Source organism: Tractidigestivibacter sp., from assembly GCF_050946515.1.
Classification (GTDB): domain Bacteria; phylum Actinomycetota; class Coriobacteriia; order Coriobacteriales; family Atopobiaceae; genus Tractidigestivibacter.
Genome location: NZ_JBMNUX010000002.1, coordinates 114,621 through 172,291 on the forward strand (window position 1 = coordinate 114,621; position 57,671 = coordinate 172,291).

Annotated in this window: 44 protein-coding genes (2 of these 44 cut by a window edge); 9 read left to right on the forward strand and 35 right to left on the reverse strand. The window is 62.6% G+C overall.

The annotated features are described in order from the left end of the window. The 14 genes from rpoD to ACOYJL_RS01885 all read right to left on the reverse strand — a co-directional run. Window positions 1–1,178 carry the 5' portion of an RNA polymerase sigma factor RpoD gene (rpoD, locus tag ACOYJL_RS01820; RefSeq protein ID WP_433568496.1) on the reverse strand. Its footprint begins 205 nt before the window's first position, so the window shows 1,178 of its 1,383 coding nt (coding positions 1–1,178); its start codon is at window positions 1,176–1,178; its stop codon lies off the left edge, out of view. A gap of 40 nt (window positions 1,179–1,218) precedes the next feature. After that, complete coding sequence (gene dnaG, locus ACOYJL_RS01825) at window positions 1,219–3,285, reverse strand: DNA primase (RefSeq protein WP_433568497.1); 2,067 nt, start codon at window positions 3,283–3,285, stop codon at window positions 1,219–1,221. Beyond that, window positions 3,282–4,367, reverse strand: coding sequence for a riboflavin biosynthesis protein RibF (gene ribF / locus ACOYJL_RS01830; protein ID WP_433568498.1), 1,086 nt, complete (start codon window positions 4,365–4,367; stop codon window positions 3,282–3,284). The genes dnaG and ribF overlap by 4 nt, the downstream gene beginning before the upstream one ends. Continuing rightward, window positions 4,364–5,323 (reverse strand): tRNA pseudouridine(55) synthase TruB, encoded by a 960-nt coding sequence (truB, locus tag ACOYJL_RS01835; RefSeq protein ID WP_433568499.1) that lies wholly within the window; start codon window positions 5,321–5,323, stop codon window positions 4,364–4,366. Before truB ends, ribF begins: the two co-directional genes overlap by 4 nt. Continuing rightward, complete coding sequence (locus ACOYJL_RS01840; RefSeq protein ID WP_433568500.1) at window positions 5,320–6,360, reverse strand: DHH family phosphoesterase; 1,041 nt, start codon at window positions 6,358–6,360, stop codon at window positions 5,320–5,322. The genes truB and ACOYJL_RS01840 overlap by 4 nt, the downstream gene beginning before the upstream one ends. A gap of 12 nt (window positions 6,361–6,372) precedes the next feature. Continuing rightward, a complete protein-coding gene (gene rbfA / locus ACOYJL_RS01845) occupies window positions 6,373–6,849 on the reverse strand; it encodes a 30S ribosome-binding factor RbfA (RefSeq protein ID WP_433568501.1) in 477 nt (158 codons plus the stop codon). Window positions 6,850–6,861: 12 nt separating this feature from the next. Then, window positions 6,862–9,561 carry a translation initiation factor IF-2 gene (gene infB, locus ACOYJL_RS01850; RefSeq protein WP_433568502.1) on the reverse strand — a complete coding sequence of 900 codons (2,700 nt, stop codon included), beginning with the start codon at window positions 9,559–9,561 and terminating at the stop codon, window positions 6,862–6,864. Window positions 9,562–9,656: 95 nt separating this feature from the next. Next, window positions 9,657–10,928, reverse strand: coding sequence for a transcription termination factor NusA (gene nusA, locus ACOYJL_RS01855; RefSeq protein WP_433568503.1), 1,272 nt, complete (start codon window positions 10,926–10,928; stop codon window positions 9,657–9,659). 20 nt (window positions 10,929–10,948) lie between these two features. Next, entirely contained in the window at window positions 10,949–11,461 is a 513-nt protein-coding gene (gene rimP / locus ACOYJL_RS01860; protein WP_433568504.1) for a ribosome maturation factor RimP, read from the reverse strand. A 1,337-nt stretch (window positions 11,462–12,798) separates the two neighbouring features. After that, a complete protein-coding gene (locus ACOYJL_RS01865; protein ID WP_433568505.1) occupies window positions 12,799–13,860 on the reverse strand; it encodes an NADH-ubiquinone oxidoreductase-F iron-sulfur binding region domain-containing protein in 1,062 nt (353 codons plus the stop codon). After that, window positions 13,860–16,004, reverse strand: coding sequence for an FAD-dependent oxidoreductase (locus ACOYJL_RS01870; RefSeq protein ID WP_433568506.1), 2,145 nt, complete (start codon window positions 16,002–16,004; stop codon window positions 13,860–13,862). Before ACOYJL_RS01870 ends, ACOYJL_RS01865 begins: the two co-directional genes overlap by 1 nt. 89 nt (window positions 16,005–16,093) lie before the next feature. After that, on the reverse strand, window positions 16,094–17,617 hold the full coding sequence (locus ACOYJL_RS01875; protein WP_433568507.1) for an FAD-dependent oxidoreductase: 1,524 nt from the start codon (window positions 17,615–17,617) through the stop codon (window positions 16,094–16,096). A 173-nt stretch (window positions 17,618–17,790) separates the two neighbouring features. Further along, window positions 17,791–18,771: a flavodoxin family protein gene (locus tag ACOYJL_RS01880; protein ID WP_433568508.1), complete on the reverse strand. Its 981-nt coding sequence runs from the start codon at window positions 18,769–18,771 to the stop codon at window positions 17,791–17,793. A gap of 123 nt (window positions 18,772–18,894) precedes the next feature. Continuing rightward, window positions 18,895–20,487: a helix-turn-helix domain-containing protein gene (locus ACOYJL_RS01885; RefSeq protein WP_433568509.1), complete on the reverse strand. Its 1,593-nt coding sequence runs from the start codon at window positions 20,485–20,487 to the stop codon at window positions 18,895–18,897. Window positions 20,488–20,632: 145 nt separating this feature from the next. Between ACOYJL_RS01885 and ACOYJL_RS01890 the strand changes: the two genes are divergently transcribed. The 4 genes from ACOYJL_RS01890 (at window position 20,633) to ACOYJL_RS01905 (ending at window position 24,734) form a co-directional block, all read left to right on the forward strand. Continuing rightward, window positions 20,633–21,064 carry an ABC transporter ATPase gene (locus tag ACOYJL_RS01890; protein ID WP_433568510.1) on the forward strand — a complete coding sequence of 144 codons (432 nt, stop codon included), beginning with the start codon at window positions 20,633–20,635 and terminating at the stop codon, window positions 21,062–21,064. A 59-nt stretch (window positions 21,065–21,123) separates the two neighbouring features. After that, entirely contained in the window at window positions 21,124–22,119 is a 996-nt protein-coding gene (locus tag ACOYJL_RS01895) for a phosphate acyltransferase (protein ID WP_433568511.1), read from the forward strand. A gap of 162 nt (window positions 22,120–22,281) precedes the next feature. Continuing rightward, window positions 22,282–23,406, forward strand: coding sequence for a butyrate kinase (gene buk, locus ACOYJL_RS01900; RefSeq protein WP_433568512.1), 1,125 nt, complete (start codon window positions 22,282–22,284; stop codon window positions 23,404–23,406). A 5-nt stretch (window positions 23,407–23,411) separates the two neighbouring features. Then, window positions 23,412–24,734, forward strand: a complete 1,323-nt coding sequence (locus ACOYJL_RS01905; protein WP_433568513.1) for an MFS transporter — start codon at window positions 23,412–23,414, stop codon at window positions 24,732–24,734. A 135-nt stretch (window positions 24,735–24,869) separates the two neighbouring features. Here the strand turns inward: ACOYJL_RS01905 and ACOYJL_RS01910 are convergent, their stop codons facing one another. From ACOYJL_RS01910 to ACOYJL_RS01925, 4 genes are all read right to left on the reverse strand, one after another. Further along, the gene (locus ACOYJL_RS01910) at window positions 24,870–25,742 is read right to left on the reverse strand and encodes an MBL fold metallo-hydrolase (protein ID WP_433568514.1); all 873 of its coding nucleotides are present in this window, start codon (window positions 25,740–25,742) and stop codon (window positions 24,870–24,872) included. Between the two features lie 823 nt (window positions 25,743–26,565). After that, window positions 26,566–27,075 carry a hypothetical protein gene (locus tag ACOYJL_RS01915; RefSeq protein ID WP_433568515.1) on the reverse strand — a complete coding sequence of 170 codons (510 nt, stop codon included), beginning with the start codon at window positions 27,073–27,075 and terminating at the stop codon, window positions 26,566–26,568. Window positions 27,076–27,266: 191 nt separating this feature from the next. Beyond that, window positions 27,267–29,399, reverse strand: a complete 2,133-nt coding sequence (locus ACOYJL_RS01920; RefSeq protein ID WP_433568516.1) for an FAD-dependent oxidoreductase — start codon at window positions 29,397–29,399, stop codon at window positions 27,267–27,269. A 100-nt stretch (window positions 29,400–29,499) separates the two neighbouring features. Further along, on the reverse strand, window positions 29,500–30,069 hold the full coding sequence (locus ACOYJL_RS01925) for a DUF1097 family protein (protein ID WP_433568517.1): 570 nt from the start codon (window positions 30,067–30,069) through the stop codon (window positions 29,500–29,502). Between the two features lie 124 nt (window positions 30,070–30,193). Here ACOYJL_RS01925 and ACOYJL_RS01930 point away from each other — a divergent pair, with 124 nt between their 5' ends. Next, window positions 30,194–31,087 carry a LysR family transcriptional regulator gene (locus tag ACOYJL_RS01930; protein WP_433568518.1) on the forward strand — a complete coding sequence of 298 codons (894 nt, stop codon included), beginning with the start codon at window positions 30,194–30,196 and terminating at the stop codon, window positions 31,085–31,087. A gap of 93 nt (window positions 31,088–31,180) precedes the next feature. Here the strand turns inward: ACOYJL_RS01930 and buk (ACOYJL_RS01935) are convergent, their stop codons facing one another. The 6 genes from buk (ACOYJL_RS01935) to ACOYJL_RS01960 form a co-directional block, all read right to left on the reverse strand. Continuing rightward, window positions 31,181–32,293 (reverse strand): butyrate kinase, encoded by a 1,113-nt coding sequence (gene buk, locus ACOYJL_RS01935; RefSeq protein ID WP_433568519.1) that lies wholly within the window; start codon window positions 32,291–32,293, stop codon window positions 31,181–31,183. A 4-nt stretch (window positions 32,294–32,297) separates the two neighbouring features. Further along, window positions 32,298–33,305: a phosphate acyltransferase gene (locus tag ACOYJL_RS01940; protein ID WP_433568520.1), complete on the reverse strand. Its 1,008-nt coding sequence runs from the start codon at window positions 33,303–33,305 to the stop codon at window positions 32,298–32,300. 102 nt (window positions 33,306–33,407) lie between these two features. Further along, window positions 33,408–33,647: an acyl carrier protein gene (locus ACOYJL_RS01945; protein WP_433568521.1), complete on the reverse strand. Its 240-nt coding sequence runs from the start codon at window positions 33,645–33,647 to the stop codon at window positions 33,408–33,410. 60 nt (window positions 33,648–33,707) lie between these two features. Further along, the gene (locus ACOYJL_RS01950; RefSeq protein WP_433568522.1) at window positions 33,708–34,175 is read right to left on the reverse strand and encodes a Zn-ribbon domain-containing OB-fold protein; all 468 of its coding nucleotides are present in this window, start codon (window positions 34,173–34,175) and stop codon (window positions 33,708–33,710) included. A 30-nt stretch (window positions 34,176–34,205) separates the two neighbouring features. Continuing rightward, window positions 34,206–35,492 (reverse strand): thiolase family protein, encoded by a 1,287-nt coding sequence (locus tag ACOYJL_RS01955; protein ID WP_433568523.1) that lies wholly within the window; start codon window positions 35,490–35,492, stop codon window positions 34,206–34,208. Window positions 35,493–35,738: 246 nt separating this feature from the next. Continuing rightward, on the reverse strand, window positions 35,739–36,362 hold the full coding sequence (locus ACOYJL_RS01960) for a TetR/AcrR family transcriptional regulator (protein WP_433568524.1): 624 nt from the start codon (window positions 36,360–36,362) through the stop codon (window positions 35,739–35,741). Between the two features lie 201 nt (window positions 36,363–36,563). Here ACOYJL_RS01960 and ACOYJL_RS01965 point away from each other — a divergent pair, with 201 nt between their 5' ends. Further along, the gene (locus ACOYJL_RS01965; RefSeq protein ID WP_433568525.1) at window positions 36,564–38,183 is read left to right on the forward strand and encodes a PucR family transcriptional regulator; all 1,620 of its coding nucleotides are present in this window, start codon (window positions 36,564–36,566) and stop codon (window positions 38,181–38,183) included. 653 nt (window positions 38,184–38,836) lie between these two features. Here the strand turns inward: ACOYJL_RS01965 and ACOYJL_RS01970 are convergent. The 5 genes from ACOYJL_RS01970 to leuS form a co-directional block, all read right to left on the reverse strand. Then, a complete protein-coding gene (locus tag ACOYJL_RS01970) occupies window positions 38,837–39,799 on the reverse strand; it encodes a flavodoxin family protein (protein WP_433568526.1) in 963 nt (320 codons plus the stop codon). A 668-nt stretch (window positions 39,800–40,467) separates the two neighbouring features. After that, window positions 40,468–42,384: a CocE/NonD family hydrolase gene (locus ACOYJL_RS01975; RefSeq protein WP_433568527.1), complete on the reverse strand. Its 1,917-nt coding sequence runs from the start codon at window positions 42,382–42,384 to the stop codon at window positions 40,468–40,470. Window positions 42,385–42,424: 40 nt separating this feature from the next. Then, a complete protein-coding gene (locus ACOYJL_RS01980; protein WP_433568528.1) occupies window positions 42,425–42,673 on the reverse strand; it encodes an acyl carrier protein in 249 nt (82 codons plus the stop codon). 706 nt (window positions 42,674–43,379) lie between these two features. Next, window positions 43,380–44,096 (reverse strand): 4'-phosphopantetheinyl transferase family protein, encoded by a 717-nt coding sequence (locus ACOYJL_RS01985; RefSeq protein ID WP_433568529.1) that lies wholly within the window; start codon window positions 44,094–44,096, stop codon window positions 43,380–43,382. 21 nt (window positions 44,097–44,117) lie between these two features. Next, window positions 44,118–46,682, reverse strand: coding sequence for a leucine--tRNA ligase (gene leuS, locus ACOYJL_RS01990; protein ID WP_433568530.1), 2,565 nt, complete (start codon window positions 46,680–46,682; stop codon window positions 44,118–44,120). Between the two features lie 262 nt (window positions 46,683–46,944). On the opposite strand from leuS, the gene ACOYJL_RS01995 reads away from it, so the two are divergent. Beyond that, entirely contained in the window at window positions 46,945–48,099 is a 1,155-nt protein-coding gene (locus ACOYJL_RS01995) for a toxic anion resistance protein (protein ID WP_433568531.1), read from the forward strand. A 105-nt stretch (window positions 48,100–48,204) separates the two neighbouring features. Here ACOYJL_RS01995 and ACOYJL_RS02000 read toward each other — a convergent pair whose 3' ends face one another. From ACOYJL_RS02000 to ACOYJL_RS02015, 4 genes are all read right to left on the reverse strand, one after another. Then, complete coding sequence (locus ACOYJL_RS02000) at window positions 48,205–49,434, reverse strand: 5-bromo-4-chloroindolyl phosphate hydrolysis family protein (protein ID WP_433568532.1); 1,230 nt, start codon at window positions 49,432–49,434, stop codon at window positions 48,205–48,207. Window positions 49,435–49,456: 22 nt separating this feature from the next. Continuing rightward, window positions 49,457–50,974, reverse strand: coding sequence for an IMP dehydrogenase (locus tag ACOYJL_RS02005; protein WP_433568533.1), 1,518 nt, complete (start codon window positions 50,972–50,974; stop codon window positions 49,457–49,459). Window positions 50,975–51,227: 253 nt separating this feature from the next. Then, entirely contained in the window at window positions 51,228–52,523 is a 1,296-nt protein-coding gene (locus ACOYJL_RS02010) for a glycosyltransferase family 2 protein (protein WP_433568534.1), read from the reverse strand. 50 nt (window positions 52,524–52,573) lie between these two features. Further along, complete coding sequence (locus ACOYJL_RS02015) at window positions 52,574–53,593, reverse strand: RluA family pseudouridine synthase (RefSeq protein WP_433568535.1); 1,020 nt, start codon at window positions 53,591–53,593, stop codon at window positions 52,574–52,576. Window positions 53,594–53,845: 252 nt separating this feature from the next. Between ACOYJL_RS02015 and ACOYJL_RS02020 the strand changes: the two genes are divergently transcribed. Continuing rightward, window positions 53,846–55,117 (forward strand): ammonium transporter, encoded by a 1,272-nt coding sequence (locus ACOYJL_RS02020; RefSeq protein WP_433568536.1) that lies wholly within the window; start codon window positions 53,846–53,848, stop codon window positions 55,115–55,117. A gap of 54 nt (window positions 55,118–55,171) precedes the next feature. Beyond that, window positions 55,172–55,510 carry a P-II family nitrogen regulator gene (locus ACOYJL_RS02025; protein WP_433568537.1) on the forward strand — a complete coding sequence of 113 codons (339 nt, stop codon included), beginning with the start codon at window positions 55,172–55,174 and terminating at the stop codon, window positions 55,508–55,510. Window positions 55,511–55,610: 100 nt separating this feature from the next. Here the strand turns inward: ACOYJL_RS02025 and lspA are convergent, their stop codons facing one another. Beyond that, window positions 55,611–56,102 carry a signal peptidase II gene (lspA, locus tag ACOYJL_RS02030; protein WP_433568538.1) on the reverse strand — a complete coding sequence of 164 codons (492 nt, stop codon included), beginning with the start codon at window positions 56,100–56,102 and terminating at the stop codon, window positions 55,611–55,613. A 29-nt stretch (window positions 56,103–56,131) separates the two neighbouring features. Then, window positions 56,132–57,671, reverse strand: partial view of an isoleucine--tRNA ligase gene (gene ileS, locus ACOYJL_RS02035; RefSeq protein ID WP_433568539.1) — the 3' portion only. Its footprint extends 1,268 nt past the window's final position; 1,540 of the gene's 2,808 nt are visible here — the last part of the coding sequence; the start codon falls outside the window, past its right edge; the stop codon is at window positions 56,132–56,134.

A 57,671-nucleotide genomic window follows, 5' to 3' on the forward strand; every position in this document is an offset into this window, starting at 1 on the left:
TGGTCAAGCTGCTCGCGAAGCATCGAGTCTGAGGCAGCGTCGGGCGGCGCCACTGCCGTGGAGTCTTCGATGAAGTCTCCCAGCTGGGAGTCCTCCTCCTCGCCAATGGGCGTCTCCAGCGAGACGGGCTCCTGGCTGATCTTCTGAATCTCGCGCACGCGGTCGGCACTCATGCCCATCTCTTTGCCAATCTCCTCGGGCGTCGGGTCGCGCCCAAGATCCTGCAGCAGCTGGCGCTGCACGCGAATCAGCTTGTTGATGGTCTCGACCATGTGCACCGGGATGCGAATGGTGCGCGCCTGATCGGCGATGGCGCGCGTTATGGCCTGGCGAATCCACCAGGTGGCGTACGTGGAGAACTTGTAGCCCTTGGTGTAGTCGAACTTCTCGACAGCGCGAATCAGGCCGAGGTTGCCCTCCTGAATCAGGTCGAGGAACAGCATGCCGCGACCCACGTAGCGCTTTGCAATGGAGACAACCAAGCGCAGGTTGGCAGAGATAAGCTGCTGCTTCGCGTCCAGGCCCACCTGCTCGATGCGCATGAGTCGACGCTGCTCGGCGCGCAAGAGCTCAAGCTCGCCATTCTCGGCAGCCTCGAGCTTCTCGGTGGCCTCGGTGCCGGCCTGGATCTTCATGGCAAGGTTGACCTCTTCCTGGGCGGTCAGCAGGTCAACCTTGCCGATCTCCTTGAGGTACATGCGCACTGGGTCGCCAGTGAGCATGACGGTAGAGGTGTCCTGGCGGTGTGCGCGGGCGCGGCTCGAGCGCTTGGGCTTGGAGACCTTGGCCTTGGGAACGGAGCGCAAAGCCTCCTTCACGGCCTTTGCCTCGCTGACGGGCTCGGAGTCTTCGTCGTCCTCGTCGCCCATCGAGTCTTCCTCGTCGCCGAAGTCGTCGCTAAAGTCATCATCGTCGTCGCCGGAAGCGTCAGAGTCGCCACCAAAGACCGAAGTGTCAACCTCACCGGACGAGACAATTTCGACGCCCTTTGCGCGAATGGCGTTGTAGACGTCAGAAAGCTCGGTGTCATCGACATCAACGTCGCGAAGCGCAACCTGGATGTCGTCCTCGCTGACGCTGCCGCCCGACTTGGATGACAGCGTTACAAGACTCTCGACGGCAGCGTTGAGCTCATCAGACAGCTTGACGACGTCTTTGGACTTCTTTGTAGCAGCCAAGTTTTTCCCTTCGACGCAATATTCTGAAGAAGTTTACCCGTTACTCAGAACTTTCAACCCCAGAAAGCTTATTTGAAAGTTGATTCGCACGTTTCTGAAGATTCGTCGCCTCCTCGAAGAGCTCCTCCGACCCTTCCTCAGAGGGCGAGAAGCCCCTGTTGGACATCTTTGAGCGAATCTCGCGGATGCGCCGGCGAACCGAGTAGAGCTCGACGGTATCGACGAGAAACTCCGCCTTCTTCTTCGTTGACATCTCAGCGTTTGAGATGGACACCACGCGCCCAGACGAGAGCACCTCAGGAGCCGCAGGCTCAAGTGCAGTAGCTGCGGCAACGACGTCGGCAGGAGAGGTTCCGTCGGGAGTCGAGAGCATTGCCCACGCCATTGTCTCGTGGCGCGAGTCGGTCCACGACACGTCGGCGAGGCGGTCGGCAAAGGGCCGGACGGCGTCGGGCGAGGCGGCGAGGAGCGAGAGAAGCTCGCGCTCGGCGTCAAACGCGCGTCGCTCGCTTGAAGAGATGGGGCCGGACGCGACCTCTGCCATCGACGCTTCGGGCGCGGAGCTCGCGGAAATGATGACGGGCGCTCCCCCATCCTCCGCGTCAAACGGCACGTAGTCATCGGGCGTTGGACTGTAGCCCTCATTGGGCGAGCCTCCCTGATCGTACGCTCCATTGCCGCCAGCAGTTACGCCGCCGGCAGCCAAGCTCGAGCCAGCTCCCGTGCCATAGCCTTGCGAACGGCCCGTATGGCCTCCCTGCCCGCTCGCATGACGCACGGAGGAGCTGCGGGCATACGACCGCTCGTCATCGTCCCTGATTGGCTTCTCGCGGATAGTGCGCTTCGTCTGCTCCACGTCCATGCCAAGCGCGTCGGCAAGCTGCGTCGCATAGCCGTCGAGCAGCACCGAGTTCTTAAGCGGGGCCAAGACCTGCGCCATCTCGTCAAGCGCATGGACGCGCTTTCCGGGAGACGAAAGATCGTAGCTCGCAAGCCTCTTGGCAAAGACGAAGTCCATCAGGGGGTCGGCGTTGTTGAGCGCCTCCTGCATGTCCTCTGGGCTGTGCGAGGAGAGAAACTCCATAGGGTCTTGCCCGCCGGGGAGCACGACGCACATCATGGACGCCTGCGTCTTGTCAATGAACTGCACCGCTCGCTCGGCAGCGCGCTGACCAGCCTCGTCGCCGTCAAACATGCAAATGATCTGGCTCACGCGCTGGCGCTCCATCAGGCGGATGTGGTCGATCCTGAAGGCCGTGCCCAGCGCGGCGACGGCATTGGTGAATCCCGCCTCGTGCATGGCGATGACGTCCGTATAGCCCTCGCAGACGATCGCCGTGCCGGTTGCCGCCATCGAGGACTTCGCGCGGTCGTAGGCAAAGAGGTGCTTACCCTTGTTGAAGACCGTGGTGTCGCGCGTGTTCAGGTACTTGGGGGCGTTCTCGGCCTTCCTGATGATGCGCCCTCCAAAGGCAATCGTACGGCCCTGCTCATCATGGATGGGGAACATCACGCGATCGTAGAACCAGTCGGAGAGCCGACCGTTCCTCTCGACCGCCAGGTTGGCCGCAATCATCTCTTTGGGCGAGTACCCCTGGGAGCGCAGATACGCCACAAGCGCTCCGCGACCAGGGGCAAAGCCCAGATTCCAGCGGCGGCAGACGTCAGAGCCAAAGCCGCGCCCGGCAAGGTAGTGCCTAGCGGCGTCTGGCTCGGAACCGCGGCCGCGCATGAGCATGGTGTGGAAGTAGTTGTCAGCGCACTCGAGCTCCTGAAGAAGCCGGCTCTTCTTAGGGCCGCTTTGCGCGCGGCTGTCCTCGTGAAGGTCGATGCCCGCGCGGTCGGCCAGGTAGCGAATCGAGTCGGGAAACGAGAGGTTCTCGCGCTTCATCACGTACTTGAAGACGTCGCCGCCCTCGCTGCACGCGCCAAAGCAGTGCCAAAGGCCGGTAGCTGGGTCAACCTTGAACGACGGGGTCTTCTCCTTGTGGAAGGGGCAGCATCCCCAGAACTCGCGGCCGCGCTGCTTGAGCTCGACCGTCTCGCCCACAAGCGCAACGATGTCGGTGGCTTGGCGCACGCGTTCCTTGTCTTCGTCACTGATCATGCGCTCACCTCCACAGAGCCGTCACCCAAGTTATCTCTTACCCACGCAATGTTCCCGAGAACAGTGCGCTCAAGCTCCGCGAGCGAGTCAAATCGGCGAGAAGGGCGAAGCTTCTCGAGAAAGACCACGCGCGCGGATGCGCCGTAGATGTCCCCAGAGAAGCCGATCAGGTTTGCCTCGAGCATGGCTCGGTCCTTCGTCTTGAAGCTGGGAGGTGTCCCCACGTTGATTGCGGCGGGCCAGGCGCGGCCGTCCAAGACGAAGTAGCCGGCATAGACGGCGTTGGCCGGAATGCAGTCCCACGGGTCGAGCGTCACGTTTGCCGTTGGAAATCCAAACGAGGTGCCTTCTCCCCTGCCGTGCTCGACGCGACCGCTGACGTAGTGGGCTCGGTCAAGGAGCTCGGCCGCGCCGGCAACGTCGCCCTTGCGCAGAAGTGCGCGCGTGCGCGTGGACGAGACGGGACGTCCCCCAAAGGTCACGAGGTCGTGCCCTGTGACGTCAAAGCCATGCTCCTTGCCCAAGGCGGCCATGGCGGCGGGAGTTCCCGCCCCCTTCGCGCCAAAGCGGAAGTTGGAGCCAACGTGAAGCGAAACCGGACGCACAAGCGATCCGAGCACGTCCAAGAGATAGCGGTCATAGGCGATTGCGGCAAACTCGCGCGAGAAGCGATGCACCACCAGCGCATCAGCGCCACAGGACGCAAGCGAGCGGATGCGCTCCCTCGTCGGAAGCAGCCTCTCCTGAGGATGCTCAAGGAGAACCTCAGAAGGGTCGGGGTCAAAGGTCACAGCCACGAGAGGAACGCCACGACCCTTTGCGTCTTGGGCCGCAGCGTCGAGAAGCGCGCGATGGCCAAGGTGAAGGCCGTCGAACGACCCCAATGCGCACACGGCAGGGACGCCGGGGCCAAGCGAGCAGTCGGAAAGCTTGTAGACAAGAGCCTCCCCCGCCTGCTCGGGAGCTGGAAGCGAAGCGGCGGAGAAGACAGAGCTGCCCACGACCTTAGACGCCATGGCGCGCGAGAGCGGCCAAGAGGGCCGCGCCCAGGTGGGCCCAGCCTCAAACGGACGGCTTGTCATGAGCGCACCCCCACAATTCCGCGAGGGAAGTTTACGTCGGAGCGAAGCCGACCATGATCCTCGTGCCACACGCCAAAGAGGCTGCCATCACGAACTAGCGAGACGCGCTCGCCAGATCGTGGCTCGCGCTTCTCGCCGTCCATGCCTGACACCACGCCGGCCTCGAGGGCCTTTCCGTTCATGGCCCACGAGACCTCCTCCTGAGAGAGCTGCCTCAGCGGCAGACCCAGGGACCGCGCGGGGTCAAGGGCATGGGCAAGGAGCTCGTCTGGAGAGGCAGCGCTGTCGATGGCGTCGAGCTTCAGGCAGTCCTCGACGGCAATCGCGCCCGAGCGAAGGCGCCTGAGCTCGCCAAGGTGCGCCGCGCTCCCTGCACGACGGCCGAGGTCCCTAGCCAATGCCCTGACGTAGGTGCCCTTGGAGACTTCGAAGTCGCAGACCCACGCGAGCGCGCCAGGGGCATAGCGAGACTCCACGAGCGTTGCAGAATAGACGGTGATGCGCCGTGCCGCGAGGTCGGGAGCCTTGCCCTTGCGCGCAAGCGCATATGATCGCTGGCCGTTGACAGAAATGGCAGAGTACGCAGGAGGAACCTGGTCCTGCTCCCCCACAAAAGACGCGAGAAGCTCGCGCGCCACCGACTCGTCGGCAAGACGCTGGGGGATGGGAGACGCAACCGTAGGGGCACCTTCCCCGTCATCGGTGTCAGTCTCGCAGCCAAAGACGACGACGGCGCGATAGAGCTTTCGCTCTGCCGTCATGAGGCCCATCAGGCGCGTCGCCTGGCCGACGCCCACGACCATGACGCCCGAGGCGGCAGGGTCCAGCGTGCCGGCATGGCCGACGCGCTTCTCGCCCATCGCGCGGCGCACGTGGTTCACCACGTCATGGCTCGTAATCCCGCAGGGCTTGTCTATGCCGAGGAGGGCGTCTATGCCCGACTCGCCGCGCTTCACGCAGTTGCACCCCCGGCAGTCTTGTCGTCCGTCGCTTCGGGATAGAGCGCCTCGAGCCTAGGCAGCACCTGGGAAAACACCTCGTCCACTGTCCCGTCGAGCGTGAAGCCCGCGGCCGCGGCGTGGCCTCCCCCGCCAAGCTCGCGAGCAATGACGGAGATGTCGTGGTCGGTCTTGGCGCGAAGGTTTCCGCGAACCTTTCCGCCGTCGACCTCCTTCAGGAACAGGGCAATCTCTGCCCCGTCGATGGAGCGCACGAAATCGATGAGGCCGTCCAGCTCGTCAAGGGTCACCCCAGCGTCCGCGATGTCTTTGGCCGTGGCATAGCTGTAGGCGATCTTGCCGCCAGAATAGGTGGTGATGCGCGCCATGACCTTGGCTGCCAGGTGCACATAGGCAAGTCGGTTTGACTGGTAGACGTGAAGCGACACGTCAGAAGGAGACGCGCCCGCCTCGACGAGCATGGCCGCCGTCTCGAATGCCTCGCCGTCGGCGTTCTGGAATTGGAAGCGGCCCGTGTCGGTGACGAGAGCGCAGAGAAGGTTCTGGGCAATCGTCGGCGTCATCTCGTGCGCAACGTTGAGGCAAAACTCCGAGATGATGACGCCCGTGGCAGCCGCGTCGGGACGAACGACGCCCGCGTCCCAGTATTGGTCGGAGCCGGGATGGTGGTCGAAGACAGCGATCTTTTTTGAGCGATCCATGACCGCCTTGGCGTCCGCCAGGCGCGAGGCCTGGGAGAGGTCGACGCAGATGAAGAGGTCGGGATCGACGGCATAGTCATCTACATGCACAAACGTGCCGCTTCCCGGAAGAAAGCGATAGATGCGCGGGACGGGGTCAGGGTCGGCCAAGAGGTTTGTGACCCGCTTGCCAGGCCAGACGTTGCGAATGACCTCGGCCAAGGCAAGGCCGGAGCCGATTGCGTCGCCGTCAGGAGAGGTATGCGCGCAGATGGCAATCGTGTTTGCGTCAGCAATCATGGTTGCCACCTGCTTGAAGTGCTCCGCCTGCTCCAGATATCCAGAAACCTTCATCAATGCTGTTCCCTACTTGGAGTCGCCGTCCTCGCCGGCATTGCTTGCGATGCCAGCGTCGGCGTCTCCGTCGGTATCAGAGTCGTCCTCGCCCTGCGCCTCCTGCGCAGGGGCGATTGGATAGCCGTCCTCGTCCTTCTCGACAGAGAGCGTGGGCGGCACGTTCTCGAGCGCACGAGAGATGCGCTCGGCCTCGTCGGTCGTCGTGTCGATCTTGAAGATAAGCTCGGGGGTCACGCGCCAGCCGAGAGCATGGCCGAGAAGCGAGCGAATGCGCCCATGCGCGCGGTCGAGGGCCGCGGAGACTTCCTCGTATCGGGAGGCGTCGCAGCTCACGTAGGCGCGCATGACCGACTTGTCGACCGACACCTCAACGCCCGTCACCGTCACGAGCATGAGGTCGGGATCAGAGATCTCAAACAGCAGGATGTTCGCGAGCTTCTCGCGCGCGATCTCGTTGTTCCTGCGCGAATACTGGTTTTGCTTCATGCTGGCCCTGCTTTACTCGGTACGAGCGACCTCTTCGATGCGATAGGCCTCGATCTGGTCGCCGGGGTGGATGTCCTGGAAGTTCTCGAGGCCGATGCCGCACTCAAAGCCCGCCTTTACGCTCTTCACGTCGTCCTTGAAGCGCCTGAGCGAGGCGATCTTGCCCTCGTAGACGACGATGCCGTCGCGCACGAGGCGAACCTGGTCGTCGCGGGAGACCTCGCCCTCGGAGACCATGCAGCCGGCTGCGATGCCCACCTTGGGGACCTTGAAGGTCTCGCGGACCTCGGCGATGCCAGTCTGGACCTCCTGCTCGGTCGGCTTCAGCATGCCGATACGAGCGGCGTCGATATCCTCGATTGCCTTGTAGATGACGCTATAGGTACGTATCTCGACGCCTTCGCGCTCGGCCGCCGCGCGAGCCTTGGCATCCGGGCGCACGCCGAAGCCGATGATGATGGCGTTTGAGGCGTCCGCCAAGGTGACGTCGGTCTCGGTGATGGCGCCGACCGCGGAGTGAATCGTGTTGATGCGCACCTCGGACTGGTCCATCTTGTCGAGCGAGTCCTGAAGAGCCTCGATGGAGCCCTGGACGTCGGCCTTGATGATGAGGTTGAGCTCCTTGACGTCGGCGTCTGCCATGGTGTCGAAGAGGTTCTCGAGGGTGACGTGCTTCACCTTGTTCTGCTCCTCGATGCGAGCCTTGAGCGCGCGCTGGTCTGCCAGCTCTCGGGCGTCACGGTCGTCCTGGAAGACGCGGAACTCGTCGCCTGCCATAGGAACGCTCTGCAGGCCCAAGATCTCGACAGGGTCGGACGGACCGGCAGCCTCGACGGTGTTGCCCTTCGGGTCGAGCATCGCGCGGACACGGCCATACGACATGCCAGCGACAATGGCGTCGCCCACGTGCAGGGTGCCGCGCGTGACGAGCACCGTCGCGACCGAGCCGCGGCCGCGGTCGAGCTTGGCCTCAAGGACGTTGCCCGACGCAAAGGTGTCGGGGTTGGCCTTGAGCTCGAGGACGTCGGCCTCGAGAAGGACGGTCTCGAGCAGCTCGTCGATGCCGATCTTTTTCTTCGCGGATATGTCGACGAACATGTTCTGCCCGCCCCACTCCTCGGGGATGATGCCGTACTCGGTCAGCTCCTGGCGGACGCGCTGGGGGTCGGCGCCGGGCTTATCGATCTTGTTAACGGCCACGATGATCGGCACGTTGGCTGCCTTTGCGTGGTTGATTGACTCGACGGTCTGGGGCATGACGCCGTCGTCTGCAGCGACAATCAGAATGACGATGTCGGTTACCTTGGCGCCACGAGCGCGCATGGCAGTGAAGGTCTCGTGACCAGGAGTGTCGATGAAGGTGATCTTGCGGCCGTTGATGGTGACCTGCGAGGCGCCGATAGCCTGCGTGATGCCGCCGGCCTCGCCCTCGGCAACGCCCGTGTGACGGATGGCGTCCAGAAGCGACGTCTTGCCGTGGTCGACGTGACCCATGACGGTGACCACAGGCGGGCGGGGCTTGAGGTCCTTTGGGTCGTCGTAGAAGGTGAAGGAGTTCTCCTCCTCCTTGGTCATGATCTTGACGTCGCGGCCGAGGTCGTCGGCAACGAGCTCGATGAGGTCGTCTGACATCGACTCGGTGAGCGTAAGCGGGTTGCCAAGAAGGAAGAGGCGCTTGATGATGTCGTTTGCGGGAACGTTCAGAAGCTCGGCCAGCTCGGCGACCGTGGAGCCCTGGGGCACCTTGACGGTGTCAAGCTGCGAGAGGTCCTGGTCGTTTGCGATGGCCTCCTCGATGCGCTTTTCCTCCGCGGCCTCCTTGGCCTGCTTCTGGCGACGCTCCTTGCGGCGGCGACGGCGTCCGGTGGATTCGCGGGTTGCCTCCTCGACGGCCTCGCGGGCCTCGTCCAGGACGCGGCTACGGTTGTAGGCCTCGGCCTCGCGGGCCATGCGGCTGTAGCGATCCTCGCCTTCCTCGCCACGCCTCGAGTTCTTGCGGTTCCTGCGGTTGCCACGGCCCTCGTTGCGAGAGTCGCCACGGCCGCCGTCACGACCACCGACGTTAGGCATGGGCTGGTCGTTGACGTGAGAGGCAACGCTGCGGCGCTCGGCGTTGCGCGAGCGAGACTCCTCGCGCTGGCGCTCGCGGCGGCCCTGGCTCTCCGCCTTCTTCTTGGCGGCCTCCTCGGACTGACGCTTGAGCACCTCTTCCTGCTGCGCGATCTGGTCAAGCAGCGAGGTGAAGGATGGCACCGACTTGGGGGCGTTGTCGTGCACGCGGTTGCGCTCTGCCTCTTCGGCCTCGCGGCGCTTGCGCTCTTCCTCGCGGCGCTTGCGCTCCTCATCGCGGCGCTTGCGCTCCTCCTCGCGGCGCTTGCGGTCGGCCTCGGCCTCGCGGCGCTTGCGCTCCTCCTCGGCGCGCTCGGCCTCGCGGCGCTTCTCGGCAGCGATGCGCTCCTTCTCGGCCTGCTCGGCAGCGGCCTTAGCCTCCTCTTCGGCGGCCTTCTTCTCGGCCTCCTCGGCTGCCTTGATCTCTGCGGAGCGAGCCTGGAGGATGGGCTCGAGCTTCTTGCGGACGATGGACACATAGGCGTCCTCGAGCGTGGAAGTAGCCGACTTCGCCGGGATCTTCATGCCGGCGAGGAAGTCGAGCATCTCCTTGCTCGTCATTCCGAATTCCTTGGCGAGGTCATGTACGCGAGTTTTGGCCATGTGACCAACCTTCCATATTCACGGGCGGCCGAGCCGTCCGGGCTAGGTGCAGAACAGAGTGCGCCGGGGCGACTGCGCCGTCCCGGCTGGTAGAGCTATATGAGCGAGTCGGGGTCGTCGGTGATCTCGGCGTTCATGACCTTCTCATGAATGCCGCAGTAGCGAGAGCCTGGGCGAGCCATATTGCGGCAGCGAACGCCATTCTCGCCAACGAACTCGCAGCGATGCTGCTCGCCGTCGGCCTCGGGCTCGTCCTCCTCGGCAGCAGTAGGCAGCTCGGACATGATGCTCGCCGCCAGCGACTCGTTCTTGATGTCGATGTGCATGCCGGTAAGGCGCGCGGCCAGGCGGGCGTTCTGGCCCTCCTTGCCGATGGCCAAAGACAGCTGGTCGTCAGGGACGATGACGGTCGCATGACCGCGATCGTGAGGATCGTCGGAGTTCTCCGACGGCTGGATGATTACGCGAGTGACGCGAGCAGGCGAAAGGGCGTTGGCAACGCAGCGCGCAGGGTCATCGGACCAAGGCACAACGTCCACGCGCTCGCCGCGGAGCTCGGACACAACCGTGCGGACGCGGCTGCCCTTAGGACCAACGCAGGCGCCCACGGGGTCAAGGTGCGGGTCGTTGGAAGAGACGGCGACCTTCGAGCGAATGCCAGGGTCACGAGCGATGGAGTGGATCTCGACGACGCCGTCGTAGACCTCGGGGACCTCGAGCTCGAAGAGCCTGCGAATCAGGTTGGGATCGGTGCGCGAGACCACGATGGGCGGGCGCTGGCGCTCGCCACGAACCGCAGGCTGCACGGTATTGGGGTCGCGAACGTCGATGATGATGGCGCGCAGGCGCTGGTTGTGAGCATAGCGCTCGCCAGCCGGACGCTCGTTGCGCTCCTCGGGGTGACGGCGAAGGTCAAAGTGCGGAAGCTCCGCCTCGACGCCCTCGCGAATCTTGATGATCGTGAAGTCGGGCGTGGACTGAAGAACCGTGCCCGTGATGATGTCGCCAATGCGCTGCGAGAACTCCTCGTAGATTTGCGCGCGAGCGGCATTTCTTACGATGTCGCGAATCTCCATCTTCGCGTGCTGGGCCGCAATACGGGAGGTGTCGGCGGGAGTCACGTCGACCTCGTCGAACTCCGTGTACTCGTCCGTCTCGGGGTCGTAGGACTCCTCCTTCGGAACGAGCTCATAGACGTAGACGTTGCCCGTGGTGCGATCGATTGTGACGCGTGCACCAAAGGGCAGGTGAAGGACGTCGGCGTAGCTCTTCGCAAGGGACTGCTCCAAGCGGTCCAGCAGGTAGAGCTCGTCGATGTGCTTCTCTTGGCAAAGCTCCATCAGAGCTTCCATCATCTCAGATGCCATAGCCAGTTTCCCTTTCTTTCTTATCGCCCGCCCTTGGGCGCCTTCTTGCCCAAGGAGTCGAAGTTCGGTTTGATGGTGCAGCTGCGCACCTGGTCGAGCGGGATGTTGACCTGCTCGCCGTCAACCTCGAGGTTGACCATGCCGTCCTGCTCGGTATAGCCAAGAAGCTTGCCCGTGTAGCGACGGCGTCCCTCCGTTGCGGTTGTGGAGAGAGCGACGGTGTTGCCGGCGAAGCGCTCGAAGTCATGGGGACGACGAAGCGGGCGCGCCATGCCCGGCGAGGACACCTCGAGCGTAAACGAGCCCTCGATGGGGTCAAGCTCGTCAAGCGCGTCGGAGATCCAGCCGGTCTCCTGCGCAACCTCGTCGAGCGAGATGGTCGGCGCCCCCTCGTCAGCATGATCTATGCGCACGCGGACGCAGGGAGACTTCTGCGCCCCGACAACCTCGACGTCGACGATGTCGATGCCATGTTCGGGCGCCCTTGACTCAAGCGCCTCAAGCACGGTCGTGCGAACGTCCTTGGTATCCATCGCCCTCCTCGGCCTTGGGTCTGCTCCTTCGGTTGCAGGGCGCAGACACATACAGAAAGGAAGCGGGGCGAGAAACTCCACCCCACTTCCCAAACGGAACGAATCAACTGCGTGAATAGTTTAGGCATGGTATTTGCGACTGTCAAGAAATCCCAGTTTGCTCCATAAGTGGGCACGGACCCGCGCGACGGGAGAGGCTTCCCGCCGCCATCTTGAGCGAGCTCTGACGCTCCACGCATTCGTCCGCGGCACCCACGGCCGCCAGGTTGCGCGACTTCTGATGCCCACACGGCTGCTGCGGCGCGCCCGCTGCCAGGTTGCGCGAGTTCTGATGCCCGACCCTGCCAAGTAATGCGACTTCTGATGCCCGTTTTGCCAAGTTGCGCGACCTCTGATGCTCGCACGATGGGTGCTGCCAGGTTGCGCGACCTCTGATGCCCGAGCCTGCCAGGTTGTGCGACCTCTGATGCCCGACCTGCCACCTTCCGCGACTTCTGATGCTGCAAAAGTCGCGCAACCTGGCACCGGCGCGTCGTGTGGGGCTGCAAAAGAAATGATGACGCCAATGTGTGGGGCGCACTTCTCGCCCGGCTCGTCTACCTGCGGCTTCTCAGCGGGTCGATTCCCATCGTGCGGATCTCCGTAGGAGGCGCGCAGGGCCGCTCCCATCGTGTGGGGCTCGCGCGCTGCCCAAGCCCGGCAGACCCACACGACGCGCTCTCCTACCTGCGCATTCCCGCCGTAGCCCCACACAACGGAGAGGCGTCTGTCGCGACCGACCCACACGACGGAGTGGCGCTTCGGCACGAACCGCGAGTCCCCGCACGACGCAATCCGCGACCTGCGGGAACGTGGCAGACCCCCGCACGACGGGACGGGTCGATTCTGCGACGGTCCCACACAATGGAAGGGCAATGGGAGAGCCACGGGAGGCAGCCCCACGGCTGCCAAGTTATGCGACCTCTGATGCCCGCACGATGGGTGCTGCCAAGTTATGCGATTTCTGATGCTCGCCCCTGACAAGTTATGCGACTTCTGATGCCGGTTTTGCCAGGTTGTGCGACTTCTGATGCCCGGACTGCCAGGTTGCGCGACTTTTGCGACATCAGAGGTCGCGCAAGCTGGCAGGGGCTCGCGCAGGGCGCCAGCGCCACCGCATGGAAAGAGAGAAGCGGCGACCGGTCTTCGGTAAATCTCCCCCTACAACTCGAAGACCGGCCGCCATAAATACAAAGTACCAGAAAAACGATATAAAATGCGCGCAAAGACGCCTATCTACGCCAAGGCCCGGGAAGCAATCCCCCTGAGGAGCACATGCGAGGCTCTCTTACGTCCCGCTAGTGAACCCTGCAGGGAATGGGGTGCGGCGGGGTCTTTGGCTTCTTGACGCCAGCCGTGACGACGGCCCCCTTGGGGCACGCGTCAAGGCACTTGCCGCAGTGCGTGCAGTCCTTCTGCTTGACCACATGCACGAAGCCAGCCTTTCCTTCGATGGCGTCGTCCTCGCACACGTCCATGCACTTGCCGCAGCCGATGCAGCGAGACACCAGGATATGGAACGTGACGAGGGCCCGGCACTGGCCGGCTGGGCACTGGTGGCGCGAGACGTGGCTCTCGATCTCGTCGCCAAAGAGGTCGAGCGCCTGCTCGACCACGAAGGCCATGCGCTGCCCAACTTCGCAGAGAGCCTGCTCGCGCATCACGGGAACGAGATCGCGCATCAACGCGACGTCGCTCGACTGACCCTTGCCGTTGCACGCGTCGGTAAAGATGGCAAACAGCTGGTGGCCACCCTCGTTGCCAAACACGCAGCGCCCGCAGGACTCGTGACGGAAGGCCTCTAGAATGGAGCGCACCGCCTCGACGGCGCAGTCGCCCTGACCCAGCACGCGTGCCTCGTCGCAGCTTAGCGTCACGGCGTCGCCCAGGTGCTCGGGAGAGACGAACGTGCACATCGGATAGCCAAGGTAGACCGCCTTGAGGCCGTCCTCGGCAACGCCTGCAGCGGCGAGGAGCTCGCGCGTCGTCGTATTGGAGGGCATCTCGACGCGCTTGTCGCCCACGTAGACGACCTTCTTCTCTCCTCCGCGAAGCCACGCCTCCCCAGAGACGACGGCCTCGGCGCCTGTGGTGCCAGAGACGGCAGACGGCAGAGGCTTCTCGCCAACCAGAACGCGCGCGGCAGCGGTGTCGTTTGCATACACATAGCCGAAGGAGTCATCGGCGCAGAAGACCTTCTCGGAGGGAAGCGCCGCGACCACGTCCTGCGCGGACGAGGGAATGATCAGCTGGACGTCCTCGGCGGAAACGCGCGCAGCCGCTGAAGGCAGGTCAGAGCGAAGCAGCTCGAGCGCCACCGGACGACGGCGGTCGATGGGCATGAAGTTCACAAGGGTCATTATCGTGCGCTCCTTTGCGGGTACTCGTTCCAAAGCTTCGGGCGCTCAAGGGTCAGGCGAAGGTCGCACTGCAGGCAGCGGCTCGCCTCGCGCTCGGCCTCGTCCTCCGCGTAGGGGCACTCATAGGGCTCGAAGCTGCCGCGCCGCTCTGCAGCGGGAGCGATCTGCGGCATGACGGGCTCGTCGTAGAAGTGCTCGCCCGGCTTTCCGATGCGCTGCTCTGGCTTCTCTGGGTCGAGAAGGACCTCGGTGATGTCACCGTCGCCGCCCAGATAGCGGTCGATTGCCTGGGCGGACTCGCGGCCGCCCTCTATCGCGCCGATGACGGACTTGGTGCCCGTGACGGCGTCGCCAGCCGCGAAGATGCCCTTCTCGCTCGTGCGGTGCTCGTCGTCGGCAACGAGGTAGGGGCCGTGCGTCAGCTCGAGGCCCATGCCGGCGGTGTCCTCGGGCTTCTGCCCGACCGCAAAGATCACGTAGTCGGCCGGCAGCGTAAGCTCCCCGCCCTCGACGAGCTCGGTCACCGGGCGGTGGTTCTCGTCGAAGTAGAACTTGGCAATCTTGTGAATCGTGACGGAGCCGACCTTGCCGGAGCCCTCCTCGGTCTCGTTGATCGAGGTGAAGGCATATGCGTCGTGGAGCGAGACGCCCTCCTCGGCAGCCTCGGCGCGCTCCTCGGGCGTGGAGGTCATGACGGCCTCGGCCTCGAGGCAGCACACGTCGACGCTCTTGGCTCCCAGGCGAACGGCCGTGCGGGCGCAGTCATAGGCAACGTTTCCGCCGCCGAGAACGACTACGCGGCCGTCGACCTTCATCGGGTGGCCCTTGCGCGACGCCTTCAGGAAGTCGGTGTTCCTGATGACGCCGTCGAGGTCGTTGCCCTTCATGCGCAGCACGGTGCCGTCAAAGGTGCCGACGGTGACCAGCACGGCGTCATAGTCAGCGAGAAGAGCCTTGACGTCCTTCACGCGCTCGTTGCAGCGAAACTCGATGCGAGGCTTGTCGTCTGTGCCCTGCGCGACCTCGGCGATGGTCGCAATCTCTCGGTCGAGGACCTCGTCGGGCAGGCGGTAGGCGGGGATGCCATAGCGCAGCTGGCCGCCCAGCTTCTCCTCAGCCTCGAAGACCGTCACCAGATGCCCCTTCTCGGCAAGGTAGTAGGCAGCGGTAAGACCGGCGGGGCCTGCGCCAACGATGGCGACGCGCTTGCCCGTAAGGGCGTCGTGGCGCGTGCGGGCCTTCCACTCGCCCGTGTCGCGCACGGCGGCGGCGCGCTTCAGTCGGCAGATCGACATGGCGCCATGCAGGTAGTTGCGCTTGCACTCGCCTTGGCAGTTGTGGGTGCAGATGTTGCCGAGCGTCTCGGGGAACGGGACCTTCTCGCGCACGACCGCGGTGGCGGCCTCCCACTCCCCCGCCTTCACGTGGCGAAGGTAGCGGGGGATGTCGATGCGCGCTGGGCAGCCGGAGCGGCACGGCACGACGTTGTCCTCGCGGCTGCGCTCGGGCTTGTTGAGGCCGAGCACGTCGATGATCGAGCCCGTGGGGCAGACCTCCACGCAGGCCCCGCAGAAGCGGCAGCCAGCCTCCTCGAGCGAGACTGACCCGTCGATGCCAATGCGCACGCCCTCCTCTGTGCGCTGGTAGTCAAGGACGCCGACGCCACGCAGCTCGCGGCAGGCGCGCACGCAGCGGCCGCAGCGCACGCAGCGCGTGAACATGTGCGTGATCAGCGGGTTCGAGTCGTCCGTCGCGACGGTTCTGGCCCGGCAGCGCCAGCGGGCGGCGGAGACGCCCATGTACTGGTACATCGACTGCAGCTCGCAGACGCCGTACTTGGGGCAGCCCGTGCAGTCGGAGGGGTGCGCGGCCAAGATGAGCTCCATCGCCATCCTGCGGACGCGGTCGGCGCATTCGGCCTTCGAGCTCACCACCATGCCCTCGCGAACCTCTGTCTTGCAGGCGGGAACGGCATGCCCCGACCCATCTATCTCAACCGAGCAGAGCCTGCAGCCACCCACGGCCTCGAGGTCGGGGTGCTTGCAGAGGTGCGGGATGAAGATGCCCGCGTCAAGCGCGGCTTCAAGAACCGAGGCGCCCTCTTTTGCCTCGACCTCGGCGCCGTCAATGGTCAGCTTGACCATGTCCCTCTCCAATCTTGCCATTCAGAAAATGCCGCGCCCCGCCGCATGGCGACGAGGCGCGACCATGTCTCACGAAAGTGCCCTGCGCACTAGTCCCACTCGTCGTCGCCTGCGGACTCGGCAGCAAGAGCAGCGGCGTTCTCGCCGGCGATGCGACCGGAGTTCAGGCAGAATCCCATGGTGTTGCCAGGGATCGCGAAGTTGTAGGAGTCGCCGTAGATGGCGCAGGCGTCAGTGCCCACGCAGTACAGGCCGGGGATGACCTCGGAGTCGTCGGTCACGACCTCCATGCGCTGGTTGATCTTGACGCCGCCCAGGGAGCCATAGGCACCGACGTACTGGCGGCAGGCATAGAAGGGGCCCTGCTCCAGGGGCACCATGAAGGTGTGCTCCTTCTCGAAGAGCTCGTCCCAGCCCTTTGCGCACATCTCGTTGTACTCGGCGACGTTCTTCTCGAGGCCGTCGGGGTCGATGCCGATCTTCTCGGCAAGCTCGCGAATCGTGTCGGCCTTGGCGATGACGTGATTGCCCTCGCCGTCGAGGTAGGTGTCCTCGTCGCGCGCGAACTGCTCGTCGAAGCCCTGGTAGAGGTCCTTGGGGTGGACGTGGGAGACGATGTCGGGACCGTCCTTCTTCCAGTGCTTGAGCATCTTGGTGTCGAAGATCGAGAAGCCGACCTTGCCGGGCAGATGGTTGATCGCGTTGCCGACGAAGGTGGTGTTGAAGATGTCGTCCTCGGGCATGAAGCGCTCGCCGGTGCGGTCGCACCAGTAGCACGGCTGGCGGAAGGCGCCCTCGACGTAGAAGTGGTTCATGTTGTCGGGGAGCTGGTACATCATCTCCATGGTGACCGGCGTGTGGCCAGCGCCCACGGCGTGGCACATGTTGTAGCCGTCGCCGTCCATGCCGGGAACGGCGAAGGAGTAGAGGTTCTTGCCCCAGTCAAAGCCGATCAGGTCCTTGATCATCTTGGGGTTGTTGCCAAAGCCGCCCGTGGCGACGATGACCGCCTTCGAGGAGATGTCGACCTCCTCGCCGTTCTTGTCGAATCCCTTGACGCCCACGACGGCGCCGTTCTCGTCGGTGATGAGCTCCTTGCCAGGGGTCTCGAAGAGGAACTCGACGCCGAGCTCGTTTGCGCGCTCGGTCATGCGCTTGATCATCGTGGTCGCTGCGCGAGGACCGGGCTCGGAGCCGTCCTCGGGCTGCACGACGTGCCAGGTGTACTCGCCGTCGGCGTAGGCGCGGGTGCGCTCGCGGGCGCGGAACGCCGGGCGCACGGAGTTGAACTTGACGCCCATGTCCATCAGCCACTGGATGGTGTCGCCGCTCTTGAAGTAGTACGCGCGCACGACGCGGGCGTCTACCTGGTAGTGCGTGTAGAACATGTGGCGGCGAAGGAGCTCGCCGGGGGTGAGCTCGATCATGCTGGCGCGCTGCAGCGGCGAGCCGGCCGCGCAGGGGCCCATGCCCATGTTGGCGGCGCCGCCCGTGTTGGACGCCTTCTCAAGCACGATGGTGTGAGCGCCATTCTCGGCGGAAGCGATTGCCGCCGCAAGACCGGAGAGACCCGCGGCCACGACCGCGACGTCAGCCTCAAGCTGCTTTGCCATTTCCAAACCTCCCGATATCCGAAAGCCATGCATGGCGCCTCACGCGCGCCATGCACATACCAACTAACGCATGTTTTTACTTTCTCAGCACTGACGCCCAAAGACTATGTGCGAGCGTACAAAAAAGAAACCGCGCGCACCGCCAAGACTGTACCGTGCGCGCGGTATAGACGCTAGTTGTTCTTCTCCGGCATGCTGGGCTGGATGAAGGCCTTGTACTTGGCGACGCGGTTCTTGTAGTTGTCGCCCTTCTGGAGCTCCGCGAGCTCGCCCTCCATGCGCCCGATGTCCTCGCCGTGGATCTGCTTGCCCTCGGCGGTGTCGTGCGCACGGAACAGGCCGCGCTCGTCATGGGTCTCGGAGTCGACGTAGGTGACCTTAACCTTGCCGTCGACGACGCTCACGTGGCCCTCGAGGCCGCAAACCGAGCAGATCGCCTTGTCGGTGCCGGGAACCAGGTAGAAGTCGTTGGCGTGGCAATGCGGGCAGGTTCCGTCCTCGCCCTGGTAGGTTGCGTGCTCGGGGTCCTTCGCCGCGCGGGCGAGGTTGATGCCGATCTGGTGGGCGCGAGCGACGACCTTGTCATCGAGAAGGGCCTTCTTGGACCAAGGCACCCACTCGTTGTCGATGATCTTCCAGGTGGGTGTCATGGCCTGGATGGCGTGGTCGGACTGGGCGTGGGTGCCCCAGTCGGAGCCGCCGATGGCGATGTAGGAGATGGGCTTGCCCGGGCAGATGATGCGGGGGTCAGGAACCTTGCCCTTGCCGCCCTCGGCAATGACCTTCTCGGCGATCTTGGTGCCAAGCACGTTGTTGCCGGTGTCCATGCGCGGTCCGAAGCGGTCCATGATGGTATGGAACAGGCCCGACGCGCCAGTCTCGAAGATGGGGTCGGTCAGGATGATGCCGTCGGCCTCGGCCATCTTGAAGAACAGCCAGTCGAAGTCGTCCTTGTGGATGCACATGTTGCCGCGACCGCTCATGAGCATCTTCACGCAGGTGATGCAGCCGGTGCAGTGCTTGATGTCGAGGTCCTGGGCTCGGATGAACTCTATCTCGCAGCCCTCCTCCTGAGCACCCATCAGCGCTTCCTTGCAGATGCTGTCGTTGTTGCCGTTCTTAGTTCCGAACGAGACTCCCAAGACCTTCGTCATCGGGCACCAACCTCTCTCTGGCAGGCCATGCCGCCACGCCCCTGCGCAGCAGCCCTTCGATGGCAAAAGCCTATCGCCACGAACGCTGTGCAATTGCATAGAAGATTGGCGCGAGATGAGCTCTCAGTTTGTCTTCGCTGAACCTTCGTGGCCAAGCGCGTCGTCGCCAAGGGCCTCCAGGATGCGCGCCGTGAAGGCGAGCGCCAAGCGGTCGTCGCCGTCCTTGAGGTTGAGCTTGAAGAGGTCTCGGATCTTGTTCACGCGATAGAAGTAGGTGTTCCTGTGCACGCTCAGGGCATCGGCGGCCTCGGCGGGGCTTCCCGGGAAGCGCACTGACATCACGGCAGTCTCAAGATAGGAGCTGCCGTGGTCGCGGTCGTAGCGCGCCATCGCGACGACGCGCTTGTCAAGCAGCATGTCCGAGTGCCCAAGCCCCTTGAAGACCGAGGCCACAACCTGAAAGCGACGCTCCCAGAAGAAGACCACGCGCTCAGGCTCGCCCTGCGCGAGCTCGTCGGCCTCGTCCAGGACTATGCACTGCTTGAGGCGAGCGTGGACCTCCATCACGTCCGAGAAGGGCTCGCTCACGAAGCAGCGCATGTCGTTGTTCTCAAGGGCGCTCATGAAGGTGCGGTCGCGCACGATGCGCCGCTCGCAGGAGGCATACCCGTCAAAGCCCGCGTCGCATGCGCTGCCCAAGGACAGGAGCACGACGACGGCCGAGCCGAAGATGGTCCAGACGCTTCCGGAAAGCGCCCCGCCCACGAGCTGGCCCACGCGAGAGTAGTAGTCTCGGCCCGCTCCGGACTGGCCGACCACGCGCAGGAGCACAAACGAGCTGTCATCGGGCACCTCTGCCAGGCGCAGGTGCGCCCGCACGGCATCCTCGTCCTCGAACTTGCCCGCGAGGATGTCGGACAGGATCGAGGAGCCCATGCCCACGCGCTCTCCGGCAACGCCCAAGCGGTCGATCATGAGGCCGGCAAGCGAGGTGGCGTAGTCAATGAGCTCCAGGTCAACGCCCGTGATCTTGCGCGTTACCTCAAATGCGTCGAAGCGCCCCATCTCAAGGCGATGGTGATAGATGATCGAGGTGACGCAGCGCATGTTGTCCGACGTGTTCATCGCGATGATGGAGTGCTTCGAGCTCCTGACCGAGCTCAGGATGCCGTCCGCCGCCAGATGGTCCTCGACAGACTGCGGGATGTAGCCGCTCTCGACCGTCGTTGCGACGTCACGATAGTCTTCGGGCAGCTCACCTGCCGTCGCCAGCACCTTGCGGTCGGTGTTGCTGATGAGGACGGGGTTCCCTATCACCTCGGCGGCGCGGCGCGCAAACTGCCTCAGGTCATAGGAGTCGAGATAACAGCGGAACAGCGTCTCGCGCCGGACTGCAAGCTCGCCGCTTCTTACCACGAGGTGCAAAAACGCCTCTTGGAAGTCGCTGGAGCTGATCTTGCCGCTGACGAAGACGACGTTTCTTGGAGGGCGGTGGTACTGCTCGTCCACCTGGCCCTGCACGTAGACGAGCATGATTCCGCTACCGGTCTCCGGAGCGCCGTCGCGCAGAAAGTCGGCTATCGAGCCCAGGCAGACGACCCCTTTTGACCCGATGTTCCACTCTGGCGAGACGATCAAGTCCCATTCGAGCAGGTCTTCGTCGCGAATGTAGAAGTCGTCTATGGGCAGCTCGTTCAAGACGGTGCGAAGCCTCATGTGTTCCCTTCTGTCCCGCTGTGCTTGTGCACAAACATAGTAACTTCTCCACGTGACGAATTTGGGGTTGGTTCCATGGGAGCCCGGCTTTCAGGGCCCTACCCTAGTCTGTGAACAACTGTGAGGGAAGAGACGGGGGCATCTCATGTGCAAGTGGAACGTCAGGATCCTTGTGAACGATATCGTCCTGGCCCTGGTAATCAACACGAGCGCGACGCTGCTTTCTGGCGCGGCGCTTGAGTGGGCGACGTGGTACCCCTACACCTGCGTGGCTTTCGCCACAAACGTGCTCGCCCAGCTGCTGATTCCTACGGTGAGCATCTCGCAGTCGCTCACCCGTGGCCTCGAGGGCAGCGCGGCACGCCCGTACGTGTCGATATTCATTGAAAACTTTATCTTTGTGACCATCATCTCATTAACCGAGGCCTTCACTCAGGTGGGGGCCGCTCAGATGATTTCCGCTTGGCTTAAGACTTATGTCCAGCTGATGCTGATTGGCTACGTCACGTCAATCATCCTCTTCAAGATCCCGTCGAAGAGCTGGCGGACCCGAGCAATCCAATCTGGCACACCTTAATGAGCATCCCTTATCCCCACGACAACGGCATCCAATTCGTCGAGAAAGGCAGAAAGACAATGGCGCTAATTGACGAGCTCATCGAGAAGGCACGCAAGACCCCGAAGGCGGTGGCCCTGCCAGAATGCGACAACGAAGACACCCTGCTGGCCGCGCGACGCGTGGCCGATGACGGCATCGGGACCCCCGTGCTGGTTAGCCCAGCAGACGTGATCGCCCAGACGGCAGAGCGCGCAGGGGTCTCGACCGAGGGGATGCGCATTGTTGACACCTCCGACGATGCCGCTCGCGAGGAGCTTGCTGAGCGCTACATGGGCGCAGGCAAGGAGCGCCTCTTCTCCGCGAAGGCGGCGCGCAGGAAGGCGAAGAACCCCCTGAACTACGCCATGATGCTCGAGGACTTGGGCGACGTGGACTGCACGTTCTGCGGCCACACCAACACGACCGGCGACGTCCTGATGGCCGCCCAGATGATCATCGGCCTAGCAGACGGCGTCGACGTGCCCTCGATTCTCGCTCTCGTCCAGACCCCGGGCTTCTCGGGACCTGAGGGCGACGTGATCGCCCTTACCGACTGCGGCCTCAACCCCGAGCCCTCCCCAGAGGAGCTCGCGAGCATCGCCATTGCCGCCTGCGACAACGTCTCTTCCCTCATGGACTGGGAGCCGCGCTGCGCCTTCATCAGCTACTCGACCGACGGCTCGGGAGAGAGCTCGAGCGTCGATCGCATTCGGCAGGCGCTCGCAATCGCCCGCGACCGCAGGGCCGACCTCGCCTTTGACGGCGAGTTCCAGCTTGATGCGGCAATCGTCCCCGCCGTCGCCGCCAAGAAGGTTAAGCGCGAGAGCGCCGTTGCAGGGCGAGCGAACGTGCTGGTCTTCCCCGACCTCAACTGCGCGAACACCGTGGTGAAGACCATTCAGCTCTTTGCCCATGGCAAGGGCTATGGCCACAACCTGTCCGGCTTCAAGCGCCCCGTGGCCGACAGCTCGCGCGGCTCGTCGGTCGAGGAGATGGTCGGCGACATCGCCATGCTGGTTCTCTCCGCTCGCTAAACTTGCCCAACGCGCCCCCGCGGGGGCGCGTTTTCCGACGCGAGGATTCGCTTCTCGCTAGTTGCTTTGCTGATTTGCGCTGGTTGCTTCGACGATGGCGCTCATTCGCTTCCTTAATTTGTCCTAATTGCTTGCTTGATATCAGTTGTAGAAGGAGAAGTAATGTCCTATCGCATTTTGACCCTCTCGCCCGGCTCAACTTCCACCAAGGTGGCGGTCTTCGAGGGCGACAAGGCGCTCATGAGGGAGAACGTCCGCCACGATCCCGCAGTCCTCGCGGGCTTTGACCGCGCAGCCGACCAGCTGGAGTTTCGCACCAAGACCGTGCTCGACACGCTCGATGCCGCTGGCATCGAGCTCCAGAGCATCGATGCCTTCTCCGGCTACTGCGGCGGCATGGGCCCGACCGTCGGCGGCATCTTCAAAATCGACGAGAAGGTCTGCGACCACGTGCTGAACTGCGGCATGAACCACCCGGCGATTCTCGGCGCCCCGATCCTCTTTGACCTCGCCGCCCGCTTCGGCAAGCCCGCCTATGCCGTGAACCAGCCCGACACCGACGAGCTGGACGATGTCGCCCGCATTACGGGATATCCCGGCATCTACCGCAAGAGCCACGTGCACTGCCTGAACCAGAAGGAGTGCGCAATCCGCTGCGCGGAGGCGCTCGGCAAGCGCTACGACGAGGTCAACGTGATCGTGGCCCACGTGGGCGGCGGCCTTTCCGTGGCCGCGCACAAGCATGGCCGCATGGTAGACACCAACGACGTGCTCGAGGGATCCGGCCCCTTTGCGCCGAACCGCTCCGGCGACGTGCCGGCAAAGCCCGTGGCCGCCCTCGCCTTCTCGGGCAAGCACGACAAGAAGGAGGTCATGGGCGTCATCGGCAAGACCGGCGGGCTCAAGGGCCTTCTTGGCACCGACGACGCGCAGGAGATCGATGCGCGCATCGACGCCGGCGACGAGTGGGCGAAGGTCGTCTTCGAGGCGATGGCCTACCAGACCGCAAAGCAGATTGGAGCCTTCGCGGCAGCGCTTGCGGGCAAGGTCGATGGCATCGTGCTTACCGGCGGCGTGTCCCATGACCAGCGCTTCGTCGACTACGTGACCGAGCGCGTCAGCTGGATAGCCCCTGTCAAGGTCTATGCGGGCGACTTTGAGATGGAGGGCGCAGCCGCTGGTGCCGTCCGCGCTCTCGACGGCACCGAGGAGGTCATGACCTATACGGGCGAGCCCTCGTGGGACGGCTTCCATATGGAAGGCGCCTTTGCCGACGTGGAGGCTTAAAGCGCATGGCAGAAGAGACTAACAAGTGTGCCGCAGCCACCGAGAAGGGAGCTCAGAAGAAGGGCGGCTTTCACTACGCCCATCTGATCGTGCTCTCATGCATCGTGATAACCTGCCTTCCCTGCGCGCTCGTGCTCAGCTGCGCCGGCATCTTCTTCACGCCGGTCTCTGACTTCTTCGGAGTGCCCAAGGCGTCGTTCACGCTGTACTTCTCGATCCTGAACCTCGCCATGATGGCGACGCTGCCCATAGGCGGCAAGCTCATGGCGACAAAGGACGCGCGCCTGGTGCTCTCCGTTTCTACGATTCTGTGCGGGCTGGGCATGTTCGGCATGGCGTCCTGCCAAGAGATCTGGCAGTTCTACCTGGTGGGCATCGTGCTGGGCGTCGGCGTGGCGCCGCTGATCTACCTGGCGGTGCCCACGCTCATCAACGCATGGTGCGTCAAGCGCGTAGGCTTCTACGTGGGGCTTTGCATGGCGTTCACCGGCATCGGAGGCGTCATCTTCAACACCGTCGGGACCTCGATAATCCAGTCTGGCGCCGAGGGATGGCGGCAGGCGTACTTCATCTTCGGCATCATCATCCTTGTGGGGACGCTTCCGTTCACGCTTTTCGTGGTGAGGAGCAAGCCCTCCGACAAGGGGCTCCTTCCCTATGGAGCCGACGAGAAAGACGCCGAGAAGGACGAGGCCGCGTCTGCTGGCGCTTCTGGCGCTGCCCAGCAGGGAGTCATGGCCGCCGATGCCATGCACATGCCGGCGTTTTGGGCAATCGTGGCCTTCTGCGGCGTCATCACCCTGAACCAAACCGTCTACCAGTTCCTTTCGAGCTACGCGCTCTCGTTCTCCGAGACCCTTCCCGAGATTGCCGCCGCCTCTGGCGTTATTGCCTCTTCCGCCATGCTTGGACAAGCGATTGGCAAGGTGTTCCTGGGCTCGGTGAGCGATCGCTCGGTACGGCTTGGAGCCATCTGCGGAATTGTGGCAGGAGTCGCCGGCGTGCTTCTCATGTGGGCCTTCCCCGCGATTCTCGTGCTGCTGCTGGCGGGCGCGTTCCTCTTCGGCGTGGTGTACGCAATGACCACCGTCGAGACTCCGCTTCTTGTGCGCAGCGTCTTTGGGTCGCGCGACTATTCAAACATCTATTCGCGCGTATCGATGGTGGGCTCGCTCATGAGCGCCGTCGCGGCGGTCTTCTGGAGCCTCGTGATCGATTCCGCTGGAGGCTATGGGCTGATGTTCGCGCTCTCGATCGTCTGCATGGTCGTTTGCCTTGCGCTCGCGCTCTTTGCGCTTGCGCACAAGCCAGAGGCCCAAAAGGAGTAGCCGCCAGACGCTGGCAAGGAGCTTTCGCTTGGAGCGCCCCCGAACGACGGGGGGCGCTCGCGTCTTGCAGCAAAGGTCCCCGCGCGGATGACCAAGCGGGGACCTTCTTGCTTGCAGGCCTTATCGAATCAGCTGCTAATTGCCGTTCTCAGCACTTGGTTTGCGATGGCGGCGATGCTTGCGCTCGCGCGGAACGTAGGGTCCGATGACCGCGCGAAAGTCCGCGGAATCCGCATCCATTGAGGGGCTGTCCGGCCAAATGTAGAGCGAGCCCCGAAGTCCCTCGATATAGGTGTAGGCCCACGAGAGTCCGCGAGCGCCCGAGAGCGCATAGTCGGCGCTCGAAAGGAATCCGTCGAGGTCAGCCTTGGTATATTCGTGCGAATAATGGCCGATCCTGAAGGTGTCGAAGGGCATGTCCTTCATCTTCTCGAGCGTCTGGCGCCACGTGGCAATCGGCAGGCTCTCGGGAAAGAAGAGGCACATGCAAGGGGTGACGGCGTCGCCCGAGATCAGCAGCCGGCGCTCGCGCAGCAGATAGCCAATCGAATGGTCGGTATGGCCAGGCAAGAAGTAGCCCTCGATGGTGATGCCCCCAAGGTCGAGCACGTCGCCTTCCTCGAAGTACGAGAGGTCGGGACGATGTCCTTCTTTCATTGCGGAGAACTCTCCAGCAGGGACGCGTCCCTGCTCCACGAGTATGTCAATCGCGTGGGCGTTGTCCTCCTCGTTCTGTTGAACTTCTACGTCTTCTTCGCGCGGAATGCGAACGTCGTCGAAGAGGTAGGAGCCTGCGATGTGGTCGTGGTGGCGATGCGTGAGTAGCACGGTCACCGGAAGAGAGCCAGCGAGCTCTGAGACGATCGGTCGGATGTCCCCGATGCCTACGCACGAGTCAATCAACGCAGCGCGATTGGCGCCTTTCACAAAATAGCAACGGCAACCGATGACGTCGGCAATCTCCCATAGCCCATCGCCAAGATCCGTTACCTGAAAAAGCCCATCCATCAGGCGTTCCTCTCTTTCTTAAAAGCCAATCTCCTCCGCAACAGGTATACCCCGTCGCCAGAAGCCAATCCGCGCTGCCGGCGCGCTTCGCTCGCGCGACTGGGAGCGGCACATTGGCTGCCAGGTTGCGCGACTTCTGATGCCCGAGCCTGCCAGGTTGCGCGACTTCTGATGCCCGCTTTGCCAAGTTGCGCGACTTCTGATGCCAGACCTGCCAGGTTCCGCGACTTCTGATGCCGCAAAAGTCGCGCAAGTTGGCAGGGCCTCGTTGTGTGGGGGTGCCGAAAAAATGACACCTCCCATCGTGCGGGGCGCCCCTCTCGCCCAGCACGCCTAGCTGCGGCTTCTCCGGGCTTCGAGCCCCATCGTGCGGCTCGCCGCGGAAGGCCCGGGGGACTGCTCCCATTGTGTGGGGCTCGCGCAGCGCCCAAGCCCGACCGACCCGCACGATGGTCCCCCTTACCTGCGCGTTCTCGCCACAGCCCCACACGACAGGGAGGAACCAGCTGAAGCTTGTCCCACACAACGGCGAGGCACCTCGGCGCAGCCCGCGAACTCCCGCACGACGTGCTCCTCGACCTGCGGGAACGCGGCAAATCCCCACACGACGGGCAGGGTCATTTCTGCGCCGGTCCCACACATTGGGGCTGGGCACCACCTCTGCCAGGTTGCGCGGCCTTTGATGCCCACCTCTGCCAGATTGCGCGGCCTTTGATGCCGCAAAAGTCGCGCAACCTGGCAGCGCAGAGAGGCAGGAGCGCCCACGACGATAGGAAACGTCGCGGGCGCAGGTCACAGCTAGTAGATCAGACGAGAAAAGAGGCTAGTGCATCTCGGGAGCGGGGTCGTGGCAGATGTTGCGCGCGGCGTTCTCGATCGGAGTGTTCAGGAAGAACGTGGTGACGAAGCAGGCAATCCACACGGGGATGATGTTCTCAAGGAAGCCGAAGATCGAGGCGATGAACGGCGCGCCACCCAGCACGCAGGCGTCAAGCGTGCCGACGAGATAGCATAGGACGACAGAGTAGACCGTGTTGATGGGCACGTTTACCAGCGCGCCGAACTTGGCGCCGTCGGAAGGCTTCGCGCGCTTCATTGCCCAGCGAACGCCCCACTCGGGAAGCGCAGGAATCATGCCGATGATTGTCGCGACGCACCAAGCAAACACGAAGTTGATCCAGAACATCGGCCAGATCCAGCCCTCGCCATCAGCGGGCGTGGCGCTGTGGAAGACGTAGATAGCAAGCCACTCGCACATCGTGCAGAGCACGGCGGCAGTGCAGAGGTTCAGAAGCGCCGCCTTGACGAACCTGGTTGAAGTCTTCATCGGCATGAGAGATTCCTTCCCCGATATTATGGACATTCGTCCAAAGGTACAAAATGCGGCGTGCGGACAGGTTTCCGCACGCCGCCCGATTACCCCTCATGCTAGGAGCAAGCGAGAATTTCTCCTATGGCTTTTAGCAACAAGCCTTCGCCAATATGTCGCAACTTTATGTGCTATAGCACGAAGCGAAAAGTGCACTAAAGAATCGCCATGGCCGCCTTGTACCCATCGTGGACGGCGTCTCGGACTATCGTCGCGCGGTTGGAGTTGCCGATGTTGAACGCCTTGGCTCCGACCTCCCCAGCCGCCGCAACCAACGAGTCTGCAAGCTCGGCGTTGGGCTCCATGCCAAACGAGTACATGTAGGTGTCGGCCTTGACCACCACGCGCTCTCCCCCAGGCGTGCCCTTCTCGTCAGTTGCCTTCTCGCAGACAAGGCCCTCGTCCGTGAATTCGAGAGGAACCGTAGAGAGCATCTGCTTGATGCCGCGCTTGTCCATCTCATCGAGAAGCGCGTTGCGATAGTAGCCGAACGTGCTCGGGGTGATGCGCGCCTTGCGCACGACCATCGTGACCTCGTGCCCAAGGCTCGCCAGGTTGAGCGCCGTCTCGCAAGCGGTAAGGCCGCCGCCGGCAATCACGATCGAGTGCCCAAGCTCGTCGAGGTGGTAGTAGCTGTCGGCCGCGTCCATTGCGCGCTCGGCCCCAGGCAGCTTGCAGCCACGGTTGTGCGCGCCCACGGCCACGATCACCGCGTCGGGAGCCGTCTTTTTGATATATTCCGCGTCAACGGCAGTGTTCAGGAGCACCTTGGCGCCGCTCTCATCGAGCTCGCGGCGGAGCACCTCAATGAAGTCGAACCACTCGCGCTTGTCGTGGTCGTGCTCAGAGAAGAGAAGGACGCCGCCCAGGCGGTCGGACTTCTCGGCGAGCACCACGTCGTGGCCGCGACGGGCTGCCGTGATTGCGGCCTGCATGCCGCCGACGCCTCCGCCCACAACGAGGACGCGGCGCTTGCCCTCGGGCTTGGGAAGCCTGTCGGGATAGAAGCCAAGCCCGCTCTCGGGATTGATTGAGCAATCGCCCATGACCGCCGGACTGTACACCTTCATGAACTCCTCGGGCGGCAGCTGGTACCACAGGGGGATGTCGGTCTTGTGCTCGCAGAAGCCAGGGTAGCAGTGGAAGCAGCGCACGCAGCGATGAACCATGTCCTCCCGGCCGTCAAGCGTCTTCTCGATGAACATGGGGTCGGCAAAGCACTGGCGGCCATACTCGACGAAGTCGACCTTCCCGGCAGCGATGGCGTCTTCTGCCTGCGCCACGCTGTTGAAGCCTCCGATGACAGAAACAAGGCTCTTGTGCAGGTGCTCCTTGATGGCTGCCGCGCGATCGAGGTTAATCCCATGAGGGTCGAAGATGTCGCTGAACGTGTCGCTTCCGTTGCCTAGCTTCTTGATGCCGCAAGACACATGGAAGATGTCCACGAGACCGTCTATCTGCTCGGCAAAGCCGCAGGTATCCTCGAGCGTCATGCCGCCAGGCGCGCAGTCCTCGGCGCTCATGCGCAGCTCGATGACCTTGTCCTCCCCCACGCCAGCCCGAAGCGCGCGAAGAAGCATCTTCGGGAAGCGCGAGCGGTTCTCGATGGAGCCGCCGAACTCGTCGGTCCTGTGGTTGGTTGCGGGCGAGATGAACTGCTGGATCAAGAAGCCATGCCCACCATGGAGAAGGACGCCGTCAAAGCCGCAGGCAGTGGCAAAGCGCCCAAGGTCGAAGAAGTCATGGCAGACCTTCTCCATCATCTGGCGGTCCATGCCGAAGACATGGCGTCCATCCTCGCGCACCATGTCGTCAGGGCCCCAAGGCTGTTCGGCGTCGTCGGCCTCGAGCCCCTCGTGCGAGAACTCGAAGTAGGCAAGCGCCCCGCCCGCATGGATGCGGTCGGCATATTCCTTGGCCTTGTCGAAGTCGCTGCCGTAGTAGTGGTGGATGTCGATGGCGCGGTCCATGAAGGCGCCGCGGCTCTCCTCAAAGTTGGCAGGGAGCTCGCCGGTCGAGACGCATCCAAAGCCGCCCTCGGCACGCACGCCCACCATGCGGTAGATGTTCTCGGCGATGTCGGGAATGAAGTAGGCCGCATGGAAGAACATGGTGGGCGCGGCAATGAGCCTGTTCTTGTAGACGTTGCCGCGAATCTCGATGGGATCAAAGACGTGCGGGTACTTGGTCGCGCCAGGACGGCCCTCGTACAGGGCACGCGCCTCCTCAACGCTTCTGACGACCTTGCTCTCAGGCGCCTTCTCCTCTTGCTTTCCCCTCTCGGGCATGGCTTCCCCTCTCATAGAAGATTTCCGGATTTATCGCAAAGACAGCGGCGCTCAGCTCATCTTTCTGTTGGCCGCACGCCGACGGGCTCCAAGGGCGCCCCTACTTGTCGCTCTCCTTGTCTTTTGGAGGAAGCGGCGACAGCGCGGCCATCGTGCGCTCCTTGCCAAAGATTGCGCTGCAGACGGCCATGCCAGAGAGCACCAGCACGCTTGCGAGCACCAGCCCATAGCAGAAGAAGCAGATGAGGTGAACCGTCGTCAGAGGCACTTGCAGCATGCTCACGAAAAACGAGGTGGCAAGGCCGAGGAAGATGCTCGGGATGTTGCCGAAGATGGTGCCCTCGAGCAGGTTCTCATGCGTCGTGAGGATCAGGAAGATGACAATGATGGTCGGAAGGATGTTCGAGAGGAACATGTTGTCGCCAAAGCCCGAGAACAGCTGCATCACAAGCCCATTCACGATTGCCCAGAGGCAGCCGCAGACGTAGCCGACGATCATCGAGGGAATGACCTTGAAGTCGGCTCCCAGGGCAAAGAACAGAAGCAGGGGCAAAAAGAGCATCCAGATGTAGTTGGTATAGCCAAGAAGCCCCATCACCTGCATGAGAAGCGTGAGCACGATGGCCCCGGTGAGCGACTGGACGAGCTTGATCTTCCTTCTGTCAGACATGGCCTCTCCTTAGCAAACGTAATCCTTTTGGTCTGTAATGCTTATGCTAGACAGCAAGCAACAGGGATGATGTATCGTTGTTTTTGCCATGCGATAAGAAATACTTATAGCAAGGAGGGGCATCGTGCAGACAAGGCAGCTCGAGTACTTTGTTGCCGTGGCGGAGGAGCTCTCGTTCACGCGCGCCGCAAAGCGCTTCTTCGTGTCTCAGGCGGCGCTCAGCCAGCAGATTCGCCTGCTCGAGCGAGAGGTCGGCGCGCGGCTCTTCGAGCGCGACAGCCACCACGTGGAGCTCACGCCGGCAGGAAGGTCGTTTCTCGATGACGCGCGCAGGATGCTCTGCCTTGAGCACGAGTCTGTCATCCGCGCGCAGAGGACCAGCAAGGGCATCTCGGGTACCCTCTCGATTGGCTATGTGAAGGGCTACGAGCATACCAACCTCTGCGACATGGTCCGCAGCTTCCGCATGGACAACCCTCACGTGAAGATCTCGTTCCTTCGCGAGAACGTCGCGGAGCTCTACGACGCCGTAAAGGCGGAGACGATAGACGTTGCGATAAACCTCCTTTACAGTCCCTCCGAGATGGAAGGCATCGAGTTCCAAGTGCTCAGGCACTGGCCGCTGATTGCCGTGGTCCCCGCCGGCCACCCCCTTGCCGGGAAAGCCTCCGTCAAGTTTTCCGAGCTCGAGGGATATGAGCTTGTCGATATCGACCGCGGCGGCTCGCAGTACGGCGAGAACTTGAAGATCAACGCCACCTTTGAGGAGGAGGGCTTCTCCCCCAAGATCTCCTACGTCTCGCAGGACGTCGCGACTACCACGCTGGCCGTCGCGTCCGGCATGGGCTACGCGCTTCTCCCCGGCTACTTCACCGGCCCCTTCCTCACAAACGACAAGGTCCGCGCGATTCCCATCGAGGGGCGCGAGGATGAGATGTGCGTTGCAGCATCCTGGCTTCCCTCCCACAGAAACGAGGCCCTCGACATCTTCTTGGACAACTACCTGCAAGTGGGCTAATGGCCCGCTCGGCCGCGGAGCCTTTGGCCGAGCCGAGCGAGCCCGCTTCCCAAAGCAAGGTCGGCTTCGCACAAAGCCGAGCCGACCCCTCCCCTATTCGAAGCAGGCAAAGCCCGTAAAGACCGGCTGGCCGGTGTAGCGCTTGACCGCTTCCTCGCCAGAAAGCGCGCGGACGGCGCCTGCCGCCATTGCCTCGAGCTCGAACTCGCCGGGATATGCGGTTACCGGCGCAATCCAGCCGCAGCCCTCGCGAATGTAGTCGACAAGCTCCTGGTTGTGCACCATGCCGCCGCCCAGAAGGATTCCGTCGACGTGGCCGTGGAGCACGCCCGCCATAGATGCGATGTACTTGACGAGCTGGTATTCCATGGCGCTCCAGGCGCGCTTGGCGGCCTCGTCTCCCTCGTCTGCGCGCTTGCAGACCTCGATTGCATCGGAGGTGCCCAGAAGGTCGGCAAAGCCGCCGCTTCTCTGGCAGAGCTTGCGCGTGCTCTCGGCATCGTGGTCCTTCAGGTACTTCAGCACCTCGACGACGGGCACGGCGCCGGCGCGGGTCGGGGTCATGGGACCCTCGCCGCCAACGATGTCATAGCCGTCGATCATGCGCCCATGCTTATGAGCCGAGACCGATATCCCGCCTCCGATGTGGCAGACGATGAAGTCGCAGTCCTCGTAGCGCCTGCCCAGCGACTTGGCATGGCGGATGGCCGTTTCCTTAAGGTTCAGGGCATGCAGATGGACGTTGCGATAGACGCCCTTGATGCCCGTCATGCGAGCGTCGTCGCACAGCTCGTCGGTGTCGGGCGGGTTCACGACAAAGGCAGGCTTGCCGTACTTCTCGGCAAACTCGTGCGCAAGCTGGCTCCCCAGCTGCGCCGGATGCTGCACGCCGTTCGCTCCCCGCCGGGCGTCGGCAAGCAGGGTATCGTCCACCGCATAGACGCCGCCCTCAAGCGAGAGAAGCCCGCCGCCGCGCCCGACGAACGCGTCGACGCTGGAGAGGTCGACGCCGGCCTTGTCCAGGATGTCCAGTATCATGTCGCGGCGATACGGCAGCTGCGAGGAGACGTCCCCGATCTCTGCCAGGCGCTGCGCGTCATGGGCGACGTTCTCGGAAAGCACGCACTTCTCGCCCTCGAAAAGCCCAATCTTGGTGGAGGTGGAGCCAGGGTTGATGGCCAGGATCCGATAGCTCTTCTCAGCCACGGGCTTACGCCTCCTTCAGGCACTGCGCGCGGACGCAAGACATCACGACGTTGCCCACGATCTCTGAGACGGGCGCGGAGCGCGAGCAGTCGCACACGATCTTCTTGAAGCCCTGCAGCATCGGGCCGTATGCGTCCGCGTGGCCGAACATCTGCACGAGCTTGACGCCCACGTTGCCCACGTTGAGGTCGGGCCAGATGATGATGTTAGCGCGACCGGCAACCGCGCTCTCGCGGTGAACCTTGTGCGCAGCCACCTCGGGGCGAAGCGCCGCGTCCAGCTGGAACTCTCCGTCGATCTTGAGGTCGGGACGGCGCTCCTGCGCGATGTCGCGGGCCTCGCGCACCTTCTGCACCATCTCGCCTGCGCCCGAGCCGTCGGTCGAGAACGAGAGAAGCGCGCATCGTGCCTCGCGACCCGTCAGCGCCGTCCAGGTGTCGCAGGCAGAGATGGCAATGGAGGCCTCCTGCTCGGGAGTCGGGTCCTGGCAGACTGCGGAGTCGCCAAAGCCCAGAAGCTGGCCGTCGGGGCCCTCGTAGCCGGGTATGTCGAAGATTCCCATTGACGAGACCGTGTCGATTCCGTCCGCAAGGCCGATGATCTCCTGGCCGCCCAGGATGACGTCGCCCGTGGGGCAGTCGATGCCGCCAAACGTGATGTCCACGTCTCCGAGCGCCTGCATCATGAGCGCGCGCTCCATGGGCCTGACCACGCGGCGGCGCACTCCCTTTGCCTTCCAGCGGCAGCTTGGAAGGACCTCGAAGCGCTGGGCGATGGCCTCGTTAGCGTCTTCGTCGGCAAGGTCCACAAGCGTGACGCCCTCAAGGCTCACTCCCTGCTCGGTCGCATTCTGCTTGACGGCCTCGGCGTTTCCGACCACGAAGCACCGGGCGAGTCCCTCGCTTGTCAGCTCGGCCACGGCCTTGATCATCGTGGGGTTCTCGCCCTCAAAGAAGGCGACGCGCTGGACGTCCTCCTTTGCGCGCTCGCGCATTTCATCCATCAGATTCATTGCTGACGCTCCAATTTCTTACAAGTTGGGGGCGGCCTTGAAGGGACCGCCCCCAAGGTTTGGCTTGTTGGGCTCTGTTGGCTGGGTTCTCAGCGAGAAGGGCTACTCCTCGACCTCTTCGGCGACGCGGTCGACGAGCTCGCCGAAGGTCTTCATGTTCATGATCTCGGTGACGGTGACCTCTGCGTCAAGCTCGTTCTCGATCATCGAGGTGAGGGCGATCATCTTCATCGAGCCCTTGCCAAGCTCGTCGAAGGTGGTTTCGGGCTTGATGTCGATGTCGGTGTTGTAGGCCTGCTTGGCAAGGCCAGCCAGCGTGGAGAAAAGCTCGTTTTTGTCCATGTTCGAATCCTTTCGGGAATGCGGTTACCGTAGCGCGTGCGACCGACGAGTCCGGCGTCCTTACTTTGCTGCCTCGTCGAGCTCGAAGCAGGGCTGCCACCACTCGACCATGGTGTCAGAGCCCTCCTTCTCGGGCACGACGCGCTTGATGGGCTTGAAGTGCACGCCAATGGTCTCGTGGTTCTTGTACAGGCGCTCCTGCAGGCCCTTGAGGACCTTGCGCGTGCCGCAGAAGACGACAAACGAGTACTCGGCGCCCTCGTCGAGCTTCACCTTGCCGTAGCCATAGGGAGCTATGGCCTTGAGATAGGGCTTGTCGTTCTGGATGCCGGGGACCACGAAGCTCTCGAGCGTGCCATGCCCAGAGAGCTCGACCCACTCGGTTTCGTGATACCCGCAGGTATTGCAGCCCAGATGCGGCGGAAACTCGATTGCCCCGCACTCCTTGCACTTGCGGCCGAGCAGCTTGCCCTCGGCGACGCCGTCGTAGAACTTCTTAACAATGGGCTCCATGTCTTCAAGAAGCATTGCTTGTGCCTCCTTCTTTGTCGCGTTGGTCTACTCGTGGGTGCGCAGGATCTGGCAGCGGATGTTCTGGCCGCCGCCAAAGCCGCGCAGGAACGTGGTTCGAGGAAGCTTGGGCATCTGGGTGGCACCCGCCTCGCCGCGCATCTGCTTGACGGCCTCGACGATGTCCGCGACGCCCGAGGCGCCATGGGCATGGCCAAAGTTGCAGCGTCCGCCATGGGTGTTGATGGGCTTGTCGCCGTCGAAGGCCATGCGGCCGTCGATGGCGTACTGCCATGCCTCTCCGCGAGGTATGTAGCCGACCTCCTCGGAGGCGACGATGTCGCCTGCCAGGAAGAAGTCGTTCACAAAGAGAAGGTCGATCTCGTCGGGGCTGACGCCCGTGAGCTCGTAGACCTGCTTTGCGCCGTCCCTCGTGCCGTTGTACTCGTTGTCGGGAGTCGCGCCCTCGTACGCTGCGGCTCCGGTGCCCAGGACGTCGATCACCTTGTGGTCAAGACCGCGCGCGACGGCCATGTCGGTCGGCATGACGACGACGGCCGCGGCGCCGTCGCACTTGATCTCGAAGCCGGTGACGCGCAGGTACTGCGTGACCTTGGGGTTGTTGAAGCTCTTCAGGTACTCGTCGGCGCTCCCAAGGCCGTTTGCCTTGGCGACGTCGTCGAACTCCTCGGTCGAGAAGGCCAGCGGGTTCAGCACGGCGGCGTGGCGGAGCGACTTGGAGACGCCGTTCAGGGCATCGTCAATCTGGTCTGCCGTGAGGTCATACTCCCAGCGGTACTTGTTGATCCAGTTGTCGAACGAGATGCCGAATGCGGAGTCAAACGGGCGGCCGTATGCGCGGTCGTAGACCTTAGGGATGGAAGGGAGCATCTCGGAGAGCGGGAAGTCGCGTCGGAAGCAGCCGGGCGCGTCCACAACGGGAAGCGAGGCGGCGAGGTCGACGGCGCCGGAGAGCACGATGTCGTAGGAGCCGCAGGCGACGGCCTGGACGGCCTCCTGAAGGGCCACGTAGCCCGTGCAGCACGCCTCCGAATGGTGCACCGAGCCGATGCCGCGGACGCCAAACCAATCAGCGACCTGCATGTTCGGCGTCAGTGAGTCTCCAATCATGAAGGGGTTCGCGGCACCATGGTAGAAGTACTGGATGTCGCGGGGCTCAAGGCCGGCGTCCTGGATGGCCTCGAGGGCCGCGTACCCAAAGGCGTCGCCCTCGCTCATGCCCTTGGTCTCGGGATGGTCCTCGAAGTTCTTGAAGGGGGTGCACCCAACGCCCACGATGGAGACGCTCCGTGCCTGCTTGCCAAGCTTGACCACAGTCAATCACTCCTTTGCTCGCGTACGATACAAACGATCAATTGCCTTACGATGCAAAGGATATGTGGCTTCTCCGATGTGTGATGGGACGTTTTTGCATCAAGTGTCCCAGCATGCGGGGCAGATTTATCTGTTTTGTATCTTTTCGCAGGTCAAAGCCCCTTGGTGCTACGCCCAAAGATTGTACCGAGCAGTTCGACCGCCTTCGTGCATGCGCATAAAAGCGCAGTTCAAGGGCATTTTTTGCTATTTTTCGCCAAAGGGGTCATAGGGGTGCTCCGTAACGCTCTCGTCGTTGATGAAGAGCGGCGAGTAGTACAGGCGATTGAGCATGGCGGCCACCTTCTCGGGCGGTATGTCTGGGCGCTTCTCGAGCCAGTACTCGATCATGTTGTTGTGGCCCGCGATCACAAACGACAGGTAGAGGTCGCGGTCGACCTCTGAGCCGCTGACGTCCTTGAGGCGGATGCGGAAGTACTCGTGCATGAGCATGGTCGCCCTGTGCTGGAACACCGGGTCGCCGTGGTCGCTGTTTAGGGCGATGACCTTCTCGCGATTGTTGCGCAGCACCTCCATGCGGCTGACCATCGCCATGGTGGGGCCAAGCTCCGACTTGTCGAACTGCGCCTTGAGCGCGGTCTTGTTGATGGTGCGCATGGTGTCGAGAAGCCCGGCCTCGAACTGCTTGACAACGTCCTCGACGCTGTCGAAGTGCCGGTAGAACGTGGAGCGAGAGACTCCGGCCTTGCGCACGACGTCCCCAACCTTGATGTTGGGGATGTCGGTCGTCGCCATGATCGAGAAGACGGCGTCCTCGATGCGGCGCTCGGTCTCCGACTGCTGGTCATGGTCGCTTGCGGGACGCTTCACCTGCGTCGCCTCTCTTCTTCCCTCGTGCCCATGGAGAGGGCAGACTTCTGACTGGCTGAACTATAGCCGAACTCCGTCAGCTGCCGAGCCGCGCGGCGGAGAGCCCTTTGAATTGCCCCGTGGTCGCGTATTATTTGTGTGCCTGCACATATGCCCGTGCATACCCCAGGGCGCACGCGCAAACAAGAGAAGGACGTGGTCATGGAACTCAAGGAGCTGCTGCTTCGCTTGCCAGACGGGTCTGTTGCGTCGAAAAGGCTCTCCGACCCCGAGGTCAACATCGACAACCTTGGCTTTCTCACGCCAGACACCAAGCGGCCGCACCCCAGCGTCCTGTACTTCTCGGACGATGTGAACCTTCCCGAAGAGCTTCCAGACGAGATCTTCAACGTCGTGCTCTTTGGATGCCAGGAGGTGCCTCCTGTTCTTTTAGACAGCTCGTCAGCCAACGTCGTGCTGCTTCGCCTTGAGTACAATCCATTTTCCGTCTACAACTGCGTGCAGGGGTTCTTCCTCGAGGAAGTCGAGGTCACGGACATCGTGCGGCGCATGCTGACGGCGCACTTCTCTAACAACGGTCTTCAATACCTCATCGAAGAGGCCTCTCGCGCGCTGCGCAACCCCATCGTGGTCGTCGACAGCGCCTACCATTACGTCGCGCGGCACGTAGAGGGCAAGCTTGACCCATCTCGCCACGTGGACAGCGTGCTTGAGCAGGAATTCCAGTACGAGTCGGTCCTCGAGGACGGCGTGGCATTCATCAAGCGCGAGAGGCTGAGCGAGCGTTGCGCGCAGGCACGAAAGCCCATCGTGGTGCATAACGACGTGCTCGACGCTGACACGATGGTCACGGCCTCGATCGTGCATGGGGTCACGATTGCCCACACGATGATGATCGCCCGCGACCATCCCTTCAGCGAGGTCGACTACGAGTGCATGGCGCGGCTCGGCCTATTTGTGGGCCAAGAGATGCAGAAGACCGACCTTTACGCAGCGAGCCGAGGCCAGATGGACTCGTACTTCCTCGTCAATCTGCTGAATGACGAGCAGCCCAGCCACGCCGTAACCAATCGGCGCCTGAGCGTGCTTGAGTTCCGGCCGCTGCCCGAGCTCTATGTCGCGGTGGTCGAGCCCAACCACGCCAACCTCACCCCGCAGGACTACGACACCATCGCGATGCAGCTTACGGGATGTCTGAAGAACAGCATCTACGCAAGCTACGAGCATGCCCTAGTCATACTGTTCACCCGCGAGAAGGGCGCGGGGCTCGGCGACTATACCGAGAAGCAGCTCCGCAAGGCGGCCGCGGTGAACGACCTCTCGGTTGGCGTGAGCAACGCTTTTGATGACCTGACGCACATCCACAGCCACTATGAGCAGGCTCGCTCGGCGATTCGCTCGGGCAGGATGGTGGCGGTGTTTCTGGAGGACGGCGGACTCTACCACTATTGCGACTACGCCTACGTGCAGATGCTCGACCTGACGAACAAGCAGTACAACCTGCTGAACTTCGTGCATCCGTCGCTCATGCGCCTTGCACGCTACGACCGCGAGCACGGGACCGAGCTCACCGACACGCTCTTCATCTACCTGCAGAATGCATGCAATACGCAGCGAGCGGCCAAGATCTTGAACCTGCACAAGAACACGTTGCTCTACAGGCTCGGCAGGATTCGCGAGATCTTAGGCTGCGACCTCTCGTCGGGAGAAGACCAGTTTTTGCTGCAGCTGTCGTTCAGGGTCCTGTTCTTCTTGGACCTCTTCAAGAGCCGCATCAGCATAAGCCGCGAAGACATCCAGGCGCACCCGTCAGAGGGCTAGCGCCCGTAGGCCCCGCGGTCCCGTGGGCGCAACGGCCCGTGGGCGCTGCAGACCCGTAGGCGCGGACAGCCAGCCCACGCAAGCGCGAGGTTCCACGCGATGGCACCTCTTGTGTGGGACCGCGCTCCTTCTCGACCAAGGGCAGGACCACACAACCAAAAGGCTGTCCTGCGCAGATGCTTGAGCGACCCACACGATCGCACGCCTAAGAAGGGAGGGCATCTATTGTGTGGGACCTAGCGGGCTTCATGCTGCAAAATCACCGAGAAAACCCTCACAACGACTTCTCCTACCTGCAAATACGTCCGCGACTTCCACACGATAGAAATTCAGCTATCAGCTTAACCCCACACAACGCGAGCTAATTCCGAAAGACGATGACGCTACCCACACAAGAGTGGCGATTATCTGGGAAAACGCCATCGGCTCCCACACGATGCCTCCTGCAATTCAGAGAAATCCCCACACGATGCGACGGCTCTCAGATGAACGCTCCTCGCGGACTTCGTAGGCGAAATCCCAAGCGCTGCGGTAATGGGAGAAAGCGGCGGCCCCTCCGCACTTCTCCCCTCTTCGTTACTGACGGGAAAACGAGTGCGGCGCCAGCCCGAGCACTTCAAGGCTGGCGCCTCCGTCTGGTCGCAATGAATCAACTACACCGTGGGGAACTCGAGCTTGCGATAGTGCTCGAAATCGTCTTTGAAATTATCCTTCTTTTGATAGAACTCGATGCGAGTTTTGATGATCTCGTTCAGGTGCTCTGCGCGCGCCTTGTCGTCGTTGCGGTCGCGAATCAGGCCGTTTTCGGCAATCTTCAGCTTGGGACGGCCGGTCTTCTCGTCCACGACAAGGTCGCCGCCCGCTCCGCAGACCGCGCACTCCCACGGGAACTCGACGCCGTCCCAGTGCTTGTCGCCAGGATAGACCAGGCTGGAGTGGCAATTGGGGCAGACGCCGTCATCCGGGTCGCCGAGCCAATGACGCTGGTCGACAGGCGTCTCCATGGCCTCCCAAATGTGCTCGCCCATCTGGCGACAACGCTCGACCTGCTCGGGGAACGTCAGAATCGAGCCGGGGCGCGCGGAGCGCTGAACCATGTAGCGGTCAACGACCTGCAGCGACATCGTGAACATGGTTGCCTGCAGGCTCTCGAGCGAGAAGGTCTGCCAGTCGTGCATGGAGCCGCCGACGGAGATGAGGCCGGCCACGGTGTGCGGGTTCTCCTTCACGACCCCAATCTGGAGCAGGAAGGAAAGTTCGTAAGCAAGGAAGCGCTGGGCAAAGCGGGTGTACAGCGAGCTTGGCGTCAGGTCATAGGTGGGAACGGCAATGAGAACGCCGTTGCACGTGTGCATTTCGGTGATGAGGCGGTCTACGTCGTCCTTGTCCTTGAGAACGCAGCCCTTGTACTCCTTCTCGGGATGCTGCGCGATGTCGCCCATCTGCATGGTGCAGCCCTCGCAACCAGTGCAGGGCAGAATGTTGTAGTCAAACAGGTTGATGAGCTCGCACTCGGCACCCTTGTCGCGAAGCACCTCGAGCGCGGCCTTGAGCGCAATCTCGCTGTTCCCACCATGCATGCCTGCGCAAATGCCCATCACTTTGTGCTGTGCCATTAGGACCCCTCTCCAAGTTGAAATCCATGCGCGCTTTCGCGCACGTTCAATTTGGATGGTAGGAGTTGAGACTTTTCAATTGTTCGTTCGCACAAACGAAAGAGTTCCGAACGTCAGGGAAAGCGTTGTGCGAAACCACAGCAGCTGGAGAGAAGGGCGCTGGCACAGGTAGCCCAGGGAGGAGAATGGCACCTGGCGTTGTGTAGGGATCTCTCTGAATTGGGAGTCACGTCGTGAGGGAATCTGGCGGGTCGTCCCAGGATTTTCCTTATGTCGTGTGGGGCCAATCGCCTGAAGCGAGGCGTCGGGAAGCGGGGCTGATCATCGTGTGGGAATGCATGCCGGACCAAGCAGCCACGCCCCACACGATAGAAGCCTTTACCTGCGAAATCGCCGTCACAACCCGCACGATGAAGCAGATCCCCTGTTGTGTGTCCCACACGATAGAAACAAGCCCAGCGACCGTCGCGAAAGCCCCACACGATGCGGCTTGCGACCTGCGGAAACGCCGTGAGGTCCCACGCAACGGAAGGGCGCTCACGTTGTGTGCCCCACACGATGGGAGCATGAGCTGTCCTCCGCACCGTCACTGAAGCGGGGCGAGGCGCCCAGGCCTTCTCGGTCTTGGGCGCCTCGCCCTTAGAGAGGCAATCTATAATGCCGACAAATCAGCGATGGATGTACTCGCCAGCCTGATAGCGCGGCGGGACAACGGGAATCTCGATCCAAGAATCGTACTGACCGCCGGTATGGATGTTGTGAGTGCCGTGGTTGTCAGTGTCCCAAGACAGCGGCTCGAACCAGCCGTCTCGGATATAGCGACCAGAGATCTGCACGCGGAAGCGCTCGCCCTTGTGGTAGACGCGGGCCGTCGGCACGATGGCGATGTCGACCGCGCGAATCTCGCCGTCGGCGAGCTTGTGCGTGTCGGTCATCGTGTAGACCGGCGTGTGCTTCTTCGTGAGGCCCTCGTCGACCGTAGCACGAGAAACGCGGCACTTTCCCCAGGCGCCCGGATGCGGCTCGTCGAGCGTGAGCCAAGGCACCCAGTTGCCCTCGCTGTCTGCCTTCTGGATGTTGATGAAGAGGTCCATGTCGTCGTAGCCATCGCACGAGACAAACAGGTGCAGGTTCATGTAGCCGGTGATCTCGACGTCCTCGGGGAGCGTGAGGTCAAAGTCGAGCTCCTCGTCCTCGGGGTTGTAGCTTGCCTTGCCCTCGGTTGAGACGGGCTCGGTGCGCAGCTCGTAGCAGGCGCTCTTGTGGTCGAGCTCGACGCAGTCCTTCGGCGTCGAGGCGTCGAAGTAAAGCTTCTTGTACTCGGTGCGCTTGATTGGCCAGGCCTTCTCGGGACGCTCCGCCTGGTAGTCGACGTCATAGCCGTCCATGATGTCAAGACGGACGCGCGGCGTCATTTCCCAGCCGTTGTGGATGCCGCGGAGGTAGCGGTCGTAGAAGTGCTTGAGGTCCTCGAGGTTCTTGGGGTTGTACGTGTCGGGCCACTCGAAGTCGCGGTGGACGCGCAGCCACTTGAGGTGGCTGCGGCAGCGGCGCCAAGCATTGAAGGAGCCCGGCAGGTGGAAGTGCGACCAGCCGGCAGTCTGGTACACGGGAATCTTCACGTTGCGGAAGTTGGCGCGCTTGTCGTTCCAATAGGCGTTCATGTCGGGGTACATCTTGGCCATGGCGACCTGGTCGTCAACGCCGTTGGGGCCAGTCACCTGTGCGGCGATGAACTTGTTGAACGAAAGCGCGGGGACGCCGCCCTCAAAGAAGCTCTCGCGATAGAGGTCGGTCGTGCACTCCCACGGAGCAATGCAAACCAGGTGTGGCGGCTGCTCTGCCGCAATGCCCCACTGGTGCATGGCGACGCCAGAGTTGCCCGACATGCCTACCTTGCCGTTAGACCAAGGCTGGCGCGCCACCCACTCGACGAAGTCGTAGCCATCCTCGCGGTCCTGATGCGTGAACATGTGGACGTTGCCCTCGGAGTGGCCGGCGCCGCGCACGTCGACGTTTGCGACGGCATAGCCCTGATAGCACCAATAGAGCGGGTCGGGCGACTCGAACTTCGCGCACTTCGAGACCGTCATGGGAGGCACGCCCATGATCTGCCACTCGCTCATGCCGTCTCCTGGGCGTTTGCCGAACCATGACCACGAGACGATCGTCGGGACGGGCTTGTCAGTGTCGGGGCGATAGATGTCTGCATAGATCTTGCAGCCGTCACGCATGACGACTTCCTGGTCCTGCATGCAGATGACGCCATCGGCAGCCTCATAGGTATGAGGGTTGAAGGGCGGGCAGAAGCCCTGGCCCATGCGCGCCATGGGGTCGTCGGACTTGGAAAGGTCAACCTCGGCCTGGTTGTCGTTTGGCTTGCGAGCGACACGATACGCGTGCATAATCTCTTCGCCGCCATAGACCTCGGGCACTAGGAACAGATACCCCTCGGTGTCATGGTCGAAGTAGATCTTCACGTCGTCATCGTTGACGCTAGCCATCTCGCCGGTCTTCGCGATGAGGTCAGAGAGCTTCTTGTCAGTGACCTCTTCCCATTCCTCCGGAATGTTGTATTCGAGCATTTTTTCTCCCTCTCCGAGATTCGCCTGTTCTTCTCGCGAGCTACTCGTCGAGAAGCTCGCAGACGTAGTCGGTTGCTTCGCCAAACGTGGCGCAACGGCGGAACTTCATGTAAGGAACCTCGATGTCGAGCTCGTCCTCGAGATACGTCGTGATCTGCGAAACCTGCACCGACTTGATGCCTAGGTCGGCAAACTTGGTGTCCTCGGTGAACTCAGAGGGGTCCTTGCCAAACAGCTGGCTTGCGCGAGTGGTGAGCGCGTCCCAAACTTCCTTGCGATCCTCGTCCATGATTAGCCCCTTTCAAAAGCGACTGATTATTTCTGACAATTGAAGTCTCGCGCCAGAGGGCAACATGGGCAATGTGACAAAATTCAAATTGGGCTTGCAGCCCACAGCGGCGATTGTGCAACAGTGCAATCGCGCGAGTCGCGGACGATAGGCCTCGCAAATTGCTTGGTCGTCTGGGCATTGCGGAGTCCCCTCTTTGCGACGCCTCCCCTTGTGTGGGGCTCCTCTGGAACGGCAGGCGCCATTGTGTGGTAGCGCACGGGGTTTCCGCGGGATTCCATAACCATCGTGCAGACCTCTCGCATCGGTTAGGGGCGTCGGAGAGAGGGGTGCCCTATCGTGTGGGGGTGGGCATCGAGACAAATCGCTAAGCCCCACACGACATGTCTTCTTACCTGCGGAAACTCCGGTGAGTTCCACACGATGAAGTGGCAACCGAGTAGTGTGTCCCACACTTTGGAAGGGGACTCCGAGCACGCCCGGCAAGCCCCACACAAGGGAATGTCTTACCTGCGAGAATGTCCTCAAGTCCCGCACCTCACGAGGGACCGACTCAAAGTGTGTCCCACACGATGGAGAGGGGCTGCCGAGAAGTTGGGCCGCATCGCTCACGGCGACTGTTTCCCACGCGATAGAGGGGCTGTGGAGGGCATGGGGAAAGGTCGATTGGGCAGAAGAGTGGCACGAAAAAGAGAGGAATCGGTCGCTAGAGGGTCTCAGAGCGGTGCCTGGCATCTCCCGAAGCCTCGAGAAGGTCGATGGCGCGTGCCATGGGGACTTCGATGACGCGCAGGTCAGGCAAGTCAGGCTCTGGAACAGAGGCGCCTGAGGAGACTCCCGTCCTGCTAGAAGGCTCGGGCGCGGCGCAGGAGATGGCGTGTCCCGACCAGACGACGTGCGAGCAGGACCACCCCTCCGGAAGATGGCCGCCCTTTACGCGAAAGGCGAAGCCGCGCCCATCGGCCTTGACCACGGCCTCGACATGCGTCCACGCAAGCGCAAAGGCAAGGGCGGGGTTCTCGCTCGCCTCCACTTGTGCAATTGCAACATCTGAGAGCACGCCCCGGAGAGCGTCTCGCTGGAGGCGACCGTACTCGACTGGCACCTCCTCAACGTCCACGCCAATCACTTGGTCGGAAACCGCAAGGACGGCAAGCCCGTCATCGTGAGAGATGCTTATATGGGCCCATCCAGAGGCAAGGTCAGGCTTGCCCTCGGAGCCAATCTCCAGCTGGCCATCTTCGCGCACCCCAAGCACAGTGGCAAGCAACAGACCGGCGCCAAACTCCCCCAGCCGCGATGTCTCTGGCGCCTCGCCATCAGAGAGCCGCTGGTAGCGCGGGGCAACAAGATGCCGGCACCCCTCCCACTTGGAAGGGGCACCGGCAAGCGGCATCACGTATATGGTAACGGCAGCGCCCATGCTCAAGACTCGAGCGTCCAGCTACATTGCCACGATGTTCACTAGGCTCCCGGGCACCACAATCACCTTGCGGACCGTCTTGCCCTCAAGCTGCGCTGCGACGGCCTTCTTTGCGGCAGCCTCAAGCTCGTCCTTCGAGGCGTCGGCAGCGACGTTGATGCGTGCGCGCACCTTGCCCTTGATTTGGACGGCAATCTCGATCGTATCGCTCTTCGCCTGCTCGGCATCGAATTCCGGCCACGGCTCGTTGTAGACCGAGCCGTCAAGGCCGAGCGCCTCATGAAAGAGCTCCTCCGCCCAGTGTGGGCAGATTGGCGCGAGCATCGCGACGACGTCGTGGGAGACGCGCCAGCAGAGCGCCTTATTGCGCTTGTCCGCAGGCACCCCGTTCAAGTATTTGGACGCGGCATTCACAAGCTCCATCACGGCAGAGATGGCAGTGTTGAACTGCCCGCGGTCAAAGTCGCGCGTGCACTTGATGCCAAGCTCGTGCAGGGCACGGTTGAGCTCGGCGTCCTGCCCGGAGAGCGCCGCGGGGTCAATCTCGCCCTTCTCGGCGCTTTGCGAAAGGAGCCACACGACGCGCCAGGCGCGCTTGATGAAGCGGTTGGCGCCAGCGACGGCCTCGGGGTCCCAGTTGAAGTCCTTCTCGGGAGGGGCCACGAAGAGGATGGCGAGACGCATCGTGTCGGCGCCGTACGGGTCGATGACGCTCGACGGCGGCACCACGTTGCCCTTCGACTTGGACATCGTGTCGCCGTTCTCGTCCTTCACCATGCCCTGGCAAAGCAGGTTGGTGAACGGCTCGTCGATGTGGACCATGCCCATGTCGCGCAGGACCTTGGTCCAGAAGCGCGAATAGAGCAGGTGCAGGATGGCGTGCTCGATGCCGCCGATGTAGTTGTCGACGGGCATCCAGCGGTCGACCGACTCCGCGGAGAAGGGCTCCTGGTCGTTGTGCGGGTCGCAATAGCGCAGGTAGTACCAGCTGGAGCACGTGAAGGTGTCCATGGTGTCGGTGATGCGCTTTGCGGGCTTTCCGCACTTGGGGCAGGTGGTCTCGTAGAACTCGGGGCACTCGGCGAGCGTCTCTCCCGCACCGAGGTCAAGGTTCTCGGGCAGGCGCACGGGCAGCTGGTCCTCAGGGACGGGCACGTCGCCGCAGTCGTCGCAGTGGATCATGGGGATGGGGTTGCCCCAGTAGCGCTGGCGGCTGATCAGCCAGTCGCGCAGGCGGTACTGGACCTTGGAGCGGCCGCACCCGTGCTTCTCGAGCCAGTCGAGAATGGCCTTCACGCCCTCGGAGTGCTTGCCGCCCTTGAGCCCGGTGAACTCGCCAGACTGCACGAGGTAGCCCTCGGCGGCCATGGCCTGGTCCCAGTCGACCGAGCGGACGCGGGTCTCGCGAACGTCCTTGAGCTCGTCGTAGAGGGGGTCGTCCTTCGTGCAGATGATGGGGATGATGTCCAGGCCGTACTTCTTTGCAAATTCGAAGTCGCGCTGGTCGCCGCAGGGAACGCCCATGACGGCTCCGGTGCCGTAGTCAAGCAGCACGTAGTCGGCAACCCAGATGGGCGCCGGCTGGCCGTTGATCGGGTTGATCACGTAGCGGCCCGTGAAGACGCCGTGCTTCTCGCGGTTGGACCCCTGGCGGTCGACGGAGGAGACCTTCTCGGTGGCCTCCTTCAGGCGCAGGTAGTCAGCCTCGTACTTGGTGCCGGCGACGAGCTCGGCGGCAAGCGAGCTCTCGGGCGGCAGCACCATGAACGAGACGCCGAAGAGCGTGTCGGCGCGCGTGGTGAAGACCGAGATCGTGCGGTCGGTGGGCGTGACGCCGTCCTCGGCGGCGAGCTTGAAGTCGATCTCGGCGCCCTCGGAGCGACCGATCCAGTTGCGCTGCTGCGCCTTGACGTTCTCGGGCCAGCCAGTCAGCTTGTCGAGGTCGTCCAGGAGCTCCTGCGCGTAGTCGGTGATCTTGAGGTACCACTGGGAGAGCTCGCGCTTCTCGGGAATCGAGCCGCACCTCCAGCAGCGACCCTCGACGACCTGCTCGTTGGCAAGCACGGTCTTGCAGGTGGGGCACCAGTTGACGGGAGAGGTGGCGCGATAGGCAAGCCCGCGCTTCCACATCTGGATGAACATCCACTGGCCCCACTTGTAGTACTCGGGGTCGCAGGTGTTGAACATGCGGTCGTAGTCATAGGAGAAGCCCATGCGCTTCATCGTATGGACCGCGTTGTCGATGTTCTGATAGGTCCACTTGGCAGCCTGCGTATGGTGCTTGATGGCGGCGTTCTCGGCGGGAAGGCCAAACGCGTCGAAGCCCATGGGGTGCAGCACGTCATAGCCGCGCATGCGAGCCTGGCGCGCCATGGCGTCGCCGATGGAGTAGTTGCGGGCGTGGCCCATGTGCAGGTCGCCCGAGGGATACGGGAACATCTCGAGGACGTACTTCTTTGGCTTGGAGGGGTCCTCGTCAGTCTTGTAGAGCTGCTCGTCCTCCCAGATTTTCTGCCACTTGGTCTCGATGGCCTGCGCGTCGTAGGCAGGCACCTCGAAGTCTTCAGGCTTCGTGCTGTCGCACATGGTGAAAGCTCCTTCTCGCTTTATTGCATAGCTGTTTGATTCTAGCAGCTCTTCAGAAAAAGCCCTGCGGACGTAACACGCAAGCCGCAGTTCCTCAAAGTTTGCCCCGCCGCGCAGCGCTCGCGAGCGAGAGGGGCGCACCGTATCGCCAGCCGCGAAAACGATGTGCCCGCACATCGTAGGGAATGTCCGCGAGCAAGGCCCAATATCGTCAGACGGGGTACCATTTTTTCAAGCGGAACCGCAACAGCACGGAGGAATCATGGCTGATAACGAACGAGACTTCAACAATGCGATCCCCGAGCCCGACCTCGAGTTTGGAGACAGTGCGCCCAAGGCTCCCGAGGCGATTCCCGTGACGCCCGAGGCGCCTCAGAGCAAGCCCGAGGACTCGCTTACGGTCGAGGAGCTCCAAAAGGTTGACGCCTTCGTTGACAAGATCGACCTCACGAACACCGCGGGGGTCCTCTCATACGGGGTTGGCTCCCAGCGCAAGGTCTCAGAGTTTTCCAACCAGGCGCTTGAGGGCGTGAGCGCCAATGACCTTGGAGAGGTCGGCAACGACATCACCAAGCTCATCGTGACGCTCAAGGACTTCGACCCCGACAGCGAGGCCAAGTCTGGGCCGCTTTCGTTCTTCCACAAGACCAAGAACAACATCGAGGCGCTGCGGGCGCGCTACACCTCCGTAGAGAAGAACGTCGAAGAGGTATGCGACGTGCTGGAGGGCCATCAGAGGACGCTTCTTAAGGACATCGCCACGCTCGACCAGCTCTACGCGCTGAACCAGGCGTACTTCAAGGAGCTGACGATGTACATCGTCGCTGGAAAGAAGAAGCTGGAGCAGGTTCGCACGGGCGAGCTTGCCGAGCTGCAGAGAAAGGCCGAGCAGAGCGGGCTTGCCGAGGACGCGCAGAAGGCCCGCGACCTCTCTCAGAAGTGCGAGCGCTTTGAGAAGCGCATCTACGACCTCGAGCTCACTCGCCAGGTGACGCTCCAGATGGCACCGCAGATTCGCTTGGTCCAGAGCTCCGACGCCGTGATGGCCGACAAGATCCAGTCAACGGTCGTGAACACCATCCCCCTGTGGAAGAACCAGATGGTCATCGCGCTTGGCGTAGAGCACTCGACGCAGGCGGCGCGCGCCCAGCGCGAGGTGGCGGACATGACCAACGAGCTCCTGAAGAAGAACGCCGACAAGCTCAAGGTGGCCACCGTCGAGTCTGCGCGAGAGGCCGAGCGCGGCGTCGTGGACATCGAGACCCTCAAGCACACCAATGAGCAGCTCATCTCGACGCTCGACGAGGTCAAGCGCGTCCAGGCGGAAGGTCGCGAGAAGCGCCGCCAAGCCGAGGCCGAGCTCTCCGAGATCGAAGACGAGCTCAAGGCAAAGCTGCTCGAGGCGTCGCGCGAATAGCCACGGCCGGCAAGCCCCATTGCATGTCAGAAGAGAAGGGCGACCCCACTCGCGAGGTCGCCCTTCTTATCTCTGCATGGGACGAGACGGCTGCGTGGCTCAAGCCTACTTGTTGCCCTGGTCGTCACCGTCTGAAAAGTCGTCCTCGCCCGAAAGGCCGTCCTGGTTGAGCATGGTCCGCATAACCTTCATGTCGCTCTTGAGGTCGATGGACTGCCCCTGCACGAGCTCGTCAGAGAGCTTCGAGAGGGACTTGTCCATCATCGAGAGCGTGTCGCGAACCTCGGCGAGCGTCGAAGTGACCTCGGGCCCCGCGGAATGGCGCTCGAGCTCGGCATACGACGAGGCAAGCTTGACCGTGGTGGGAAGGTAGTACGACGATGCGTGCTTGATCTTGGACGCCGTCTTGGGATGCCTCGCCACGTAGCCTAGGATCTTGTCGGTCTTCTTCGCAATGCTCTCGAGCGTCGAGCGCACCTCAAGGTCAGAGACCTTGAGCGCTGCCGTGCGTATGGCGTCGACGCTGTCCTGGCACTCGTCCAGCAGCTCGGCCACGTCCTCCGGAACGCCTGGACCGTACTTCTTGCTGGCATCAGGCTTGGCACCTGCGTCTGGCGAGGCTTCCTTGGAGGCTGCCGTCTGGGACGAAGCGGGGCTCTTGGAGCCATAGGGCTGGGCGCTCATCCACGCGGCGTCGGTCAGATAGAGCATCTGCCCGCTCTGCCCGTAGCCAATGTGCCCGTTGGGAATGATTCCTCGGTCGATGGCGTCGTGGAGCATGGCGACGAGCTTGGAAGAGGCGACGCCGACCTCTGTGGCAAGGTCTCTCACCAAGACGGCCTGCCTAGAGCCAACCTTGCGGCGGACCTTCTTTATGACCCTAGCGAACTCCCTGAGCCCGTTGCCGCGACGAATCAGGGCAACCCCCAGGGCGCAGAGAGCAAGGCCGGCGGCGCACAGTATGATCGCGTATGAAAGGCTCACAAAAAGGCTGACAAGGCCCGAGAACAGCACGGGCAAGCCAAAGAGCAAGAGAAGCACCCCCAGCAGCAAGAGCACGCCGCCGTTGGTGGTGACCTTGCTCGTGGAAAGCACGTAGGGAGAGTTCTTCGACAGGCCAAGCCCCGAGAGCGTGCGGGTGACGTCCTCCCCCGCCTTCGACATCGCCTTCGAAAGGTCCGAAAGCTCAATCGAGAAGGTGTCGTTTAGGTCATCCGCAACGTCGCTGATCGTCTGCCCTATCTCTTCCGAGACGCGACCGAAGGCGTCGCCCATCTCTTTGGCGGCGTCTTCAAGGTCGTCGTATCCGTTGTCCGATTGGTTCCGATCTGTCATCGCACCTAAGCTCCGAAGAACGCTATGAGCGGAAGTTCACCTGCTGGCTGGAGTCCTTCAGCAGCACGTCGTGCGCTCCGCCCTCAACGAGCGAGGTGGCGGAGACCAGCGTGATCTTGGCCTTCTCGCGAAGCTCCTTCAGGTTGAGCGCGCCGCAGTTGCACATCGTGGAGCGAACCTTCAGGAGCGAGTTGTCGACGTTTTCCTTGAGCGGGCCGGCGTACGGGACGTAGGAGTCGACTCCCTCGACGAAGGAGAGGCCCTTCTTCTCGCCGCCGAGGTCGTAGCGCTGCCAGTTGCGGGCGCGCGCGGAGCCCTCGCCCCAGTATTCCTTCATGTATGAGCCGTTGACGTTCACGCGGCGCGTGGGGCTCTCGTCGAAGCGGGCGAAGTAGCGGCCGAGCATCAGGAAGTCGGCGCCCATGGCAAGGGCGAGCGTCATGTGGTAGTCGTAGACGATGCCGCCGTCAGAGCAGACGGGCACATAGATGCCAGTCTCCTCGTAGTACTTGTCGCGCGCCGCGCACACGTCGATCAGCGCAGAGGCCTGGCCGCGACCGATGCCCTTCTGCTCGCGGGTGATGCAGATAGATCCGCCGCCGATGCCGACCTTCACGAAATCGGCGCCGCAGTCGGCCAAAAAGCGGAAGCCCTCGGCGTCAACCACGTTGCCGGCGCCGACCTTGACGGAATCGCCGTACTTCTCGCGAATCCAGGCGAGGGTGCGCTTCTGCCACTCGGAGAATCCCTCGGACGAGTCAATGCAGAGCACGTCGGCGCCCGCATCGACCAGCTTGGGGACTCGCTCCTCGTAGTCGCGCGTGTTGATGCCGGCGCCAACCAGATAGCGCTTGTGGGAGTCGAGAAGCTCGTCGGGGCGAGACTTGTGAGAGTCGTAGTCCTTGCGGAAGACGAGCGAGACGAGGCGGTTTTCGGAATCGACAATGGGCAGCTGGTTCAGCTTGTTGTCCCAGATGATGTCGTTTGCGGTCTTGAGCGAGGTGCTCTCGTCGGCAACAACCATCTTGTCGCGCGGCGTCATGAAATCCTTGACCAGCTTGCCGCGATCGTCACGAGAGGGGCGATAGTCGCGGGAGGTGACGATGCCGAGCAGGTGGCCATGAGCGGTGCCGTCATCGGTGACGGGCATCGTGGAATGGCCAGTGCGCTCCTTCATGTCCATGACCTGGGAAAGCGTCATGTTGGGCGTGAGCGTTGAGTCGGAGACCACGAAGCCGGCCTTGTAGGACTTGACCTCGCGGATCATGGCCGCCTCGTCATCGGGCGTCTGAGAGCCATAGATGAACGAAAGGCCGCCTTCCTGCGCCAGGGCGATGGCCATCTTGGGACCAGAGACTGCCTGCATGATTGCGGAAACCATAGGGATGTTCAGATAGAGGGCGCTCTCTTCGCCCTTCTTGAAGCGCACGAGGGGGGTCCTCAGCGAGACATTGTCCGGAATGTTCTCCGCTGACGAGTACCCAGGAACAAGAAGGTACTCAGAAAAGGTATGGGACACTCCTTCGAAGAATGTTGCCATGCGCCATCTCCTCTTTCCCCGCTCTCGCGGACTTGTCGTGCCTTTTTTGGACGGCATTGTAGCATCCGCCCGCAAACCGAACGTGACCGTCTGCCGACGTCACAGACAACGCAAGCATACTTTGTTGTCCAAAGAAATTCACGGCTCAGAGAACCTTTCACGCAGAGTCGGGCAGATGCGTGAGGGACGCGGAAAACCATGAGGGCGGAACGCAGGCCGTAAGCGCGATGGCGCGAGCGTGCGTTGCGCGTCGCTACTGGGCCGTCTCGCCCAGGACGTCCTGGACGTTGATCGCGATGTCATGCTTGGTAGGAATCCACTCGACCTTCTTGAACAGGGCAATTACCGTCATGGGAATGTAGGTCATCATGAACACGGGGAACGTGAAGAGGTTCGTGAAGATGCGCATCTTGCTCCTGCTGTGGATGTGCTTGCGCTCGGAGATCGTCGTGATGACGGCAAGCAGGAAGAAGACGACGTACATCGACAAGAACGTCATGATCAGCGAGCCCACGCACATGGCGAGCTCGCCGTCGGTGGCAATGAATCCGTGGCTGAGCGAGCCAACGATGAGATAGGTGCCATTAACCAGCGCCGAGAGAAGCGTCAGGAGGTTTCCTGGCGCAATGGTCATCATCATGTCATAGGACGCGAACTGGTGCTTGTGGATGCCGTGGACAAGGTCGCGGCAATACGAGAAGAACACTTGGTAGAAGCCCTTGGTCCAGCGAAGGCGCTGAACCCAGCTGGCCTTCAAGGTGACTGGCTGCTCGTCGAAGAACTCGGCCGGCGCATAGCCGATCTGGATGTTGTTTGCGCAGCAGAACGTGGAGAACTGGATGTCCTCGGTCAAGGTGTGGAAGTCCCAGCCGTGCATGCCCTTGATGATCTTCTCCGAGACAAGCCAGCCAGAGCCGGAGATAGCGCAGCTCGTGCCCACCATCATGCGGGCGTTGTTCAGGAACTTGGCTTCGCGCATGAACCAGAGCGCGTTGGCGGCAGAGATCCAGCTGGAGTCGAAGTTCTTGGAGTTGCGATAGCTGGTGCACACGAGGTATCCAGCGTCAAAGGCATCGTTCATGATCGTGGTGTAGTTGGGCGAGACGAGGTTGTCGGCGTCCATCACGAAGAAGGCCTCATACTTGTCGCCGTACTCGTTCAGGATGCGGTCGAAGCCGTAGTCCATAGCCCAGCTCTTGCCCCTGCGCGCAAGGTCGTTTCGGTCCCACACGATGGCGCCCGCTTCTTCTGCCACCTGGTGCGTGTTGTCAGTGCATGCGTCGCAGACGACGAAGACGTCGAGAAGCTCGCGCGGATAGTCCTGCTCGAGGATGGAGCGAACCAGGTTGCCAATGACGGCCTCCTCGTTATGCGCAGAGATGAAGTACGCATAGCGGTGCTGCTTCTTGGCCTTGGGAAGGACGACGTCTCCCCTCGCCCACACGCGGAGGATGTAGACAATCTGATAGAAGTACGCAAGCGTGAAGAAGAGCCAGATGATCATGTTGAAGATAACGATGGGCGTGAGACCCAAGCGGTTGAACTCCATGATGTAGAAAACTCCCTCCGTAGAAGTCGAAGGCGGCGCCCGCTGGGCGCCTAGGCCCCAAGCTGCGGGCAGATGCGCTCTCCCTCAGCAGTCCTGCCCATCGAGGTTCCTTTCAATGATTTTAGTACACCCAGAAGGTCCTCCGGCAACTTGTCGGCAAGCTCTATAGTCTCACCGGTCACAGGATGGTCAAAGCGAATGTGCCAAGAATGCAAGAACTGCCGCTTAAGCCCCAAGTTCTGGCGATCGTCTCCACGACCATAGAGCTGGTCGCCCACCACCTGGTGGCCGATGTGTCGCATGTGAACGCGGATCTGGTGTGTGCGCCCGGTGTAGAGGTGGCACTCGAGCAGGCTGTAGCCGTCGTCGCGGCGCCCCGCCTCAAAGCGCTCGAGCGTCGTGAAGGTGGTTATGGCCTCGCGAGCGCCGGGGTCATCCGACACGGCCATGCGCAGGCGGTCGTGCGTGGAGCGGGCGATACCCGTCGTGATGGTGCCTGAGTCCGGGGCAACGTACCCTTGAACCAGCGTGACGTAGCGCCTGTCAAGGACGCGCAGGCGGATGAGGTCCTGCAGCGCCTTTTGGGTGACGTCATCTTTGGCAGCAACCATCAGGCCGCTTGTGTCCATGTCGAGGCGATGAACGATGCCCGGACGGTCTTCGCCTTGGAGCATCCCCAAGTGGGAGTATCCGCAGTGCGCGACGAGCGCGTTTGCGAGCGTGTCGTCCACATGGCCCGGGCTTGGATGGCAGACAAGCCCGGCCTGCTTGGAGAGCACGATCAGATAGTCGTCCTCAAAGCGTATGTCCAAGGGAATCTGCGGGTTAGGTGCGAGAAGGGCGCCTTCAGGCTCGTCGGGTTCCTCCACGGTCGCGCTCACGCGGTCCCCCAGCATGACCCGCTCAGACTTGGAGGTGGCAGCGGTGCCGTTGATCGTGACGGCGCCATGCTCTATCAGGCGGGCGCAGGCGGACCTGCTTGGCATGCCTTGGGCCGAGGCAAGAAGCGCGTCCAGGCGCTGGCCGTCAGTTGTCGGGTCTACCAAGATCTCTACCACGCGAACCGACACGAACTTCTCCGCCTTTCTCCCGTGTTGAACCGTGGCTCATGCTACCACGTGCCCGCGAAGCAGACGACTCGTCAGACGAGAAACCCAGGTTTCGAGCGGATTGCCCGAGTGCGTCGGAACATTGCGGAATGGTTGCCCTGCGTTTCCAATCGCACCACGTTTGTAAACAGGCCCCTTCCCTAGATAAATGTGGCCTCGAGCCGTGAAATCATGGCTGGGTGAAGCTCACGGAAGCTAGGGAAGGAGCCAACCATGACCCTCGACACCGGCACGACCGCCTTCATGCTCGTATGCACGATGCTCGTGCTGCTCATGACGCCGGGGCTCGCCTTCTTCTATGGAGGCCTCGCGCGCCGCAAGAACGTTGTCTCAACCATGATCATGTGCTTTGCCGCCATTGGCGTTGTCGGCATCGCCTGGGTTGTCGCGGGGTGGTCGTTTGCCTATGGCGGCGACGGCTCGAACCCGTGCTTTGGGGGCTTTGACCAGCTGCTCTTGAGCGGCATCGTCCAAGAGGGCGAGCAAGGGGCGCTTACGGAGGGCGGCTACCCCGTCCTTCTGGACGTTGCCTTCCAGATGGCGTTCGCGATGATCACCTGCGCGATCATCACGGGCGCCGTGGCCGGGCGCATGCGCTTTGGCGCGCTCATGGCGTTCATCTTTATCTGGGTGCTTGTCGTCTACTCCCCGCTCGCGCACATGGTCTGGGGCAAAGACGGGTCGCTCATCGGCGACATCATCGGCGCGCTCGACTTTGCTGGAGGCGACGTGGTCCACATCAGCTCGGGCGTGACGGGACTTCTTCTGTGCCTAGCGCTCGGCAAGCGGCGCGACTATGCCTTCAAGAGCTACCGCCCGCACAACGTCCCCTTCGTCGCCTTGGGAGCAGGCCTTCTTTGGTTTGGATGGTTCGGCTTCAACGGTGGCTCCGCATTCGCCGCCGACGGCACTGCGACGCTTGCGATCCTGAACACCCTCGTCGCCTCCGCCGCAGGCCTTGCGAGCTGGATGGTGATCGAGCGCGTTCGCACCGGAAGCCCCACCCTCGTGGGTGCCTCCACCGGGCTTGTCGCCGGCCTTGTGGTGATTACGCCCTCCGCAGGATACGTCGAGCCTTGGGCAGCGCTGGTGATGGGCGCCATCGTAAGCCCCGCGGTGTACTTTGCCACCTCGGCCCTGAAGCCTCACTTTGGGTACGACGACGCGCTCGACGCCTTTGGATGCCACGGCATCGGCGGCATTCTGGGCGGCATCCTAACCGGCCTTTTCGTGGTGCCCGAGCTTTCCCCTAACGGCAACGGCGGCCTTATCTACACCGGAGACTTCACGCTGCTTGGCCAGCAGGTTCTTGGCATCCTGGTGACGCTGGCCATCGTAATCGTGCTTGACCTCGTCATCATCGCCATCGTGCGAGCGCTTTGGCACGGCGAGCTGCGCGTCAGCAAGTCCGAGGAGGCGCGAGGGCTGGACGTTGCCGTCCACGGAGAGTCCGCCTATCCCGCGTTCACCGGATTCGACGCATAGAAGCGCATAGGATATTCACCCGAGTTCGAGACATCCCCTAGGAAGGGAGCAGCGATGAAGAGGGTATCGGCAATCGTGCGACCCGAGAAGCTCGAGGAGCTCAAGGACGTCGTCAACGCCGCCGGCCTCAATGGCATGACGGTATACCAGGTGCAAGGCTGCGGAAACCAACGCGGCTGGAAGGAATACGTGCGCGGCAACGAGGTCATGCTCAACATGATTCCCAAGGTGAAGGTCGAGCTCGTCGTGAACGACGACCAGGTCGAGCCTCTGATAGACCTCATCTGCCAAGTAGCCCGCACCGGAGAGGTCGGCGACGGGAAGATCTTCATCTATCCCGTGGAGGAGTGCGTGCGCATCAGGACCGGAGAGCGCGGCGAGAAGGCCGTATAGAGCAGGGTATAGAGCACGAGCAAGGGCGCCCCCGCCATAGAACGGCCGGGCGCCCTTGCTCGATGAATGCGCATGCTCAACCGCATGCCACGGAAGCAACCTACGCCTGCGCCTCGTCTGCCCCCTTGCCGTGCTCGCCAAAGAACATGATGAGCAAAAAGACGATGACGCCGCAGGTCACGAACACGTCCGCGACGTTGAAGACCGGAAAGTCCATGAACGCGAGGCTCAAGAAGTCGGTCACGTAGCCCACCATCACGCGGTCGATCATGTTGCCCAGGCCGCCTCCGCAGATGCAGGCGATGGTTACCGTGAGCGGCATGGAGACGTCGTCTCGCGTTGCCACGACCCATGAGCCCACGGCGAGGACGACAAGCGCAAAGATCACGAACAGGACGCCAGCGCCCTCCCCTATGGAGAACGCCGCGCCTGTGTTCTTGACAAGCTTAAGGTTGATGATGCCAGAGATGAGCGTGTCGACCTTCCCGTCAGCGAGCCACGCGCGCGCGGCGGCCTTGGTTGCCTGGTCAAAGACCACGACAATCATGACAACGACGACAAAGGCGAGAATTCTCGTGCCGCGCTTTGACATTTGGCTCGATTCCGGCACCCGCCAGCCCCCTACTCCGCGTTGTTCTCGACGACGTCGTGGCAGCGGTCGCAAAGGCCGTCCTCGCCCAGCTCGCGCCAGTTCCAGCAGCGAGGGCACTTCTCGCCGTCTGCATGCGAGACCTCTGCGCCAAAGTCCTCTCCCTCGGAGAGCGTGACGGCAGAGCACACGAGCGGCTCGGCAAGGTTGACGCCCGCGTCCTGGACGAGCTTGAGCGCCTCGGCAGGAAGCGTGAGCTCAGCGCGCGCGGCCTGAGTGGTCTTCTCAGGGATGACGCCGGCGGCGACTGCCTCCTCGTAGGCCTTGGTGAAGGCGCTGCGCGAGTCGGCGATGGCTCGGTTCACAGCAAGGAGCGGCTCGTACTCGCCAGCTGCCATGGGAGCCTGGTACCAGTCGAGAAGCGCCGCGCGCTCCTGGCCGTCGCGCATGGAGGCGGGCAGGTAGTCCATAACCTCGTCTGTGGTGTAGGCGAGAATCGGCTGGAAGTCGTGGACCAACATCGTGAGGATCTGGGCCCACACGGTCTGGGCGCTGCGCCTCTCGAAGGAGTCCTTGCCTCCGCAGTAGACGCGGTCCTTGGTGGCGTTGAGGTAGCCGTTGGAGAGCTCGGTCACGTAGTCGTAGAGGTTGCGGTAGACCACGTTGAAGCGGTAGCCCTCATACGCCTTGGAGACCACGTCATGGACCTCGCACATGCGAGCAAGGGTCACGCGGTCATAGGGCATGAGCTTGTCGAGAGAGACGGCGTCTGTCGCGGGGTCAAACTGACCCTCGAGCTCGCCGAGCAGGAAGCGGAAGGTGTTGCGGATCTTGCGGTAGGCGTCGCCCACGTGGTTCAGGATCTCCTCGTCGCAGGGGACGTCGGTGGAGGTGTCGACGGAGGCAACCCACAGGCGAAGCACGTCCGCGCCACGGGTGTCGCAGACCTTGTTGGGGTCAATCACGTTTCCGAGCGACTTGGACATCTTGCGGCCTTGGCCGTCGAGCGTGAAGCCCTGGGAGACGATCGACTTGTAGGGAGCCACGTCGTAGGCGCCCACGGAGGTCATGAGCGAGCTCATGAACCAGCCGCGGTGCTGGTCGGAGCCCTCAAGGTACATGTCAGCAGGGAACTGCAGGTAGTCGCGGTGCTTGCAGACGGCGGTGTGCGAGACGCCAGAGTCCCACCACACGTCCAGGATGTCGGTGTTGGCCTTCAGGTGATGGCCGCCGCACTTGGGGCACACGCAGGCGTCGCCCAGATAGCTTGCGGGATCCTCGGTGAACCACGCGTCAGAGCCCTTCTCGCGGAAGAGCTTGATCACGGCGTCGAGCGTGTCGTCGTTCATGACCGTCTCGCCGCAGTCCTCGCAGGTGTAGGCCGGGATGGGCACGCCCCAGTTGCGCTGGCGAGAGATGCACCAGTCAGGACGGCCCTCGACCATCGAGGTGATGCGGTTTCTCGAGTGCTCGGGATAGAACTTGACCTTCTTCAGCTCGCGCAGGGCGTCCTTGCGAAGGCCAGTCTTGTCCATAGAGACGAACCACTGGCTCGTGGCGCGGAAGATGACC

Excerpts from the sequence above, each read along its gene's own strand:
- dnaG (WP_433568497.1), bottom strand. The coding sequence starts at position 3,285 with ATGATCAGTGACGAAGACAAGGAACGCGTGCGCCAAGCCACCGACATC.
- ribF (WP_433568498.1), bottom strand. The coding sequence starts at position 4,367 with ATGACAAGCCGTCCGTTTGAGGCTGGGCCCACCTGGGCGCGGCCCTCT.
- ACOYJL_RS01840 (WP_433568500.1), bottom strand. The coding sequence starts at position 6,360 with ATGAAGGTTTCTGGATATCTGGAGCAGGCGGAGCACTTCAAGCAGGTG.
- rbfA (WP_433568501.1), bottom strand. The coding sequence starts at position 6,849 with ATGAAGCAAAACCAGTATTCGCGCAGGAACAACGAGATCGCGCGCGAG.
- infB (WP_433568502.1), bottom strand. The coding sequence starts at position 9,561 with ATGGCCAAAACTCGCGTACATGACCTCGCCAAGGAATTCGGAATGACG.
- nusA (WP_433568503.1), bottom strand. The coding sequence starts at position 10,928 with ATGGCATCTGAGATGATGGAAGCTCTGATGGAGCTTTGCCAAGAGAAG.
- rimP (WP_433568504.1), bottom strand. The coding sequence starts at position 11,461 with ATGGATACCAAGGACGTTCGCACGACCGTGCTTGAGGCGCTTGAGTCA.
- ACOYJL_RS01865 (WP_433568505.1), bottom strand. The coding sequence starts at position 13,860 with ATGACCCTTGTGAACTTCATGCCCATCGACCGCCGTCGTCCGGTGGCG.
- ACOYJL_RS01870 (WP_433568506.1), bottom strand. The coding sequence starts at position 16,004 with ATGGTCAAGCTGACCATTGACGGCGCCGAGGTCGAGGCAAAAGAGGGC.
- ACOYJL_RS01875 (WP_433568507.1), bottom strand. The coding sequence starts at position 17,617 with ATGGCAAAGCAGCTTGAGGCTGACGTCGCGGTCGTGGCCGCGGGTCTC.
- ACOYJL_RS01880 (WP_433568508.1), bottom strand. The coding sequence starts at position 18,771 with ATGACGAAGGTCTTGGGAGTCTCGTTCGGAACTAAGAACGGCAACAAC.
- ACOYJL_RS01885 (WP_433568509.1), bottom strand. The coding sequence starts at position 20,487 with ATGAGGCTTCGCACCGTCTTGAACGAGCTGCCCATAGACGACTTCTAC.
- ACOYJL_RS01890 (WP_433568510.1), top strand. The coding sequence starts at position 20,633 with ATGTGCAAGTGGAACGTCAGGATCCTTGTGAACGATATCGTCCTGGCC.
- ACOYJL_RS01895 (WP_433568511.1), top strand. The coding sequence starts at position 21,124 with ATGGCGCTAATTGACGAGCTCATCGAGAAGGCACGCAAGACCCCGAAG.
- buk (WP_433568512.1), top strand. The coding sequence starts at position 22,282 with ATGTCCTATCGCATTTTGACCCTCTCGCCCGGCTCAACTTCCACCAAG.
- ACOYJL_RS01905 (WP_433568513.1), top strand. The coding sequence starts at position 23,412 with ATGGCAGAAGAGACTAACAAGTGTGCCGCAGCCACCGAGAAGGGAGCT.
- ACOYJL_RS01910 (WP_433568514.1), bottom strand. The coding sequence starts at position 25,742 with ATGGATGGGCTTTTTCAGGTAACGGATCTTGGCGATGGGCTATGGGAG.
- ACOYJL_RS01915 (WP_433568515.1), bottom strand. The coding sequence starts at position 27,075 with ATGCCGATGAAGACTTCAACCAGGTTCGTCAAGGCGGCGCTTCTGAAC.
- ACOYJL_RS01920 (WP_433568516.1), bottom strand. The coding sequence starts at position 29,399 with ATGCCCGAGAGGGGAAAGCAAGAGGAGAAGGCGCCTGAGAGCAAGGTC.
- ACOYJL_RS01925 (WP_433568517.1), bottom strand. The coding sequence starts at position 30,069 with ATGTCTGACAGAAGGAAGATCAAGCTCGTCCAGTCGCTCACCGGGGCC.
- ACOYJL_RS01940 (WP_433568520.1), bottom strand. The coding sequence starts at position 33,305 with ATGAATCTGATGGATGAAATGCGCGAGCGCGCAAAGGAGGACGTCCAG.
- ACOYJL_RS01945 (WP_433568521.1), bottom strand. The coding sequence starts at position 33,647 with ATGGACAAAAACGAGCTTTTCTCCACGCTGGCTGGCCTTGCCAAGCAG.
- ACOYJL_RS01950 (WP_433568522.1), bottom strand. The coding sequence starts at position 34,175 with ATGCTTCTTGAAGACATGGAGCCCATTGTTAAGAAGTTCTACGACGGC.
- ACOYJL_RS01965 (WP_433568525.1), top strand. The coding sequence starts at position 36,564 with ATGGAACTCAAGGAGCTGCTGCTTCGCTTGCCAGACGGGTCTGTTGCG.
- ACOYJL_RS01970 (WP_433568526.1), bottom strand. The coding sequence starts at position 39,799 with ATGGCACAGCACAAAGTGATGGGCATTTGCGCAGGCATGCATGGTGGG.
- ACOYJL_RS01975 (WP_433568527.1), bottom strand. The coding sequence starts at position 42,384 with ATGCTCGAATACAACATTCCGGAGGAATGGGAAGAGGTCACTGACAAG.
- ACOYJL_RS01980 (WP_433568528.1), bottom strand. The coding sequence starts at position 42,673 with ATGGACGAGGATCGCAAGGAAGTTTGGGACGCGCTCACCACTCGCGCA.
- ACOYJL_RS01985 (WP_433568529.1), bottom strand. The coding sequence starts at position 44,096 with ATGGGCGCTGCCGTTACCATATACGTGATGCCGCTTGCCGGTGCCCCT.
- leuS (WP_433568530.1), bottom strand. The coding sequence starts at position 46,682 with ATGTGCGACAGCACGAAGCCTGAAGACTTCGAGGTGCCTGCCTACGAC.
- ACOYJL_RS01995 (WP_433568531.1), top strand. The coding sequence starts at position 46,945 with ATGGCTGATAACGAACGAGACTTCAACAATGCGATCCCCGAGCCCGAC.
- ACOYJL_RS02000 (WP_433568532.1), bottom strand. The coding sequence starts at position 49,434 with ATGACAGATCGGAACCAATCGGACAACGGATACGACGACCTTGAAGAC.
- ACOYJL_RS02005 (WP_433568533.1), bottom strand. The coding sequence starts at position 50,974 with ATGGCAACATTCTTCGAAGGAGTGTCCCATACCTTTTCTGAGTACCTT.
- ACOYJL_RS02010 (WP_433568534.1), bottom strand. The coding sequence starts at position 52,523 with ATGGAGTTCAACCGCTTGGGTCTCACGCCCATCGTTATCTTCAACATG.
- ACOYJL_RS02020 (WP_433568536.1), top strand. The coding sequence starts at position 53,846 with ATGACCCTCGACACCGGCACGACCGCCTTCATGCTCGTATGCACGATG.
- ACOYJL_RS02025 (WP_433568537.1), top strand. The coding sequence starts at position 55,172 with ATGAAGAGGGTATCGGCAATCGTGCGACCCGAGAAGCTCGAGGAGCTC.
- lspA (WP_433568538.1), bottom strand. The coding sequence starts at position 56,102 with ATGTCAAAGCGCGGCACGAGAATTCTCGCCTTTGTCGTCGTTGTCATG.